We start from the raw sequence: 57,671 nt of genomic DNA, 5'->3' as shown, positions 1-57,671 counted from the left end.
TGGGTGGCGTCCGCCGTGACCTGGGTGGAGGTCGTGCCGTGGTGGTCGGCTAGTAGGAAGGTGAGTTTGACGCCGGTGCGCATGGCGACCGTTTGGGTGCCGGTGCTGTAGTAGCGGGTACCCGTGGCCTTGCCGGCCTTGTCTACCTGGAGTTCGTTGCCGCCGGGCAGATAGAGCGTGGTACCCGTGGAGTCGGTGCGCGTCAGGCGCTGGCCGTCGGTGTCATACGTGTAGCTGGTGGACTTGCCGTTCTCGGTGACGGTCTTGAGGTGGCCTTCGTCGTCCCAGATCAGGTCCTGGCTGAGGGTGGTCGTGGTGCCCTGTTTGAAGGTCCGCGTCTCAGTGCTTCCGGCATCGTCGTACGTGTACGTCTCGGTGCGGGCCTCGGTGCCGGTCTGAGTGACGCTGGGCAGGTTGTGCTTACCCGTCTCGGGTTCGGCATAGGTGCGGACCGTGTCAGCGACGGGGCCTGCGGCCGTCTTGTGCTGCGTCTCGGTCTTGCGGTTGCCGACCGCGTCGTAGGCGTAGGTGGTCCAGTACGGGTCCTGGCCTCCGACCACGTCGCTGGAAGGAGCGGTGGCGCAGGTGCTTCCGGTGTTCGTCCAGGCCTCGGTGATGCGGGCGAGCGCGTCGAGGTTGAAGCACTGGGTGTCGGTCGTGCGAGCCGCGTCCTGTCCGTAGTTGGTGTTGATCTGGGTGATGTTGCCGGCCGGATCGTAGGTGTAGTGGGAGTCCTCGATCCGCTGGGGGGCGGTGTCCCGGTCGGTGTAGGCGTCGGTCAGCGCGCCGGTGTGGTCGTCGTAGACGCTGGTGGTCCTCAAGTGCTGACCGAACTCGCCGTATTCGAGAAGGGTGTTGCGGCCGTAGTGGTCGTAGACGGTGTCCGAGATCAGCGTGTCGCTGTCCGTGTCCATCCTCGACAGCAGGCCTGAGGTGTCGTAGTCGGTAGTGACGAACTCGTAAGGCAGGTCGGCGATCTCAGGCTGCTCGGTGCCCTTGAGCAGGCCGGTGTTCTCGTCGTAGAAGTTGAACCACTCATAGCTTCCGGCTGGCACGCCCAGGCCGTCGGGGACGGTGACCTTGGTTCCGACCGGCTGGTAGTAGGCGTTGTACTCGGTGATCTCGGTCTTGTACGCCTTGTTGCCGAGGTAGCGAATGGTCGTAGCGGGCTGGCCCTTGGCTACGTCGTCGTAGGTCCAGGCCGACAGCGTGGTGGTGCCCTTCTTCACCGCGGTGCGGCGGCCGAGGGCGTCGTAGTCCGTGTGCAGGGTGACATCGCGGGCGTCGGTGACGTCCGTGACGCGGTCGCCCTGGTCGTAGGTCGTGTGGGACCTGCCCGTGTCCGGGTCGACGACGACGGTCTTACGGCCGCGGACGTCGTACGTGTACTCCCACTTGGCCGCGGAGGGATCGGTGATCTGGTCGATACGGCCTTGGTTGTCGTACCGGTAGTGCATGGACTGCGACGACGTCCGTGCGACGTCCGTGTACTGCTTGAGTTCCACTGTGCGGCCGAGTCCGTCCACCACCGTGGTGGTCGCGGTGCCGCCCTTGGGCGGGATCACCGTGGTGGTGTCACCGGTGTAGCTGGTCGTGGTGCGCTTGGTCTCGTCGCCGAACTTCTTCGCGATGACCGCGGTGGGCCGGCCCGCGCCGTCGAAGACGGTCTCGGTGGAGGACGGGTACTTCGTCTCCTCCCCGGTCACGAGTACCGGTTCGGGCGTGCCCGTCGTGAAGTAGGTGCCCGAGGAACGCCATGCCTCGCCTCGCGTGTTGTAAAACAACTCCGTCACAAGGCGTCCAGCTCGGTCGGGAGACACCGCCTGCGTCTGGCGGTCACGCAACAGGCCGTCGTAGAAGGCGTAGCTGGTCTGGTACTTGAAGTTGTGGTCGAGGTGCTTGCTGGTGACCACGGCGGGGCCGTCGCTACGGACCAGGTACGCGTAGGAGTAGTTCGGCGCATTGGGGAAGGTCACGGCCGAACGGGTCGGCAGCCACACCTTGGTGACGCGGCCGAGGCCGTCGTAGGCGGTGGACGTGATCTGTCCGTTGGCGTCGGTCACCTCGGTCGGCTGGCCGCGCAGTGGGTCCAGCTTGGTCGTGCTGGTGTGGCCGAGGGGATTGGTCACCGTCGTGGCGGTCGGGTTCTCGCCCGTGACGGGCACGTACGTCGTGCGCGTGACCTCGCCGTACGCGTCAGCGGCCGCCAGCGCACGGCCGTACTGGTCGTAGCAGAGTTGGTTCTTGGCCGCACCGCAGACGCTGGGGACGGAACTGGTGATCTCGTAGCCGGTGCCGGTGCCGTTGATCCGCTCGGCCTTCGTGACCAGTCCCTTGGTGGGGGCCACTCCGAATGCGGCGTTGTCGAACGACGTGCGGACATCTTCGATGACGTCGCCGGGACGGCTGGCGGTGGCGCTGCACAGGCGGGCCACGGTTTCGGCACGGGCGACGGCGTTGAGAATCCACGCGGTGGCGTTGCGTGCGTACGTTGTCGTCGTGCACTTCTCGTCGCCGACGACGGTGTCGCTTCGGGTCTTGGCAGTGTCCCCGTGCTCGGAGACCTCGGTGACCATGCCGTAGGTGTCGAACCCGCGCGTGGTCTTCGTCGTGCGGGTGCCGCCGGTGACCGTGGTGCGGGTCTCCTCCGCCGCGACGCCTGTGTGGTAGGCCGTCAGGGCGGGCAGCTCGGCCTCGGCGCGGTCTCGTGTCGCCGTCACCGCCGAGCGCCAAGGCGTGTACGAGGTGGCCGCGACGAGCGCGCCCCCGTCGCCGTTGTAGGTCGCGGTCTCGCGGACCATTCCGGCGAACTGCTCACGGTCGGTGACCGCGGTCCCCGTCGAGTCCTTCACCTCGGCGCCGTCGATGCCGCGGAAGTAGCGGGACTCGGTCAGGGTTCGGGCATCCAGGCCGGCGCCCTTGCGGGTCTGGACGCGCTCGTAGCCGCGGGAGACGGAGTAGCTACGGTCCTTCGGCTTGCTGAACTCGTCTGTGCCCTTGGCCCACTTGGCGCCACCGACGTATGTGTAGGCGGTGACCGTGTCGGGAGACTCGACGAGGTTGTCGCCTTCGATGATCTGCTTGACCGGATAGATGGTGAACCAGTCCTGCTTGGCCGTCTCGCCCTCGAAGGGCCACTTGACCGGGTAGCAGCGTGTGGTGTTCGTTCCGTCTGCCAGAGGCAGGGTGGTCGCGGTGCAGTCCGGGTCGTAGTAGTCGACCCCGATGGTGCCGCCGGTCTCGGTCCTGACCTGGGACATGCGCAGTCGGATGAACGGCGCCAGGCCGTCACCCAGCTTGTCGACCCGGTTGGGCTTCTGAACGCCCGAGAAGGTGACTGCCGGCAGGGTCTCGGCAGTCCCGACCTTGCCGCTGTGCTGAATCGACTTCAGCCACATCGGGGTGGAGATGCCGTCCCCGGAGGCAGGGAAGTCCTGTGCCAGGGTCCAGGTGTCGACGTCCTTGTACACGCCGCCGGTCAGGATCCTGGTCGTGATGGTGGACAGGCGCTTCTGCGACCAGAACGTCGGAGAGTACTGGTCCTTGCACTCGGTCGCGCCGTCTTTGCAGTACTGGTCGTAGGGGACATCGGGCCAGTTGACGGCGTTGGCCTCGTCGAAGGTGCAGCCGCTCAGGCAGCGAGAGGACACTCCGAACTGGACCTGGCCCATCGCCTTGCCCGTGTAGACCGTGTCGTTGCGCAGACCGTAGTCGATGTGGTCGAGCCAGCCGCCGCGTACGTACGGGGTGACCGTGGCATTGCCGGTGGTCTCGGAGACGTTGCGGCCGTAGTTGTTGGACTCCTTGGACCAGTAGTAGGCCATCGCGTTGCCTCGCGGGTCCACCACGTAGTCCAGCTGCCAGCGCCAGGCCTGCTGGCACCAGCCCGAGGCGAAGGAGGAGTTGTAGCAGGGCTCGCCGGAGTGGTTGCCGAAGACCGGTGTCGTCCAGGCCGAGTTGGTCACCGGGTCGTCGGCAGCGGTGCCGTTGTCGCTCCAGCCCGGAAGCCTGTTGCGGCCGAAGAAGTACTGGGTGCCGTCGGCGGTGGTGACTTTCCAGTACTCGCCCTTGCCGTCGACGCCGGCCGTGCCGTCGTCGCCGTTGGTCGCACCGGTGAGCTTCTCCACCTTCTCGGCCGAGTCGTCAGCCGGGTGCCATCCCTCGGTCTTGTCGTAGACCAGGTCGATGGTCTTGCCGCCCAGGGACATGACGGCGTTGTCGTTGTACCAGCACTGGTCGCCGACTTTGGTGGTGTTGGTGGCGCCGCTCTTCTCCTTGTCCTCCTCGCAGGACTTGTAGCGGCGCTCGATGTAGCCGGGCTGCCACTCCCAGCCGTCGCCGATCCAGGAGGGCTGGTTGTTGGACGCCGAGGTGCGGCCGTCGACTGCCTGGGAGCTGTAGCCGAGTGAGATGCTGGGCGACAGGCCGCCAGGTACGGCAGGTGTGGCGATCGGGTACGACCAGGAGAAGCCGCCGGTCGCGCCGCCGGTCGTCCACGAGCCGGAGGGCTGCAGGGAAGTCGCCTTGTAGTCACCGCTGGCGCCGGCGGCCGCAGCGGTCGCCGCCAGTACCGTCACGCTCGTGGACGTACTCGAGGCGGCGGGCAAGGGAGCGGTCGCGGTGAGCGTTCCGGCCTTCGTGTTGTTCGTCGTGGGCAGTGGCTCGGCGACACGGCAAGCCGGCTTGTCCGGGGTGGTCAGCGCGCATGCGGGCAGTTGCACCAGGCGCAGACGGGCAGCCCAGTCACCGCCGTAGGCACCTTTGAAAGAGTTGTAGTCCACCAGTACCGAGGTGCTGGTGGCTGATGTGCCGCCGTCTGCTCTGGTGAGGGAGAACAGCAGGCCGTCGACTCCGGCCCTCCGGGCGGTCTTCTGGTCGGCGAGTGTGACGGTCGCCTGGGTGGGTTGTGCGGCGGCGGGCAACTGCTTGTCTCGCGGGGCCGCGAGGGCGAACGGGAGAGAACCCGCCTTCTTCGCACCGGATTTCGTGCCGGACTTCGTGCCGGTCGGGTCCAACTTGACCGTCGCGGTGCCCGCTTCCGGCCAGGTGACCTTCGGTGCCTTCCAAGGCCGCGCGGCATCGGACCGTTCGTCCGTACTGCCGGCAGTCATTCGCTTCACTGCCACGGTCGGTGGCTGTTTCGGCTGGGGAGATTCGACTCCCTTGACCGACGGAATCGCTGCCACGCTGTTTACGGGCAGTACTCCGAGTATGAGAGCAGCGGAAATGAGGCCGCCCCATCTACGCGCGCCGTACCTGCTCACGCCCCACCCCTTGTGACGGTAAATGAATGAATCTGCAGGACAACAACAAAATGATCAGCCGCTGTAAATTCACGCGGCGGGACTGGAAGCGATGAGAGAACCACCGCTTCCAGCCCTCAGACCCACTCAGGGGGTGTTACGCATGATGAGAGAGGTGTTGACGAAGTCCCAAGTGCCGACCCAACTGGCAAGCCCTGCCATGGTGCTGTCGGCTCGGCCCATGTACGTGAGCATCTTCACTGTGCCGTCGCCCATGTCGTGCATCGCGCCCAGGTCGTCGCGCCCGTCGCCGCTGTAGTCACCAGAAGTGATCTTCATCTTCTGGTAGTTCAGCTTTCCCGAGTCTGCGCTGAAGGCTTCCTTGGGGGCGGAGAAGGTGCTGTTGCCCGTCGAGATACTCACGTATGTGTGGATCTTGTCGCTGGCGTCGGGATAGTCGTACCAAGTGGCTACGTCATCGAGTCCGTCACCGTTGAAGTCGCCCGCGTAGAAGCCCGTACGGGACCAGTCGCCCCAATTCGCGTTGTAGAAAGCCTGGACAGGCGTCTTGAAGCCGCCATTGGGCTCGCCCTGAAATTGCCAGAACCTCACTGCGGTGTCCGGTGCGTCTGCGAGGGCGGCGATGTCATCCCGTCCGTCGCCGTTGAAGTCGCCGGTCGTCAGCTTCATGATGCTGCGGTTCCATGCACCGCTCCAGCTGGGGAAAGGACTGTTGAAGCCGCCCTGCACATTGGCTGTAAAGGTGTAGAGGGTGTCGCTGCCGTCAGGCGAGGCGTACCAGGCTGCGATGTCGTCGCGGCCGTCACCGTTGAAGTCGCCGGCCTGAAGCGTGGCGTTGGCGAAGCCCCACTTACCCGGCTTGGCTCCCCAGGACACGATCGGGGAGCGGAAGGTGCCGTCGGACTGGGCGAGCAGCGTCCACATCTTGGTGGACCTGTCCGGGTAGTAGTACATGGCGGCGACATCCGTGCGTCCGTCACCGTTGAAGTCACCCGACACCTTCTTGAGGCTGTTCTCGGTCCAGCCGCTGAAGGTGAACGCGTCGTGCGGCGCCTTGATGGAGCCGTCGGACGTGCCCGAGAGGGTGTGGATCTTGTCGCTACCGTCGGCGTACTCACGCCAGGTGAGCACGTCGCCGTAGCCGTCACCGTCGACGTCGCCTCGCACAGAACTGTTGCTCGTCCACTGCGACTGGCCCTTGGCGTTGTAGACGACGAGACTCCCGTGGTCCTGGAGGAGCGCGTATCCCTCGCCGGTGGTGCCGGACGCGGCGTCGGGGCGCCAGAGCACGGTACTGCCGTCAGCGGAGTAGACCGCCGGGTAGCCGTTCGCGAGCACGCGTGCGGTCGCTCCGTTGTTGCCGGCGGTGCCGCTGGACCAGACGACCTTGTTGGCGTTGGAGGTAATGACCAGGTTGCCGTCCGCCTGCATGGTGAGTTTGGCCGAGTTCGACGAGAGGGTCTGGCCGCTGGCGAGGGTAGTGCCTGCCGTGATCCGTTGGCCGCCGCTGGCTCCGTCGATGAGGAAGCCGGTGCCGATGCCGGTGAAGTCGCTGCCGGTCTTGCGCCCGGCCCAACCGATAAGGGTGTTGTCGTTCTTGCGGCCCCAGAGGTCGGGGATACCGTCACTGCCGAGGTCGCCGGAGGAGCCGATGACGGGGTAGACGCTCTGAGGCAGGATCCCGGTGGCGACCCTTGTACGGCTGGTGGCGTTGCCCCACGCCGCGGCATCCAGGACGCCGTTGAGGTCGGCCTTGCCGTAGGAACGGTAGAGGTCCCCTGTGGCATTGTCGCGCAGGAGCAGGTCGGGGATGGTGTCGCCGTTCAGGTCACCAGGGACGACGACGGTGAACTTGTCCCAGTCGGCTCCGCCGGCGCGCACCGGGTGGGGGCGGACCCGGTCCAGCCAAGTGGTGCTGCTGCCGAAATAGACCCACAGATACTTGTCTTGCTTGACCAGAATGTCTGTGTGCGAATCACCGTTGAGGTCACCGCCTGTGGCGATCTGCTTAGCGTTGAACCAATGGTCGTCGCCGGTCCAGTCCGGCTCGCCCTTGCACCTACCACTGGTCGTCGCGACAGGGCATCTGACATTCAGCACCAGCCCGGAGTCACGGTCGATGACCCCTGTGCCGTTGTTGGCGTAGACGCGTAGTTCGCTCTTGCCCCCACCACCATCGTTCTCCAGGGAGGCGAGGTCGTTGTATCCGTCGTTGCCCCAGTCGCCGCTGAACGCGACCTGCTGCGTCGGGAACGCTCCGCCGCCGTTCGTGGCGGAGGAGAACTGGCCGTTGCCCTGGCCCGCGTACGTGAGCAAAGAGCCGTTGGTGTCCGTGTTCCAGATGTCGTTGAAGCCGTCGCCGTTGAGGTCGCCGGGCTCGTCCCTCTCCTGGGAGCGGGTGGCGTAGTACAGGTAGGTGGCCGTGTCGGATCGGTTGCCCGCCGCGTCGACGCTGTAGGCGTAGATCATGTGCGGCCCGTAGGACGGCGGTGTGACCAGCACTTCAGCCGCGCTCGCGGAGGTGTCGTGCACCTCGGGATCACTGTCGGTCCACCAGTGGTAGGAGACGACGTCGGTGACGCCGTTGGGGGCCAGGAGGAACGTGCCCTCGGACCGGGCCGGGCCGGTCTGCGCGGGCCAGCCTTGGTCTCCGTTGGGGTACGTGTTGCCCTGCGAGGTGATGACGGGTGGTTTGCTCGGGCGGGTGCGGTCGAGGGTGAACTTGCAGGTGGCGCTCCAGCCGGAGTAGGCCCCGTCCGGATCCTTGGCGCGCACCTTCCAGGTGTAGTCGCCCGTGGGCGTACTGGCGGCGGGCAGCATCAGCGTGGTGACCTGGCCCTTGAGCGCGGGCACGGACGTGTCCACGACCGCGGCCGTTGTGCCGGTCTTGAACACCTGGAACTGGGCGGTGAGGTTGCCGCCGTCCGGATCGTCGATCTTCGCGTGAACGCTGACGGCGGTGTTGCCCACGGTGCCGCCCGCGGTGCAGCTGGTGCGCGGGTTGGTGCCCAGACCGGTAGGGGTCTTGGGCGGGTTGTTGTACTTGATCTCGAGGGTGGCGGTCTTCGGGTCGAACCGCTTCCAGCCGAAGGTGTCCGCCTCGTTGCTCGCGAAGAGCCCGAGGGTCACGCTCGGCTCGCTGTTCGAGGCCGCTCTGGCGACCGCGCTGGTCGCGTCGAACTCGAGGTTGCCGGCGGCGCAGTCCTTGCTCCACCCCTTGGAGTCGTTCACCGTGGCCAGCGCGGAGCCGATCGGGGCGGGCTGGTTGTTCCAGGTGGTCTTCTTGGAGATGTCGCCGACCTCGAACAGCCGCACCGGACGGGGTTGGCACGACCAGGACCAGGTGTTGCGGATACGGAAGGTGGCGCTCTTGACCTGTGCGCCGGCCACGTCGCCGGTGTCGAGCTGGAAGAAGGACCGGGAGATCCGGTTCTGGCCACCGGTCTCGGCCTCGTAGCCGACGCGCACGTCCCCCTTGGCGTCCCAGTAGGAGTTCTCCGGGTAGGCCTCGTACACGCGGGTCCAGTGCTGCCACTCCCCCCACGCCCAACTGGGGTCGATGTACACCGGGTAGGTCGTCTCCGCGCCGGTCAGGAGTTCCTGGTCCGGGGTGATCGTCAGCGCGTCGCCGGTGACCTCGGTCTGCATCTGCGCTTCCTGCGAGCCGGCCCCCGGCTCGAAGACGTCCCCGGATACGAGGGCTTCGTCGTCGGTGGCGGCAGCCGCGGCATCAGCGGTGGCGGCCATGGTTCGCAGTGCGGAAGCGGCCGGGGCAGTGGAGTCCCACATCGAAGGGGCGGGGCTCGTGAAGACGGTCTGTCCCGCCTGATCCGTGGCCGCGAGCATGCCTGTGTCGGCGTCCTCCGCCACGTTCAGCCCGACGGTGCTCATCGTGAACCGCAGCGCGGCCAGCTCCGTGTTGTCGGCGGCTTCGGCGGTCTTGACCACGAGGAGTTGGGAGAAGCCTTCCACCTCCGCCTTCAGCTGGAGGTCGACTCCGGGCAAAACCTCGGCGTACGTGGCCACGTTGGCGTCGAGTGTCGGCGCGGGCAGCGGCTTGGGCCAGGTCAGGGAAAGGGTGCGGCCGTCTTTGACGCCGGTCAGCATCGGCCCCGTGCCGCCGCCGGAGAACTTCACCGAGACCGACGTCGCCTTCGGTACGACAGACCCGTCAGCCGCGAGAGCGAGGGTCGGGTCGGCAGCCACCCAAGCGCCGGCACGCCACAGGCGCACCACGGTGCCGTGCCGCTTCACCGAGAACGACCCGTCCGGCAAGGCCCAGGTATCGCTGGCCTCCGTGCGCGCGGATATCAGTTCCACGGGTTGGCCGGAGGTCCGGGCATCCTGGAGGGCCTTGTCCTCCTCGCTCATCGACCCGTCGGCAACAGGGTCGGCCGAGGCCAGGGACACCGGATCCGCCTCCGTCGGAGAGGCGATGGCCTGGTGTCCAGGCAGCGTCAGCATTCCCAGCAGCACGGCCAGAGCGGCAGTCGTCGCTCCCGTTGCCCTACGTCTGCCGCGTCTACGCCGCCCGACCGCGTCTGCCCCACCCCGCGCAAATCGCACAGAACCCCGCCCCCAGAGTCACATGATCTTCAAAAAGTAAGCGAATTCAAACCCCTCTCTCACCCTGCGTCAAGGAATTATCGGCGCGCACAACTCGCTCAATGCCGTGCATCCGCCAAACATCCCCGGCCATGAATAGCTTGAATTCGACGTCTGCCGCGCCCGCGGTCTGCGCATGCCAGTCCGTTTCAGGGGCCACGCAAGCGGCCTGGGGATATGGGGAGTTGGATACCTCAGGGCAGGTCGACGGGTTGGCCGACGTCGAACGGTCGGGCGGGTTCCGGTATTTTGTACCGTCCGCACTCTGACTGAAATCGTTCCGTTCAACTCGCCCGGGAGTTCGGGAACGAGGACGGAGGCTCCGCCGACACGCAGCACGCCCCGGCCGCAATCTGCTGTCGGCGCGGGGCGTGCGAAGTAAGCGGTTCAGTAAGCGGTTCCGGTGAGCGGCTCGGGCGATCAGCTCGGTGCAGGGTTCTTCTCCGGTACCGGCGGCCGCACGGGCCGTTCCGCCGTCGTCGCCACCCCCCGTGCCCTCGGACCCATGAACAGGTAAGACAAGCCGAAGCCGCCCGCCACCACTGCCGCGCCGCCGGCCGCGTCCAGGATCCAGTGGTTGCCGGTGGCGACGATGGCCGAGACCGTGAAGAAGGGGTGGAGGAGGCCGAGCGCCTTCAGCCACCACTTCGGGGCGACGATCGCGATGACCAGGCCGCACCACAGGGACCAGCCGAAGTGCAGGGACGGCATCGCCGCGTACTGGTTGGTGAGGGCCGTCAGGGTGCCGTAGTCCGGCTTGGTGAAGTCCTGGACGCCGTGGACCGTGTCAATAATGCCGAGGGACGGCATCAGACGCGGCGGGGCCAGAGGGTAGAGCCAGAAGCCGACCAGGGCGAGGAGGGTCGCGAAGCCGAGGGACGCGCGGGCCCAGCGGTAGTCGACCGGGCGGCGCCAGTACAGGACGCCCAGGACCGTCAGCGGGACCACGAAGTGGAAGGACGCGTAGTAGAAATCGAAGAAGTCACGCAACCAGTCGACGCCGACCACCCAGTGGTTGACCGCGTGCTCGATGTCGATGTGGAGGAAGCGCTCGATGTCGAGGATCTGCTGGCCGTGGGCCTCCGCACGCACCCGCCCCGCCGAGTTCGAGCCGCCGGTCGCCGCCAGCCTGACCTGCTGGTACGCCGCGTACGTGACACGGATCAGCAGGAGTTCCAGGAGGAGGTTCGGGCGGGTCAGGACTCGCTTCAGGAACGGGAGGAGGGGCACGCGCTTCCAGCGCGTCGGGACCGGCTGCGCGTATTCCGTCGGTATCGGCGCCCGGTAGTAGGGGGACGTCCGCGCCAGGAACGGGACGACCGTGGCCGCGGCGATCGCGGCCAGCAGGACCGCGTTGTCGCGCAGCGGGTAGAGGGCCGCCATGTTCGGCAGCATCATCTTCGCCGGGAGGGTCGTCACCAGGACGACCGCCACCGGCCACACGGGCCGGTCGGACGCGCGCTTGCCGACCCGGCCGACCACCGCCAGCAGCACCCACAGGAGCTGGTGCTGCCAGGTCGTCGGCGAGACGACGATCGCCGCGCAGCCGGTCACCGCGACCGCCAGCAGCAGCTGACCGTCGCGGGCGTAGCGGACCGCCCGGCGGATCCCGAGGACGGCGACGCCCGCGCCCAGCGACAGGAACAGGCCGATCTCCAGCGGACCGGAGACGCCGAGGCGCAGCAGGGCGCCGTGCAGGGACTGGTTGGCCGGCCCGTCCGCCTCGCCGCCGAGCCCGGCGCCCGCCATGTGGTGCACCCAGTAGATGTACGAGTCGTGCGGCATCGCCGCCCACGCGAGCAGCGTGAGCCCGGCGAACGTGCCGCCGGTGGCGGCGGCGACCCGGCGGCGACCGGTGAACCAGAGCAGCGCGGCGAACAGCAGGACCGTGGGCTGGAGCGCGGCCGCCACGCCGATCAGGACGCCGGCCGCCCGCCCGTCCCGTACGACGAAACAGCCCAGCAGGACGAGCAGGACGGGGATGATGCTGGTCTGGCCGAGCCAGAGCGTGTTGCGCACCGGGAGCGACAGCATCAGCAGGCTGGTCGCGACGGGCGCGGCCAGCAGTGCGGTGCGTCTGCTGATCGGCTGCGGCAGGGCGCGCGCCACGACCAGGCCGAGGGCGGCGACCAGCAGCAGGGTCCCGAACGTCCAGCCCCAGCCGAGCGCCTGTTCGGCCGCCCGGGTCAGGGGCTTGAGGACGAGTCCGCCGAACGGGGTACCCGTGAACTGGGTCGAGTCGTAGAGCGAACCGTTGACGTGCAGCACGCCGTCCGGTCCGACCCAGGTCTCGAGGTCCGTCAGCCGCTCACCGCGCGGGGTGGAGAGGACGACGGCCACCTGGCGCACGGCGAGGATCGCCGCCACCAGCCAGAGGCCGAGGCGGGCCGCGAGAAGCCGTGCCCGCGCCGTGTCGACCACCGTGTCGACCGCCGTCGACCCGAAGGCCTCCGCCGGCCGCCCGCTGTGCTCCGCATTCGCCACGCCTCGTAGGCCTCCCGCCCCGTTCGTGCCACGCGTTCCATGCGCAAATTCCCTCCGCGCACTTTACGAGGCTCGCGCCTCCCCGGAGAGAGACGCAGGCCATCCCCATTTCACCTGACGTCCGCCCTCCTTTTGTCCGGAAGACGATAGTCGTCCGGAGACGGGGTCGCCTCCGCGGGGGCGGGATTTGGATCACAGCGCGAACAGAATCGGCTCTTCCGTCGTACCGTCCTTCGCACCACATACACAGTGGAGGGTGACGGAGGGGATACGGAGCATGGTCGGTTTCCTGCGGCAACGGCAACGGCAACGGCGACGGAGGCTGTGGGCGCGGGGCGAGCGCTTGCGCGGACGGGTCGTCACCGTCCTCCTGGCGCTGCTGGCGATCCAGCTCGGTTCGCTCGTCGCACCGGCCTACGCCTGCGGCTGCGGCGCGCTCGTCCCCGGCGACGGACAGCAGCTGGCGGTCGGCCGGGAGGCGTCCGTCGTGCGCTGGGACGGCAAGCAGGAACAGCTCGTGATGAGCCTGACCGTCGACGGCGACGCCGAGCGGGCCGCCTGGATCATGCCCGTGCCGAACCGCGCGACGGTCGAGCTCGGCGACCCGGAGCTCTTCGACCAGCTGGCCAGGGCCACGGCGCCCGAGCAGCGCACCCGCCACCACTTCTGGCCGCAGGACGGCGACTGGCCGCTGACCACCGGCGACGACCGGCTGGGCCCGCCACCGCCCGGGGCCGGGACCGGCGGCGTCGGCGTGGTCGGACGCCAGCGGCTCGGCCCGTTCGACGTGGCACAGCTCACCGCCACCGACCCGGCCGGCCTGGACGACTGGCTGCGCAGCAACGACTTCGCCTTCCCCGCCGCCCTGGAGAGCGCCCTCCAGCCGTACGTCGACCGGCGCTGGGAGTACGTGGCGGTCCGGCTGACCCCCGAGACCACCGGCGCCCCGCTCAGCGGCCGGCTCGACCCGCTGCACCTCACCTTCGCCGCCGACACCCTCGTCTACCCGATGCGGCTGTCCCGGCTGGCGGCCACCCCGCAGTCGCTGGGCCTGTACGTCCTCGCCGCCCACCGGATGGAACCGGCCTCCCGGATCGGCGGCGAGCGGCCCCGGGTGACCTTCGCCGGACGGCTCGGCGAGACGACGGGGCCGCTGGCCGAGCTGGCGAAGGGCACTCCGTTCCTGACGGCCGTCGCCCAGGAGTTCCCGCGTCCGGCGGAGATCTCCGGGGACCATGAGCTGCGCCGGGCCACGACGGACACGGCGTTCCGGCAGGTCATCTACGAGGACCGGCTGCTCGCGCTGGCCGGGATCCCGGTGTGGCTGCTGACGGTCGTCGGCGGACTGGCCGTTCTGAACGCGGCCGCGGTCGTCCTGGGGGTGCGCTGGGGACGGTCCCGCCGGGCGGACCTGCCGGGACCTCGACATGCGGTGGGAGGCCAGCCGACGGCCGCACACCCGGTTCCGGGCGCGCCCCCGATGCCGACGTCAGCGCCGACCCAGCCGCCCCCGACCACGCCTCCGACTCCAGCTCGGGCTCCGAGTACGAGTCCGACTCCAGCTCCGGCTCCGGCTCCGGCTCCGGCTCCGAGGGCGGCTCCGGCTCCGAGGGCGGCTCCGAACGCGACGGCAGCCAGGCCGACTGCGCCCCCCAGGTTCGCCGCGCCGCCGACGCCTCCCGGGCCGCCGTCCCGGCCTCCCGAGGCTCCCACGCCTCCCGCGGCCTCCGGTCCTCCCCGGCCTCCCGCGGCCTCCGGTCCTCCCCGGCCTCCCGCGGCCTCCGGTCCTCCCCGGCCTCCCGCGGCCTCCGGTCCTCCCCGGCCTCCCGGGCCTCCCGCGGCCTCCGGTCCTCCCGAGACTCCCGGGCCTCCCGCGGCCTCCGGTCCTCCTCCCATGCCCTCCGCGCCGCCCTCCGTGCCGGCCTTCCTGCGTCCCCCTATATCTCGCTTCACGTCTCGCGCCGCAGCTCGCGCCGCGTCTCGCTCCGTGCCTCCGATGCCGTCCGCGCCACCGCCGTCCCCGGGACTTCGCGCACCCGACGCTCCTGCCACTCCCGTTACTCCCGTCGCCCCCGACACTCCCGCCCCTGCCTCCCCTCCCCCCGGGTCCCGCACGCCCCCTCGCTCGCGTTTCGCGCCCCCTGCGCCGAACGGCTGAAATCCGCTGCCGAAGGCAGGCCTGAGTAGTTAGCATTCCTAACTAGACATGCCGCCCGACATGTCAGGTACACGAGAGGCACAGCGCATGAGCGAGTCGCAGGTCTGGGACGCCGTCGACGCCTACTTCACCGAGCACCTCGCCCCGGACGACGAGGCGACGGAGGCCGCGCTGCGCGAGAGCGAGGCCGCCGGGCTGCCGCCGATCAGCGTCTCGGCGAACCAGGGCAAGCTGCTTCAGCTGCTCGCCGAGATCCAGGGCGCCCGCGCGATCCTGGAGATCGGCACGCTCGGCGGCTACAGCACGATCTGGCTGGCCCGCGCCCTTCCCGCCGACGGCCGGGTGATCTCGCTGGAGTACGACCCCCGGCACGCGGAGGTCGCCGTCCGCAACATCGCCCGCGCGGGTCTGGACAAGCTGGTCGAGGTGCGGGTCGGCGCGGCCCTGGAGTCGCTGCCGCTGCTGGCCGACGAGAACCCGCCCCCGTTCGACCTGGTCTTCATCGACGCCGACAAGGCGAACAACGCCCACTATCTGGAGTGGGCGCTGAAGCTCACGAGCGCGGGCAGTCTGATCGTCGTCGACAACGTCGTACGGGGCGGCCGGGTCGTCGACGCGGACAACGACCGGGGGGACGTGCTCGGCACCCGCGCCGCGATCGACCTGATCGGCTCGCACCCGAGGCTCAGCGGCACGGCGATCCAGACGGTGGGGACGAAAGGCTACGACGGTTTCGCACTGGCGCGCGTCCTCGCGTAGCCCCGCCCACCCACACGGTTCCAGGCCTCGGGGCCGTCAGGCCCCCGACCGTGGGTTTCAGGCCTCGTGGTAGAAACCCACGTTGACGCTGCGCGGCCCGGTGCGGTCGACGACGATGATCTCGCCGGAGCCGCCGCGCGCCAGCGGCATGCTCCCGCCGTACGCGAGCGGCTGCGCGTACTGCCCGCTCACCAGCCGCACCTCGGAGGACGGCTCGTCCTGCGAGCCGCGCAGCCACGAGACCTGCCAGGTGCCGTCGGGGCCGCACAGGAACTCCAGGTGCACCCGGGAGACGAACAGCCAGTCGTCGGGGGTCGCGAGGCGACACACGGACTTGTCCCGGCCCACCCGCAGCACGGCGCCCGGATCGCTGGGCGAGTCGGCCATCAGCATGCCGGCCGTGGCGCCCTCTTCCGTGCCGGAGACGGTGGCCATGGTCAGTTCGAGCACGTGCGCTCCCCTTGAGGTTTCATTGACATGACTGTCGGCGTCCTGGGTCCTAAGTGTGCTTGTACAGCGGCCGCATGATAAATCGCCTGGGCTCATCGCGTCCGGCACAATGGACGCATGACCGAGCGAAAGCCACCCGGTGTCCCTTTCGAGTCCTGGGTCGACAAGCAGATCCGTGACGCGGAGCAGCGCGGCGAGTTCGCCCAACTTCCGGGCGTGGGGCAGCCGTTGCCGGAGATCACGGACACCTCGTATGACGAACTCTGGTGGATCAAGCGCAAAATGGCCCGTGAGGGCCTTTCCGTGCTGCCGCCGACGCTCGCCCTGCGCAAGGAGGCGGAGGACGCGCTCGCGGCAGCCTACGAGGCGCCTTCGGAGCGCATCGTCCGGAAGATCATCACAGACGTCAACGTCAAGCTCCGCGACATGATGTTCAAGCCGCCGCCCGGGCCCCCGCTGGGCATGAAGCCGTACGACGTCGAGGAGGTCGTACGGGAGTGGCGGGAGCGCCAGGAGCGACGGGAGCACGGGACGACGGCCGGGCAGTCGGACGGACGGACGGACATGTAGTCAGAGGTGCAGTTCAGAGGTGCAGTCAGAGGTGCAGTCAGAGGCGTAGCAGCCGCTCGGTCAATTCGCGGTAGTCGCGTAGGGCCAGCCGGAGTTGCTCGGTGTCGACGGCCGGCGCGGTCGTCGCCGACCGGTCCTCGGCGCCGTCCGTCGGCTGCCAGGACCGGCGCAGGGTGCGGCGGCGTCGGTCCATGGCCTCGGTGAGGCGGGCGGCCAGTTCCTCCAGGGCCTGATCGGCCTCCGCGACGGCGTCCCGGGGCCCGTCGACGAACCCGACGACCGCGTGCCGCATGCGTAAGGCGATCCGCTTGCCTTCGTCGTCCGGCAGGAGCGGCCCCCCGCGTTCGGCGGGGACCGTCCTCGTGTCCTTGCGGGGCTCCGGGGGCGCCGGCGGCCGGTCCTTCCGGCCGTGGTCCGGGCTCGTGCCCGTGTTCGCGCTCGTACGCGCGCCGGTGCTCGTGTCGGTGCTCGTGTCGGTGTTCGGGCTCGTGCGCGGTGTGACGTCGGGCATGGCGGTCAGCTCTCCTTCGCCTGGTGACGGGGGAAGCTCCACGGCAGGCGGCGGCCGAACCGGGAGGAACCACGGGCCTGGACCTGCGCCCGGGGCGGGGACTGGGACGGGGGCTGGGACTGCTGGGGCGCGGAGCCGACCAGGTCGTCGAAGAGTGCGCGGGCCTCGACCATGGCCGTCCGCATGTCCTCCGTGCCCGGCGCCCGGCCGTCGCCCGTGCCGGCCTCGTGGACGGCGCCGTGGACGCGTCGGTAGCCGTGGACATGGTGCGCGTGGTGGACGGAGAGCGCGGCGAGCTGCTCCTCGTGCTCGCCGCCGTCCGGGAAGCCGCGGGCGCCGGCCAGCTCCGCGAGCAGGTGGTCCGCGTCGGCGACCGCCTCCCGGGGCGAGTCGACGAACTTCTCCTGCGCGGCCCGCCAGCGGGCCTGGTACCGCTCGCGCTCCGCCGGCTCCAACGGCTGCTCGCGCAGCGCGCCGTGCCGTTGCACGAGGGCGTCGAGTTCTCTCTCGGCGGCGTCGACGTCCCCGTCGTGCCGGGCCACGGCCCGGTCGTACTCGGGCCCGAAGCGGTGCTTCAGGCCGCGTCGGCCGTGCGCGCCGCCGCGGGCGCGCAGGACGGGCACTTTCGCGACGACGACCGTGACCGCCACGATCACGATCGCCATCACGATCAGAGCGATGATCACGCCTGTGGACATGCCTTGCCTTCCGGTGGGTCGGCCCCACGGGCCGGTTCCCAAGTCGTGTTGCCCGGAAGCCGCCTGCCAAACAGCACGCACCGGCCCGGCCCAAACGGGTCGGGCGCCTTGAAGGGGCGCGGGGAACTGCGCGACCAGCCACAACGGCGCCGCAGCGAAACGACGGCACAGCGCGGCACCTCGCAGCACATCGCGGCACCAGCGGAGCGCTCCGCGCCGGGCCGAGGGGCCTGTTCGTCCCAGCGGGGCTGCGTGGCAGGGGCGCGGACCCGTACGCCGACCACTGGTGCGTCGGGCCGCTCGGCCAGAACCTCAGGGGAGTCGGTGGTCCTGTACGACCCGGCCGCCGTGCGGCTGTTCGCGGTCCGAGCCGCACAGCTCGCTGTTCAGTTCCCGGACCAGCTGGACCAGGTCGGTGGGCCGGTCGGGGCCCCACCAGTCGCCGAGCAGCTCGGCCAGTGACTGCTCACGGGTCTCGGCGAGCCGTTCCGCGACCGCGCGGCCCGCGTCGGTCAGCACCATGTCGAGCCCCTCGCGCACGGCGAGCCCGCGTTCCTCGACCTGCCGGGCGGCGTCCATGATCACCGACAGCGGGACGGTGCTGCGCTCGGCCAGCACCGACGGCTCGACGCTGCCGTACCGCTTCATCCGCAGCAGCAGCCAGCTCGCGGCCGGGTGGAGGTCGTAGCCGGCCCGTGCGGTGATCTCCTGGTAGATCTCGCGGCGGCCCTCGCGGGTGCCGAGGACCGACAGCGCCCGGCACACCTCGTCGTAGGAGGACCGTTCCACCGGGTTGCTGGCCAGGGTCTCGGTCACGTCGGGGGCGGTGACCGAGCCGCGCAGCGGGTCCTCCTTGAGGAACCAGGCCAGGACGAAGCCGAGGAGCGCGACGGGCGCGGCGTACAGGAAGACGTCGGTGATGGCGGAGGCGTACGCGTCCAGGACGCGCGGGCGCAGGTCGGACGGCAGCTCGGCGATGCCCCGCGGGTCGGACTCCAGGCTCCCGGCCGAGACCCCGGACGGCGGACTGACGCCCCGGAAGGCGTCCGTGAGCTTCTCGCCGAGGCGGCCGGCGAAGACCGTCCCGAAGATGGCGACGCCGAAGGAGGCCCCGATGGAGCGGAAAAAGGTCGCGCCGGAGGTGGCGACGCCGAGATCCTCGTAGCCGACGGCGTTCTGCACGATCAGCACCAGCACCTGCATGACCAGACCGAGGCCCAGGCCGAAGACGAAGAAGTAGGTGCTCATCTCGCCCGTGGAGCTGTGTTCGTCGAGCTGGTGGAGCAGCAGCAGACCGAGGGCGGTGACGGCGGTGCCCGTGACCGGGAACACCTTCCAGCGGCCGGTGCGGCTGACGAGCTGCCCGGAGCCGGTGGACGACAGCAGCATGCCCGCCACCATCGGCAGCATGTGCACGCCGGACATGGTCGGCGAGACGCCGTGCACCACCTGGAGGAAGGTCGGCAGATACGTCATCGCGCCGAACATCGCGAAGCCGACGATGAAGCTGATCACGGCGGAGAGGGTGAAGGTGCGGATGCGGAACAGCTTGAGCGGGAGGACCGGTTCGGCCGCCCGGCGCTCCGCGGCCACGAACGCGACGACCAGCAGCACCCCGAGCACCGCCAGTCCGACGATCTGCGGCGAGCCCCAGTCCCAGGTGGTGCCGCCGAGGGACGCCACCAGCACCAGCGAGGTGGCGACCGAGGCGATGAGGAAGGTGCCGAGGTAGTCGATGACGTGCTTGGTCGACTTGCGCGGGATGCGCAGCACCGTCGCGATGACGGCGAGCGCCACCACGCCGATGGGCAGGTTGACGTAGAAGACCCAGCGCCAGCTCAGGGCCTCGGTGAACAGTCCGCCCAGCAGCGGGCCGAGGACGCTCGTGGCGCCGAACACCGCCCCGAACAGCCCCTGGTAGCGGCCGCGGTCGCGCGGCGGGACGATGTCGCCGACGATCGCCATCGACAGCACCATCAACCCGCCGCCGCCCAGGCCCTGGAGCGCCCGGAAGCCGATCAACTGAGGCATGTTTTGCGCCATTCCGCACAGCGCCGATCCGATCAGGAAGATGACGATCGCGATCTGGAACAGCCTCTTGCGGCCGTACTGGTCGCCCAGTTTGCCCCAGAGCGGGGTCGCGGCCGTCGACGCCAGCAGGTAGGCGGTGACCACCCAGGACAGATGCTCCATACCACCGAGGTCGCTGACGATCGTCGGCAGGGCGGTCGACACGATCGTCTGGTCGAGGGCGGCGAGGAACATGCCGAGCAGCAGGGCGCCGATCGAGACGAGAACGTTTCCGGACACGTGTTCCCGACGTGGATCCGCGGTCCTGCTGTGCGCGTCCAAGGCCATGGATGCCTCCTGCGGCTCTGGTGGCTCTGGTGCCTCCGGTGACCCCTACATCGTGATCGGTGTGACCGGTTATGGCCTCTTGAGTCCACTCGGTCCGGGTTCGGGGCCGCCAGGATCCTGCCGGGCGCCCGAGGGTAATCCCTCGGGATCCTGGCGGAATCCGACATTCCGGGGGTCGCGCACGGCCGACCGTGTGGAGGATCTGCATAATCTCTGGAGTTTGGATGGGGAGGGACGAACAAGTGATCGATCCGACGGGGCAACCAGGGCGACCCGAGCAGTACGGGCTGCCGTGCCCGGAGTGCGGGGCACTGCGCGCGCCCGACAACACCCCGTCCTGTGCCTGCGCCCAGCGCGCCGCCGACGCCCTGCGCGACACGCGCACGGCGGAGGCGGCCGCGGCGGAGGACTTCGATCCGCTGCGGATACGGCCGTACGTGGAACTGGACGGCGCGACAGCCTCCGAGACGGGCATCAGGCCGGGCACTGGGGCGGGCGCCCGGACGGGCACCTGGGCCGGGGCTTCGTCGGCCGCGGACATGACCATGCCAATCCCGACGGTCCCGCCGGTTCCGTCGGCCCCGACAGGCTCGGCGGCGCCGCTGGTCCCGCCCGCCCCGGCCGTCCCGGCCGACGTGACCATGCCGCTGCGCGCCGTGGATCCCACCGGCCCGCCGCCCCCGGACGCGACGACGGCCTTACCCACCCCGCTGGCCCCGCCCGGCTCCGCGCCCAGCGCCGGCGACCTGAGCCTGTTCGAGGCGGACGACCTCGGCACCGCGCACCCCGACGACGAGGAACCGGGCGGCCCGCGCCGTCGCCGCGCCCTGCTGATCGCGACGACCGCCGCCGTCGTGGCCGTCCTGGCCGCCACCGCGTTCGCGAGCGGGCTGTTCTCCTACGAGACGCCGACCCGCGACAGCGCCGCCCCCAAGGACGTACGGGCGGCCGTGCCCGACGCCTCCACGAGCGCGACGTCCGGATCGCCCTCGGCGAGCCGCTCCGCGTCTCCGTCGGCCTCCGACGCCTCGTCGTCGCCCTCCGAGAGCCAGGGGCCGTCGCCCTCCCGGTCGCAGTCGAGCGCCTCGCCCTCGGCATCGCGCTCGGCCGACGCGATCGAGACCACGCCGACGCCTCGCGTCACCAGCTCCTCAGGGCCCGACAACAGTCCCGACAACAGCCCGGGGACCACCCCCGCCGTCGTGCTGCGGCTCGGCGACACGGGCGCCGAGGTGACCGAACTCCAGCTGCGGCTGACCGAGGCGCTCCTCTACAGCGGCGAGGCCGACGGCACGTTCAGCGCCGAGGTCGAGAGCGCCCTGCGCACCTTCCAGCGGCTGCGCGGCACGACGGAGGACGGACTGGGCGTGTACGGGCCGGTGACCCGGGAGAGGCTGGAGTCGGAGACGAAGGAGCCGTAGGACGCGCACGGGGTGGCGGCAGCGACACCGGCACGAACACCGGCGGCGGTGGCCGCATCGGCGCCTCACCCCACGTGGATCCGCACCCCGCCGTCCCCCACGGCCTCCACCCGCACCTGCCGCAGATCGCGCACCACCGCGTCCGGTCCGTGCACCGCCGCCCGCGGGCCCACGCCCACGACCCGCATGCCGGCGGCGCGTCCGGCCGCGATGCCCGCCCCGGAGTCCTCGAAGACCACGCACTCCGCCGGGACGATCCCCAGCTCGGCCGCGCCCTTCAGGAACCCCTCCGGGTCCGGCTTGCTCGCGCCCACGGACTCCGCGGTGACGCGCACGTCCGGCAGGCCCAGGCCCGCCGCGGCCATCCGGGCCGTCGACAGCGGGACGTCCGCCGAGGTGACCAGCGCGTGCGGGACGCCGTGCAGGGAGGCGAGGAACTCCGGCGCGCCGGGCACCGGCACCACGCCCTCCAGGTCGGCGGTCTCCTCCGCCAGCATCCGCGCGTTGTCCGCGAGGTTCAGGTGCATCGGCCGGCTGGGCAGCAGCACGGCCATCGAGGCGTAGCCCTGCCGGCCGTGGACGACCTTCATGACCTCGTCCCCGTCGAGCCCGTGCGCGTCGGCCCAGCGCCGCCAGACCCGCTCGACGACGGCGTCGGAGTTCACGAGGGTGCCGTCCATGTCGAGCAGGAGGGCGCGGGCGGTGAGGACCGGCATCAGGCAGCTCCAGGGAAAACGAGGCGGACAAGACGGCCAGGAAGGGACAAGGCGGCCCCGCCCGCCGGTCAGGGAAAACGGGCGGGAGCCACTTTGTTTCCCCACGGTACAAAATCATCCGGCCCGAACGCCACCCCACCGAAAAAGCTCCGGAATCCGTTCACCCACCGTTCAGCTCCCCGGGCCCGCAAACGACTCACGCGCGGGCCGGGACGCACGCGCGGCCTCGGGCCCGGATTCACGCCCGGACGCACGCACGGCGTCGGGCCCGGATTCACGCGCGGCGTCGGGCCCGGGCTCACGCACGGGCGCTGCCCCGGGCTCACTCGCGGGCACTGACCCGGGCTCGCTCGCGGGCCCCGAACTCACGCACGAGCTCGGGCCCGGAGCCACCCGCGGGCTCGGGCCCGGAGTCACCCGCGGGCTCGGGCCCGGAGTCACCCGCGGGCTCGGGCCCGGACCCACGCGCACGCCCACGCTCAGCCCGCGATCGCCTCCCACAGGCTCCACACGCCCAGCGCCAGCATCAGCAGGGCGGCGATCTGGGTGATCAGCTTCAGCGGGACCCGCTTCATCAGGGCCTTCCCGCCGACGATGCCGAGTCCGGCCACCGCCCACAGCGCCAGCACCGCGCCGAGGCCGACGGAGAGCGGGTCGTCGTAGCGGGCGGCGAGGTTGGCCGTCATGATCTGGGTGAGATCGCCGAACTCGGCGACGAGGATCAGCATGAAGCCCGCGCCCGCGACCTTCCAGAACGACTGGTCCTCGGGCCGCCGGACCGCCTCGTCGCCCTCGTCCTTCTTCAGCAGCAGCACCGCGGCGCCGCCCAGGAACAGAACGCCCGTCAGCGCGTGCACGATCTGCTGCGGCAGCAGCGTGAGCACGCTGCCCGCGGCGACCGCGAGCACGACATGCAGCGTGAAGGCGGCGGCGACACCCGCGAAGACGTAGGAGGCGCGGTAGCGGGTGCCGAGGACGAGGCCGGCGAGGGCGGTCTTGTCCGGCAGCTCGGCCAGGAAGACGACGCCGAAGACGAGCGCCGTGACGGTGATGCTGATCAAGGTTCCTCAATCGGTCGGGGCCGCCCCACCGAGAGTGCAGTACCTCACATACTTCACACAAAGACACCTCGGCACGGCAGCGCACAAGTCACCCGCGCCATCCATGGGGCACGGGCGTGCACTGCTTGCCGAAGGTCTCGCTGGCCGACCCGTACGACGGTCGTACGACGGTCTGAACGACGGCCGGTACGACGGGTCTGCCTCCGGGCGCCGGCTCAGACGAGCTGAGCAGTATGTCGACGGTCCCGGCGAAGAGCTACTCCCCTTCTGCGGTCCCCATGGTACGAGATCGTTCTGCCATAAACCTTGTCGTGTCATGAACGCGTCACTAGTTTCTTACCGAGCGCTCATCTCCCCGCAACTCGGCACCGCGAGCATTCCAACGCTCGCGCTCCAACACCCCGCTTCCCCCCTGGAGTTCGCATGTCGAAGTTCTACGCGCGTGGACGGCTGAGCATACTCGCCGCCCTCACCGGTCTCATAGCCTCGGTCGGGCTGTTCATCTCCCCGACCGCTTCCGCCGCCCTCCCCACCCCGGTCAGCGCCGCCACCGCCCGCACCTACCTCGCCTCGCTCACCGTGGCGACCGAGGACCGCACCGGCTACGACCGCGACCTGTTCAACCACTGGATCACCATCTCCGGCACCTGCAACACCCGTGAGACGGTCCTGAAGCGGGACGGCACGAACGTCGTCACCAGCTCCGCCTGCGCCGCCACCAGCGGCACCTGGTACTCCCCCTACGACGGCGCCACCTGGACCGCCGCCTCCGACCTCGACATCGACCACCTGGTCCCGCTGGCCGAGGCCTGGGACTCCGGCGCCGACTCCTGGAGCAGCGCCACCCGCCAGGCCTTCGCCAACGACCTGACCCGTCCGCAGCTCATCGCCGTCACGGACAACGTGAACCAGTCCAAGAGCGACCAGGACCCGGCCGAGTGGATGCCGTCGGTCACCTCGTACCGCTGCACCTACGTCCGCGCCTGGGTCCAGGTGAAGTACTACTACGACCTCTCGGTCGACTCCGCCGAGAAGAGCGCCCTGACGAGCTACCTCTCCGGCTGCTGATCGATCCGTAGTCGCCGGGACCTCCCGTGGACCTCCGTCGTTCCGTACCGTACGGGGCGACGGAGGAGGGCGATCACGTGGCCGAACTGCGGCTGGGACCACTGCTGAGGTACGCCGACGGCTCGTCCGCGACCGTGTGGGTCGAGGCGAGCCGTCCGTGCGCCGCCGAGGTGCGCTGCGCAGACGGCGCCGCCGGCACGGCCCGCACCTTCCAGGTCGCGGGCCATCACTACGCCCTGGTCCAGGTCGGCGGCCTGACGGCGGGCACGACAACGGCGTACGAGGTCCTCCTCGACGGCGCCCGCGTCTGGCCGCTGCCCGACTCCCCCTTCCCGCCGTCGGTCATCCGCACCCCGCCCGACGGCGAAGCCGACGGCGACGGCACCGGCACCGGCGACGGCGAGGTCCGCGTGACCTTCGGCTCCTGCCGCTGGGCCGCGCCCCCGGCCGACGACCACGACCCCGTCGGCCCCGACGCCCTCGACAGCCTGGCCGCACGCCTCGCCGCCGACCCGACGGCCGAACGCCCCGACGTCCTGCTGCTGTTGGGCGACCAGGTGTACGCCGACGAGGTCTCCGACCGGACCCGGGAGCGGATCGCCGCCCGCCGCGGCCTCACCGATCCGCCGGGCGCCGAGGTCGCGGACTTCGAGGAGTACACCTGGCTGTACTACGAGTCCTGGCTCGACCCCGAGGTGCGCTGGCTGCTGTCCACCGTGCCCAGCTGCATGGTCTTCGACGACCATGACGTCGTCGACGACTGGAACACCTCCGCCGCCTGGCTGGCCGACATGCGGGCCACGCCCTGGTGGCGCGAGCGGATCCTGAGCGGCCTGATGTCGTACTGGGTGCACCAGCACCTCGGCAACCTCACCCCGGCCGAGCTGACCGCCGACCCGCTCTACGCCGCCGTCCGCGACACCCCCGACGGCACCGACGTGCTGCGCGCCTTCGCCTGCCGGGCCGACGCGGACCCGGCGTCCGTGCGGTGGAGCTACCGGCGCGACTTCGGACGGGTACGGCTGCTGATGGTCGACACCCGCGCCGCGCGGGTCCTCGACGAGGGCGAGCGCTCGATGCTCAACGCCGGCGAGCACGCCTGGCTGCGCGCACAGGCCCTGGACCGTCCCGGCTCCTACGATCATCTGCTGATCGGCACCTCGCTGCCCTGGCTGCTGCCACAACTGGTGCACGACGCCGAGGCGTGGGACGCGGCCCTGTGCCGGGGCGAGCGCGGACCGCGCTGGGCCCGGTTCGGGGAGAAGCTGCGCCGGGCGGCCGACCTGGAGCACTGGGCGGCCTTCCCGACGTCCTTCGCCGCGCTGACGGCGCTGATCGCCGAGGCGGGCGGCGGGGCGCGCGGCGGGGCGACCACCGGGGCGCAGGCCCCGGCGAGCGTGCTCGTGCTCTCCGGGGACGTGCACCACGCGTATGTGGCCGAGCCCCGCTGGCCCGACGGGACCGGTCCGGAGGCGCGTGTGCTGCAACTCACCTGCTCCCCCGTCCACAACGCCATACCGCTGTCGATAAGGGCGGGCTTCCGCTTCGGCTGGAGCGCCGCGGCCCGGGCGCTCGGCCGGCGGTTCGCCCGGCACGGCCGCTGCCCGCGCCCGCCCGTCGAGTGGCGGAAGACGGGCGGACCGTGGTTCGGCAACCAGCTCATGACACTGACCCTGCGCGGACGTTCGGCCCGGCTTCGGCTGGAACAGGCCCGGGACGACGGCGTCCTGTCCACCGTCCAGGAATCCGACCTCACTCCGTGATCCGGGCGGCGCCGGCCCGCCTGCGGGGCGACCCCGGGACGACCGCGGACTGGTACCCCGACCGTGCAGCAGGCCACCGTCAACGCCTGACCCGACGGCCGCCCGCCCGAAGGTGAACGGACTGTGCCGAACACACGAGCCCCCCGTGAATCTGCTGTCACACCCCAGGCGTACGCTGTATGGCTGTCATTGGCCGCACCTGCCGCTCCCCCGCGACACAGCGGCACGGTCGGACCGCCACGGGGGAGACAACGGGGAGTCTGCGGTGTTCGAGAGTGTGGGGGCGTTGCTCGGCAGCCCCTGGATCTACGCGGTGGTGGGCCTGTCGGTCCTCCTCGACGTGTTCCTTCCGGTACTGCCGAGCGGGGTGCTCGTCATCACGGCGGCGACGGCCGCGGCGGCGGGCTCGGGCGCGGTGGCCGGCCAGGTCCCGCACGACGTCCCGGACATCATGGTCCTGATCCTCTCCGCGACGACCGCCTCCGTGCTGGGCGACCTGGTGGCCTACCGGCTGGCCTGGCGCGGCGGTGAGCGCCTGGACCGCGCGATCGCCAGCTCCCGTCGGCTGACCACCGCGCAAAAACGTCTCGGCGACGCCCTGGCCCGCGGCGGCGGCGCGCTGGTCGTGCTGGCCCGCTTCGCCCCGGCCGGTCGTTCCGTCGTCTCCCTCCTCGCCGGCACGGCCCACCGCCGCCCCCGCGAATTCCTCCCTTGGTCCGCGCTGGCCGGCCTGTCCTGGGCGGCCTACAGCGCCGCCCTCGGCTACTACGGCGCCCACTGGCTCGGCACGACCTGGCTGGCCACGGGCGTATCGGTACTCGCCCTGGTCGGCGCGGGTGCAGGCGCGGGCTACGTCATGCGCAGACAACCGGCGTAACGGGCCCGAGCCCGCCCCCCGTCGCCGGGGCCCTCGCCTCTGGGGTTCGCCGCCCCTGGGGCGCGCTACGCGCCCGCCGTCACGCTGCGGCCCGAGCCGCGTACCTCCAGGCCGTCCAACAGTTCGGCGGTGGCCGCGGTGATGGCCTCGACCGCTCTCTCGAAGACCTCCCGGTTGTGCTCGGCCGGCGCCCGGAAGCCGGACACCTTGCGGACGTACTGCAGGGCTGCGGCGCGCATCTCGTCCTCCGTCGCCTCCTCGGGCAACGCGGGCGGACGAAGCGTCTTGATACTCCGGCACATATACCCAGTCTCCCTCTCCGACTCTCTCTCCGGCTCCCTCTGTGGCTCCCCGGCCGCATGTCATGGTCAGCACCGCCTGCGGCGGGGCGTTGCTGCGCGCGCGGCCGAACGACACGGCGTGCCGGGCCGGTAGCCGCTCAGGGACCGGTGCGCAGGTCGAGACACCAGTCGTTGGACTGAATCGGGTTCCCCTTCGGGTACTCCAGCTCGACCTGCCCGAGCAGCGTGAACCCGGCCTTGCGGCAGACCCCGTTGGACGCGGGATGGTCCACCTTGGGGAAGGCGTGCAGCGCCGGGTGCCCACCGGTCTCCCGTATCTCCCGTACGACGTCGACGAGCGCGCGGGCGGCCCGCGCCGCGAGCGCTCTGCCTTGGAACTCAGGCAGGATCGCCCAGCCCGTCTCCCACACCGTGCCGTCCCGCCACTCGCGCTCCCAGTAGCCGATCGAGCCGACGGTCTCCCCGCCGTCCGCCAGCGTGACGCGGTACATGCGCCCGTTGAACGGCTCGACATACCGCCGATGCCGGTCGGCGAGCTTCTCCTGGCTCTCCGGCCCGCCCAAGTGCTCGGTCATCTCGGGGCTGTTGGCCCGCTCCAGCAACCAGAAGTCACCCTCCGCCCAGGGCACCAGCCGCACTCGCTCCACACCGTTGAGATCCATGCACCCACCGTAGAACGAGGGTCTGACATTGACCGGTTCACACGAACGCACCAAAGCAGCTCGCCACCCAAATTCGAACAGGCGTACCATTGCCGTGTGGCCAAGACCTATGACTTTCCCAGCGACCTGCGCGCCGGTCAGGAGGAGCTGCATCAGGTCCGAGCCGAGCTGTCGGCCCTGCTGAAGCGCCTCCCCTGGTCGGTCGAGCCCCTGGACGGCTTCAGCGACGACACCGGCTGGCGCAAGACCGAGCGCCCCGCCTCCCCCGGCTGGACGGCCGACGAACAGGCCGAGGTGGAGAAGCTCCGCCGGCGCGAGCACGAACTCGCGGTCTTCGTGACCTGCCACCGCTACTGGGCGGAGATCGCGGCCCCGGACCGGGTCGAGGCCCGCATGAACCTCAAGCACGCGCACGAGTAGGGTCCCCTTCAAACCGCTCTGTCCGTGGGGGGACACATGCGCATCCGCGCCGCCATCGCACTCACCGCAGCACTCCTTGCACTCACCGCCTGCTCCTCGGAAGGTGGCGACTCCGCCGCCGTCGGCGACTCGGGCACACCCGTGGCCGAGCCGACCGTCAGCGTCCCCGCCGAGCACGAGGGCGACGACCTGAAGGCGGCCGTCGCCGTCTACACCGCCGCGTACTTCGCCGCCGACGCCGACACCGCGTACGGCATGCTCTCCGCCCGCTGCGCCGAGGAGACGACGAAGGACGCGTACGCCGGCGTCGTCAAGCAGGCGAAAGCGGACTATGGCGAGGACCACCCGGCGACGGACATCGCACCGCAGGTGTCGGGCACGCAGGCCAAGGTCGCCTACAAGGTGCAGGGTCTGCCCAAGTTCGACCAGCAGGCGCAGCCGTGGACCCTGGAGGGCGACGCCTGGAAATACGACGCCTGCTGACGCACGACCGCAGCCTCAGCTAGGCGCCAACCCGGCCCGCGCCGGACGCCGGAACAGTTGCTCGACGACAGTGCTGCCCCAGCGATCTCCGGACTGCTCCGAGACCAGCGTGAAGCCGTGCTTCTCGTACATCGCGCGGGCCGTGTCGAGCCCTTGGAACGTCCACAGCGTCGTCGCCTCGGCACCGCTGTCGTCGCAGTGGGCCAGCGCGTCGTTGAGCAGCCGCCGCCCGAGACCTGTGCCACGAGCCTCCGCGCCCACCAGGAACCAGCGCAGATGCGCGTCGCGCGGGCCGCGGGACAGATCGACGGCGATCGAGCCGACGACCGTACCGCTCTCCTCGTCGCGGGCGATCCAGATCCGCCCGGCGGGGTCGTCGCGCCGGACGAACTCGGCGAGGTCTCCGGCGACCACCGCTTCGAACGCGACGCCGAAGCCGGCGATCACGGCGTACTCACGCGCATGCAGCGCGGCGATCTGCCCCACATCCCCCGGCCGCAGCTCCGTGTCCACCTCGATGGCGGCGCGGGAACCGGGAAACGGGCGCCCGAGGCGGCTCTGCACAAGAGCCTCGGCATAGATCCGCAGACCGCGCCGCACAGCCTCCTGCTCCGGCTCGGCAGGGTGCGCAAACGCCTTCTCCACCTGAGCCGTTCCGTGCCGATGAATCGCCCGGACGGTCTCCCGCCCCTTGCCCGTCAGCGACAAGGCCTTGTGCCGACGATCCGCCTCGCCCAGTTCCTCACGAATCTCATCGGCATCGACCAGCCTGCGCAGCAACCGACTCACGGTCGAACGATCCAACAACAACTCGCCCGCAAGCTCGGCAGCCGTGATCCCGGGCGCCCGATCGATCTCGATCAACGCATGCACGGTGGACGGCGGATAAGGCGACGCCGCAAGCGTCGAGTCCATAAACCCCAACTCCCACGCCACCCGCCGAGCATGAGCCCGCACCGCCAGGACACGACCCTCGTTCCGCATCCAACAGATGCACCACCCAACCGATGCACGAAGCAACTAATCGGGGCTTGTGCGCAGTCGCCCACGGACCGCGGCACACGAACGCACGCAGGGCTTCGAGGGCTCGCAGCCCTTGCGGTCTTCGGCCTTCCCGCTTAGCAGATTCACCCCAGAACCACACCGAAATCCCCCTGATTGGGCCCTTATTTAGCACGATCGAATGACCTTCCCGGTTTGGTGCAACCACACAACGCCCACACCAGTCGCACACCTGCAAACCACAAGCGATCCCTCGGGGGGACACGTGAGCCAGCAGTACCCACAGCACCGGCCGCAGCAGCCCGGATGGGGAGCCCCTCAGGCCCCGGGAGATTTCCCTCCGCCGCCGAAGAAGCGCAGCGTCGGCAAGATCGTCGGTCTCGGCTGCGCCGGCGTCTTCGGCCTGTTCCTCATGATCGGCATCATCGGCGCCGTTGCGAGCGGCGGCGACAGCAAGGACACCAGCGCCCCCGACGTCAAGCCCGCAGCCGGCGTGCCCGAGGACGAACAGCCCGCCGCCGACTCCGCGCCGAGTAAGGCCGCGAAGACCGAGGGCACATCCGAAGCGCCGAAGAAGAAGGTCGTCACCTTCAAGGTGTGGGGCACCGCCCCCGCCGGCGCTCTGGGCCCGCTCGACATCACCTACGGCTCGGACAGCGACAACCGCAAGGGCACGTTCAAGGACGGCACGTTCGAGGCCACGCTGCCCCTGGACGGCGACGCGCTGTACTACAGCGTGATCGCTCAGCTCCAGGGCTCCGGAGACATCAACTGCTCGATCACGGTGGACGGCCACACCGAGAACGGCCACGCGTCCGGCGGCTACAACATCTGCAACGCACAGGCCAACGCCGGCCTCCTGGGCAGCTGGGACTGACAGCCGCCAGTCGCCTTCCTGGGCTCGATGTGGACCTCGGACGCAGAAGCGGCCTCCCGGGTTTCCCCGGAAGGCCGCTGACCTGCTGACTGACCTGGTGGGCGCGGACGGTTTCGAACCGCCGACATCCTGCTTGTAAGGCAGGCGCTCTACCCCTGAGCTACGCACCCAGGACGAGTCGACAGCCTACATTGCCGCGGGCCGTGCCCCGCAAACCCGTATCGCCCCGTGCCGGTGTCTCGGGGGTTATCCCCACCCCGGTTCCGGGAGCGGGCCGGATCGAGTGGCGGGCCGCCGGTGCCTACCGTCGTGAGTGCCTTGTCAGAGCGCCTCAGGGGGAGATCGATCATGGCCCGTAGGACCCGTACAACCCGTACAACCCGTTCCGTCCTCGTCGGCGGGGCCGTCCTGGCCCTTGCCCTGGCCGCGAGCGGCTGCGCGTCCGCCGATGATGACGCGCATCCCGATCGGCGGTCCTTCGCGTTGCAGGGCCGTACGCTCACCGTCGACTCCGACGACTCGGCGCTCGAGATCGTCGCGTCGGACGACACCGAGGCGGGGACCGTCGACGTCACCCGGTGGTTCCAGGGGTCGGTGGCCGTCGGCAAGGCGCCGAAGGTGACCTGGGCGATGGCGGACGACCGGCTGACGCTGCGGGTGCAGTGTTCCGGGGTGGTCGCCGACTGCGCCGCCAAGCACCGGATCGAGGTGCCCCGGGGCGTCGCCGTGAAGGTCGGCAGCGACGACGGCAGTGTCCGGGCGCGGGGCTTGCGGGACGCGCTGAGCGTGCGCACCCAGGACGGCTCCGTGCACGTCACCGACTCCAGCGGGCCGCTGGAGCTGCGCAGCGACGACGGTTCCGTCCGCGCCGACGTCTCCTCGCGCACGGTGGACGCGCGCACCGAGGACGGCTCGGTGCGCCTCACCCTGAGCGCGGTGCCGGACCGGGTGGAGTCGGTCAGCGACGACGGGTCCGTGACGATCACACTGCCCGAGGCGGCCTACCGGGTCACCGCGAAGTCCGGCGACGGCGCGGTCGACGTCTCCGTGCCGCGCGACGAGTCCAGCGCGCACGTCGTGAGCGCACGCACGGCCGACGGCAAAGTCACCGTCAGGAACGCGAACTGAACGCGAACTATCCGACCCGTGTGTTCGTCCTTAACCGGTGGGAGAATGACACCGGCAGGGTGGATGACAGCACGGGAGAGGGATGTGACGGCGACACCAGCGCAGCCGTATTCGCCGTTGGCCCCGCACGCACGACCTCGTGCCCTGCACGCGCTCACCGACGCCCTGACGCTCGTCGCCCTGCCTCTCGTGGTCGTCCTCGCGCTGCCCGCCGCGTTCGCCGGCGGCGGCACCCGGCGCTGGTTCGGCGGCCGGGCGGAGGGCCAGCGGGCCGAGGCCCAGGCGGCGAAGGACGCCGCGGCGGCCGCCTTCTACGAGTTGGACACCGCCCAGCGCGACCTGCGGATCTCGATCGAGACGATCCAGGCCGTGGACGACACGCCGGCCGCCCGGCGGGCCGTCGCCGACTTCCAGGCCGTCGGCAGGCGGATCGACGAGGCCAGCCACCAGTACATCGAAGCCGTCGACGCCCACGATCTCGACCGGGACGACCTGGAGGCCTCGGCGGCCGCCCAGGCGCGCACCGAGCTGACCCGCGCCAAGGACGAGTTGGGTCGCGTCAAGCAGGAGCTGGACCGGTTCGCCGACGGTCTGGGCCCGCTGCTCGGCAAGGCAGAGACCCAGCTGGCCCGGCTCGCACCCGCCGTGGAGCGGGCCCGGCAGGCGCTGCTGGCCGCGTCCAACGCGCTGGACGCCGTCCGGGAGAGCGGGCTGCGGGCCGACGATCTCGCGGCGCGGCTGGCGGCGCTCGCGCCGGAGCTGACGAAGCTCAACCAGGGCGCGGGGCAGCACGGGGTGCCGGGGACCCTGGAGCGGGCGGAGCGGGTCGCACGGGAGGCCGAGGCGGTCCGGGTGGAGGCCGAGCGGCTGCCGGAGCGGGCGGCCGAGATCGACCACCGGCTGGTGTCGCTGCGCACCCGCGCGCAGGCGCTTCAGACGCGCTCCGGGCAGGTGGAGCCGATCCTGAGCGAGCTGCGGCGGCGGTTCACGGCGGCCTGCTGGCAGGACCTGCAGCATGTGCCCGACCAGGCCGGGGAGAGCGTCCGGCAGGCCGAGGCGAAGCTGAAGGAGGCGCAGGCGGCGCGGGACGCGCAGCGCTGGCCGGACGCGACCGCGCTGCTGTCCACGGTGCGGGCCCTGCTGAACAACACGGACGAGGCGGTCTCGGCCGCCGGTGACCGGCTGACCAGGCTGAACGCCGTGCAGAAGGATCCGCAGGCGGAGATCGACCGGACCCGGTTCGCGATCCGGGACGCCCAGCGGCTGGCCATGGCGGGGCGCAACACGCCCGATCCTCGGCATGCGCGTCCGCTGGACGACTCGGTGGCCCGGCTGGAGCGGGCGATCACCACGCTGGAGGGCCGGCACCCCGACTACTGGCACTTCCTGACCGAGACGGAGGCGGTCCGGCAGGCGGTCGGAGCCGTGGTGTCCCTGATCCGCGAGGAGCGCGGCACCGGGCACTGACGGCGGCCCGACGGCGGACCGACACCGGACTGACGGCGGACTGACGGCGCACTGCCGGGGGCCCGGCGTTGCCCCCGGGGGGCGAGGGGCGGATATTGGGTACGCAAGGCCTCCGTCGGCACGTCCACTCCCAGGGAGGCGGAGATGGCCGCACACGCACTGCACAGCCGTCCCAAGCGGCGGATCACGTTCAACGAGCATCTGCCGGTCGACCACCGGCTGAATATGGTCTACCGGATCGGCGCCGGGCTGATGGGCCTCGGGCTGCTGGTCTTCGGGATCTTCGGCGTCATCGACAAGATCGGTTTCTTCGACACCGGCGGGGACGAGGTGTGGAGCCTCAACACCAACGGCGCGCTCAGCTGGCTGTCGATCGGCGTCGGGCTGCTGCTCTTCGTGGGCATGGTGATCGGCGGGAACTTCGCGTCCACGCTCAACATGACCCTCGGTCTCCTGTTCATCGCCAGCGGCTTCCTGAACATGGCGCTGCTGGAGACGGACTACAACTTCCTGGCCTTCAAGATCCAGAACTGCATGCTCAGTTTCGTGATCGGGATCCTGCTGATGGTCTTCGGGATGTACGGCCGGGTGGGGTCCGTCCTGCCGCACGACAACCCGTACTGGCGAGCCCGCCACCCCGCCGAGTGACGGGGTGACGGGCCGGCCGGCTCAAGCGCGCTGCGCGTACCGGATCAGGTGCGGTACGCGTAGTAGTACGCGTTCGGGTACGAGGACACGATGCTCGCCACCGACCTGCGGAGCGTGTTGTTGGAGTGGTACGTCAGGTACGGCACGCCACCGCTCTTGGAGGTGACGATCATCGTGTGGTCCTTGGACCCGTCCCGGTCGAAGTCCACCTGGAGGACGTCGCCGACCTCCATCTGGTAGACGTTCGCGAGGTTGGTCGTCCGCTTGGTGTTCTGGGTGAACCAGGACCACTCGTTGACGCCGACGAACGAGTACGACTGGATCTCGTTGTTGCCGAACCACCGGGTGTAGTCGTAGACGTACCCGGGGACGTGCTTCCAGCCGCCGGCCTTCAGGGACTGGCTGACGAAGTTGGTGCAGTCGCCGCCGGCGCCCCGGCCGTTGAAGTCCGGGTAGTCCTTGTTGTAGACGTTCCAGTACTTCTCGGCGTACGTCGCCATCGCCTTGTAGTCGAAGGCGGTGCCGGTCTTCGGGACGGCGGCCGGGTTGCGGGTGGTCGCCGCGCGCGGGGCGTTCGGCATGTCGTCCGCCTTGGCCGCCTTGACGGTGACGGTGGCCGGCTTGGACAGCGTGTTCACCGCGAGACCGCCCTGGTCGGTGTCGCGGATGTCCGTCAGCTGCCAGTTGCCCTGCCCGTCGGCCTTGAAGGTCAGCTCGTGCTGGGCCTGGAAGCCGGTGGTCTTGGGCGCGTTGCCGGTCGTCCGGGCATAGGTCAGGGTCGTGGTCTCGGTGACCGCGGCCTTGGCCGTGCGGCCCGTCACGCGCGTGGCGTTCAGGGTGACGACGGTGGCGGCCTTGCTGTACTTCTCGCCGGCCTTGGCCAGCTTGTCCTTGCGCTGCCCGAGCGAGGACAGCGTGGAGTCCTCGGCGCGGGCGGTGGTGGAGGACAGCTTGACGTCACCGGAGAAGCCGTTGGTCAGCGGCTTCTCACGGTCGCCCTGCGTGCCCGTGACGAGTGCGTCCGTGCGGTCGGTGAAGACCGCGTCCGCCAGACGCTGGAAGGTGGCCTTGGTGCCCGCGTCCACCGTGGGGTCGTCGGTGACCGCGGCGCCGGCGGACCAGTTGGGCAGCAGAGCCACTCCGGCGACGACCGAGGTCGCGGCTGCCCCGAGTATGGAGACGCGACGGCGCGTCCCGCTCAATTTCCTTGACTTCACTGATGTTTCCCCTCTTGCCCCGGCGGAGGGATGCCGGGAAGGGCATCTTTGCATGGCATGTGTAGCCGTTGTGAAGAGGGCTACGGTTGAGGTTTGGTCACTTCACGACGGTCGACCAGTCCGGACTCTGGGCCGGGTCGAGGCTGCGCATCCGCTCCAGCGTCTCGGGCTTCTGGACGTCCATCCAGTCGGCCAACTCCTTGAAGGACACGCACTTCACGTCCTTCTTGGTGCACACGTTCTCGATGACCTGGTCGACGGCTTTCATGTAGATGCCGCCGTTCCATTCCTCGAAGTGGTTGCCGATGAACAGCGGGGCCCGGCTGCCGTAGTACACGCGGTTGAAGCCGCCCATGTAGGCGTCGAGGGTCTCCTGCTCCCACTGCGCGTACTTGGCGGGGTCGCCTTGGGGCTCGCCGTCGGACTGGTTGGCGAGGAAGTTGAAGTCCATGGACAGGGACTGGACTTCGCCGAACGGGAGCGCCTGGAGCGGGAAGTCCCAGAGGCCGTTCTTCTTCGACGGCCAGATCTGGAAGCCGCCCGGGTTGGACGCGTCGTAGCGCCAGCCGTAGCTCTTGGCGGCCTTCACCAGGTTCTCCTGGCCCTCCAGGCAGGGCGCCCGGCCACCGGTGACCTCCTTCTTGAAATCGAAGGGCAGCGGGTCCATGTCCTTGTAGCCGGTGTTGGTCTTCCAGTTCTCCGCGAACTCGTAGAACTGGTCGATCTCGCTCTTCCACTCGTCGACGCTCCAGAAGCCGCCGCCCTTCGCGCCGCAGAAGTGGCCGTTGAAGTGGGTGCCGATCTCGTTGCCCTCCTTCCACGCCTCCCCGAGCTGCTCCAGCGTGGTGCGGATGTGTTCGTCGGTGGGGTAGCTGATCGCGGCCGAGCCCTTGGAGTGCTGCGGCGGGGAGTACAGGTTCTTCTTGCTCTTGGGCAGCAGATAGATGCCGGTGAGGAAGAAGGTCATGTTGGCGTTGTACTGCTCGCCCATCTTGCGGTAGTGCTCGAAGAGGCCGTCGTCGCCCATGAGCGCGCCGTCCCAGGAGAAGACGACGAACTGCGGCGGTTTCTCACCGGGCTTGAGCGGGACGGGCTTCAACTGACCCGTCTGCGGCCCGGTGTACGAGGTGGAGCCGTCCCCCAGGACGTGGGTCTTGCCGTCCCACACGGGCTCCTCGGTGGCCTTCGTCACGCCCGGTTTGCTCTCCCCCGAGGAAGCAGTCGGCGCGGTGTTGGTCGTGCGGTTGAGCACCAGGTAGCCGCCCACCAGGGACGCGACGACGAGGAGCGCCGCAAGCGTCATGAACCCCGGGTGCGTGGTGGCGGGGCGGCGCGGTGCCGGGGCCTTTCGGCGACGGCCCGACGGTGACTTCATGTGCGGATCATTCTCCGGAAATCGGGGACTGGGGTGCCCGCTCGGTGGTCAGCCGAGCGGGCTCATGGCACCTGACCAGATGCCGTAGGGAACGCTGTCTTCGGTCGTGCCGGCGATGCCCTTCAGTGGAAGCGGTTCGAGGCTCTTGGCGAGGTCGATGCGGTAGACGACGACTGCGGTGGACACGGCCTTGGCCGTGCCGACGTACCAGGCGGCGGTGTCGTTCTGGGTGGTGCCCCGCTTGCCGGTCACCTGGCCGAGCGAGCCGGACCGGGCGGCCTGCGACTGCGAGGCGGGCACGTCGTCCGGGTGGGCGGTGCGGAAGGAGTCCGCGAGCGCGGAGTTGACCTCCTCGGCCACGTCGGCGCCGAACGCGCGGGTGGAGTCCGGGGCTTCGAGGACGACCTTGGTGCCGTTCCTGGTGATCATGCGCACCGAGTAGGGCTCGGTGTGCTTGCCGCCCGCGGCGAAGGTGGAGTAGCCGCTGGCCATGCGGATGGCGCTGGGTGTGACGCTGCCCGTGGACAGCGCGGGCACCTGCGCGCCGAAGCTGGAGGACAGCAGCCCGGACTTCTCGGCGGTGGAGCGCAGCACGTCCAGGCCGACGTCCATGCCGAGCTGGGTGAACGGCGAGTTCACCGACAGTTCCAGCGCCCGGTGCAGGGAGATCTGCCCGTAGGACTTCGCTCCGTCGTTCTCGGTGGCGAACTTCTTGCCGTTGCGGTCCCAGTAGAAGCCCTCGGGGGTGGTCAGCAGCTCCTCGTCGTCGCCGTCGTAGAGCGAATCGCCGGTGACGTCGGTGGTCTCCCCGTCGCGGGTCTTGTGGATGCCGTGTTCCAGGGCGGCCGCGTACACGAACGGCTGGAAGGCCGAGCCGGCCGCGACGGTCGTGGCGTTGGACTCGTTGTAGCCCTGCGTACGGTGGTCGGGGCCGCCGTAGACGGCGAGGATCCGCCCGTCGGCGGCGACCGAGGAGGCGCCGTAGTGCGCGTCCGCGGCGTCCTTCGGGTCGTCCTTCTTGGCCTGCTTGCGGGCCTTGGCGACCGCGTCGGTGAGCTGTGCCTCGCGCTTCTTGTCGAAGGTCGTGTAGATCTGGTAGCCGCCGAGGTCGAAGTCCTTGTCGGAGATGTTCCCGGCCTTCTTGGCGTACTGGGTGGCGAGTTCCACGAGGTAGTCGCTCTGCTCACCGGTGTCGTACAGCGGGTTGGACTTGAGCGGCTCGGGGAACTTCTTGAACTCCGCGCGCTCGGCCTTGGTCAGCTTGCCGATGTCGACCATCCGGTCCAGGGTCCACGACCAGCGTTCGACGGCCCGGGCGCGGTTGGCGGAGTTCAGGGTGGGGTCGTAGAGGCCGGCGCCCTTGAGGAGGGAGGCGAGGAACGCGGCCTCGCTGGCGTTGAGCCGGCTGACGTCCTTGCCGTAGTAGGCCTGGGCGGCGCGCTGGATGCCGTAGGTGCCGCGGCCGAACCAGCTGGTGTTGAGGTAGCCCTCGAGGATGTCGTCCTTGCTCATCTGGTTGTCCAGCTTGAGGGAGATCATCGCCTCGGTGAACTTGCGGCTGAGCGTCTGGTTCTGGTTCAGGTAGACGTTCTTGACGTACTGCTGGGTGATCGTGGAGCCGCCCTCGGTGTCGCCCTGGCCGATGGTGCGGAACAGGGCGCGGCTGATGCCCTTCACGGAGATGCCGGGGTCGCTGTAGAAGGTGTCGTTCTCGGCGGCGAGCACCGCCCAGCGGACGTCCTCGGGAATGTCCTTCAGCGGCATCGCCTGCCGCTGCACCCAGCCGGTGCGGGCCATCGGGGTGCCGTCGGACCAGAAGAACACGTTGTCCTGCTGGGTGGCGTACGAGTTGAGGTTGTCCGGGACGTCGGTGGCCGCGTAGGCGACGACGAGCAGCATGCTGCTCAGGCCCAGGGAGGCGAGGAAGCCGCCGAGGGTCTGCCGCCAGGAGGGTATCCAGCGCCGCCAGCCGGTACGGCCCGGGCGCGGGTACTGCGGGCGCAGCTTGCGGGCGTAGGGCTTGACACGAGCAACGTACGGGGCGAGGACGGCCATGAGCGGCGCGAGTCTGGGGCCCAGAAGCGCGGATATTCGGGCGAGAAGGGGAGGAGTGGGGGCTTTGCGGCGGTTTTTCGAAGAACGCGCTTTCTTTCCGTCATCACCCTGGGATATGTCCGGCACCGCAGGAATGTCGGACATTCGCAGCTGCATGGTCTCGTCGGCCTGGAAAGAGGCAGGGACCTTCAACTGCATGGTGGCATCCGGCTCCTGGGGCTCCTCCCCCTGCCCCGCCTGGGTCACGACGCGTCTCCCTCCGCACTCCGTATTGCTCGCGGGCAGACGTACAGACTTACGAGGGCCTGACATGGTTGCCGTTGATGCGGCCGCAAATTTTGAACCCTCCCGACCTCCGGGTTCAACGCGGCGCTCTCAAATTACCAGCGCCCTTCGCAAATTCTCCACATAAGAAAACGACAGAAGTGAACAGAGGTGAAACCGCTGACACCATGTCCGACCATAGGGGCTTACTCTGGCCCCATGCCACGCTACGAGTACCGCTGCCGGACCTGCGGCGACACCTTCGAACTGAGCCGCCCGATGGCGCAGTCCGCGGATCCCGCCGACTGCCCGGCGGGCCATGCAGACACGGTCAAACTTCTGTCAACGGTGGCCGTGGGAGGAACCAAGTCCGCCCCCGCAGCCAATTCGGGCGGCGGAGGCGGCGGAGGCGGTTGCTGCGGCGGCGGTTGCTGCTCCTGACACTCCTGTATTCCGGGGCTTCCGTGGGTCGGCTTCAGCTCCCGCGGACGCCCTTCAGGAACTCCCGCAGGATGCGCTCGCCGGCCAGCACGCCCCGCTCGGGCAAGGCGGTGATCTCCGGAGCCGTCCAGGCCGTGTCGGCGAGCTCGCCGTGTCCCGGGCGCCAGCCGCGGTCGGCGGCCAGCAGCAGATCGGCGTCGAGCAGCGAGTCGCCCGCCGCCAGCGTCAGTTCGGCGCCGGTGCGGCGGGCCACCTCGCGCACGGCCGAGCTCTTGGTCAGCGGCTTCGGCACGAAGTAGATCTTGCGGCCCTGGAGCGACACGGTCCAGCCGCGGTTCTCCGCCCAGGCCGCGAGCTCCTTCACCCACTCCTCGGGCAGCAGCTCGCGCTCCACCACCAGATAGACGAACAGGTCCTCGGCGATGCGCTGCTTGCGCAGCCACAGCGGATCCGCCGTCTTCGCCAGGTGCTCCTGCACCTCGGCGAGCGGCGCGCACTCGTCGGCCAGCCGGGCGAGGACGCTCCCGTGCCAGTCCTCGTCGGTGGCCCCGTCGACCAGCAGATGGCCGCCGTTGGCGCAGATCGCGTACTTCGGCGCCGGGCCGGGGAGGTTGATGCGCTGGTACTGCTTGCGCGTCCGGGTCGTCGTCGGCACGAAGACCGCCGCGTCGCCGAGGTCGGTCAGCAGCTGCGCCGACGTCTCCGTCATGAACGACAGCGGCTTCGCCTCGTGCACCTCCACGCACAGCAGCCGCGGCGCGCGGGCGTCCGGCATGGTCAGCGCCAGGGCGGCCGCCGAGTAGATGAGCGTACGGTCGAGATCGCTCGCCACCAGCACCGGCATCAGACCGCCACCGCCTTGCCGTCGGCGCCGGTCGCACCGCGCGTGTACTGCGGGTGGATCAACCCCACGCAGGTGTACGGCAGATCGTCGACCTCCTCGACGGGCACCCCTCGCTGGTCGGCGAGCAGCCGCACATGGTCCAGGTCGGCGCCCGCGCCGGCCCGCGCCAGGATCTTCCACGGCACCCGGCGCAGCAGCACCCGGGTGGTCTCGCCGACGCCCGGCTTGACCAGGTTCACATCGTGGATGCCGTACTCCTCGCTGATCCGCTCGACCGCGCGCCAGCCCTCCCAGGTCGGGGTGCGGTCGCCGGCCAGCAGCTCCTTCACCGCGCCGTCGACGGCCTCCGCGACCTCCGGGAAGCGGGCGGCGACGGCGTCCAGGAAGGCCACCGAGACGTCCGAGCCGGCGAGTTCGCGGTAGAACTTCGCGCCGTGGAAGTCGTTCGGCCCGACCAGGTCGGCGCGCAGCACGGTGCGCGAGATCAGCCCGGAGACGGTCGAGTTGAGGCACGCGGACGGGATGAGGAAGTCCTCCCGGGTGCCGTACGTCCGCACGCACGAGCCCGGGTCGGCCAGCACCGCGATCTCCGGGTCGAAGCCGGCCGCGCCGCCGCCCGCCTCGAACTCCTCGATGGCCGCGGCCAGCTCACGGGTGATGGCGCCCTTGCCGGTCCAGCCGTCGACGAAGACGACGTCGCGCGGGTCGTGATGGGCCGCCAGCCAGCGCAGCGCGTTGGCGTCGATGCCCCGGCCGCGCACGATCGACACGGCGTAGTGCGCCAGGTCCAGCCCGTGCCGGGCCTGCGCCCAGCGCCGCATCAGCACGCCGACGGGGGTGCCGGCACGGGCCAGCGAGACGAGGACGGGGCGCGGGATGGGGGTCCCCCCGCTCGAGCGAAGCCGAGAGTGGGGGAGCTCCGCGATGACGGTCTCGGTGACGACGCCGACGGCCTGCGCGATGCGGGCCGCGGAGGTCTCCAGGGCGGCGTGGAACAGCTCCTGGTACTGCTCGCTGGGCTGGTACTCCACGGGCAGCGACTCGGCGTAGTGCGCGCCGCCGCTCTGGATGGCCTCCTCGCGCTCCTCGGTCGGCGCCTCCAGCGTGACGTCCGAGAGGTCCTGGAGCAGCCAGCCGACCTCTTCGGGCGGGTACGAGGAGAAGGCGGGGCCGCGAAGGGGCTCGGGCAGCATGGCGGGCCTTTCGGGTACGTACAGCGGCTCGGGGACGTAGCTGGGCACGACCGCGAGGATCACGTGCGGGGTGTGCGCGGCGAGCTGGGCGAGGAGGCCGTCGGGGGCGTGCAGCGCGGCGGTGTCGGCCACCGAGTCGACCACGGCGACGACGGCGTCGAAGCCACCGCCTGCGACGTTATAGGCATAGCGCTCGCCGGGGCCGTCGGCCGGGTCGTCGTGGGCGGGGAAAACGATTCGGCTGCGGATCGCGTAGCCGGGGTCGTCGACCGCGAGGACGGGTGAGCGGGTGGTGGTCGAGTAGCGGACCTCGGCGTCCGTGACCTGTTCCAGCTCGCGGGCGAGTCTGAGGGGGGCGTACATCAGCTCCTCGAAGCCGAGGATGTGCACGCGATGCGCGTCTGCGGGTATCGCCTCGGCAAGGCGGGCGGCCATGGCGGGGAGGGCGGATTCGAGGCGGTCGCGGTGGGCGGGCGTGAACCCGTGCCGGCCGCCGTCCGGCAGCCCGCGGGGCCAGTGCAGGTCTACGCGGGTGAGGCTGCGGTTGCCGTCCGGGCGCGGGCCGGTGGGGGCTGGTCGCGCAGTTCCCCGCGCCCCTGGGGGGTTGACCCCTGAGTCGGCTTCGGAGCCAGCGCCCTGTCTTGGCTCCGCTGTGGCTTGTCGCGCAGTTCCCCGCGCCCCTGGGGAGTCGGCGCCCAGGTTGGCTTTCAGGGGCGCGGGGAACTGCGCGACCGGCCCCGACGCACCCGCAGCCGACTCGTACCGCGCAACCAGTTCCTGCCCTTTCTCCAGCACCCCCGCCGGCAGGCGCACCGTGCCGGAGGCGGTGGTGACCAGGTCCACGCGGGCAGCGATCTCACGGGCGAACGCGTCCAGGCGGCCCGCGTCCTGCGCCGAGCGCATGTCGACCAGGGCGACCACGACATACCGGGGGCGCGGATACCGCTCGTGCAGTGCACGGATCGTGTTCAGCACCGTGTTGCCCGTCGAGAACTCGTCGTCGACCAGGACCAGCGGGCCGTCGCCGATGAGCAGGGCCGGGTCCTCCGGGAGGAGGAGGTGGGAGGTGGCGTGGGAGTGGGACTCCTCGAAGCCGCCCGCCGGGGCGATGCCGGGGACCGGGCGGCGCGTGGAGTGCAGGTAGGGCGCGCTGCCGAGGCCGTCGGCGACGCAGTGGCCGAGGCCGGTCGCCGTCTCCGCATAGCCCAGGACGACCGCCCCGGCCGCCTCCTTCGCCCCGAGCAGCTCGCGCACCCGGCGGCCGAGCGCGAAGCCGTGGCCGTGCACCACCGACGGGGACTGCGGGACGTGCTTGCCCAGCACGTTGGAGACCAGCAGATGCGCCCGCTTGGGGTTGCGGCGCAGGGCCAGCCCCAGCAGGTCCGGCAGGGTGTCGTCGCCCAGGAGTTCGACACCGAGCCGCTCGGCGACCCAGGTCCCCGACCAGCTGCCGTCGGCCCCGTGGTCCGCTGCCCCGTTGTTCACTGCGTTGTTCATGCGTCCCTAGAAAGTGAGGTGGTGATCAGCCGGGTATGGCGGCGGCGAGCAGGTCGACGAAGCTGACGTCCTCGTGCGCGACGCCGAAGACCTCGGCGCGGAGCATGGTGCGCTCGGCCCAGGCGCGGTGCGGCTTCACCTCGTTCATCTTGTTCGTGTACTGCGACCGCAGCACACCCCCGCCGCCGCGTTCCGGCCGCAGGATGTCCGCCGCGTCGCTGTACTCCTCGTGGCTGACGACGGACAGCGCGTGCACGGCCGGCACGTGCGAGGGGTGAATGCAGGTCTTGCCGAGCAGGCCGTTGGCGTGGTCGAGGGAGATCTCGCGCAGCAGCCCGTCCATCGCGTGCTCTATCAGTCTCTCGCGCAGCTCCACGGCCTGTCCCTCCAGGAAGGGGCTGTGCCGCAGCATCGGCTTGAACATGCGCTCGGGGACCCGGAAGTACTCCCACACCGGCCCGGTCACCGTGAACCCGGTGCCGTCGGCCCGGCCCAGCATGTTCACCACGTCGGCGATCACGGAGGCGACGATCTGGACGTCGTAGGCGGTCATGTCGGGCGCGCGGCGCAGCCCGTACGAGGAGCAGAAGTCGGTCACGCCGAGGCGCAGCGCGAGGACCCGGCTGCGGTACTTGTCGACCGCGCGGGCGATGCCCTCCAGGGCGTCCACCCGGGACTCGCGGTACATCAGCTCGGGCGTCTCCAGCACGGGCATGCCGAACAGCCGGCGTCCGCTCGCCGCCTCGGCGCCCGCCAGGGCCTCCAGGAAGGGGATGCCGCGCGCCTCGGTGAACTTCGGGAACACGAACCCGCTGAGCAGCCGTGCGGTGTCGCCGAGCCGCCCGACCAGGTCGGGGATCTGTTCGGGCGTCCGCACCCGGATGAAGAGCAGCGGCTTCTCGACGTCGGTGCGGCCCGCCAGGTCGGCGAACTGGCGGACGAGGTTCTCCTCGCCGGCCGCCACGTCCTCGTCGCCGATGGAATCCTCCAGGCAGAGCACCATCGACACCACGCCGCGCCCGGTCTGTTTGACGACGTCGTCCGCCAGCCGGGGCCGGGTGGCCGGGCTGTACAGAGTGGCGCCCAGGGCCGCGGAGAGCAGCCTGGCCGGAGAGTCCGTGTCGAAGACGCACGGCTCCCGGTAGAAGAGGCGCTGGCGCACCTCAGGGGCGAGGTGCCCGAAATGACGCATAAATCTCCCCCGTGGTGCAAGGTAAGTCGGTGGATTCGGCAAGAGGTGGCCGGTAATAGTACGTAGGGATCCATGTCAGAGGTTCCCACCAGGCATGAATTTCAGGTAACTCGCCCGTGAGAGTTGCCGTGCACCCCGCGTTGTCGTGAGCAGGACCGAGAAGGCAGGATGACCGCATGACGCACGCGATGCTGAAGGGGTCGAACGTCCCGCTGAAAGCCACCACGGTGCGCGCCGTGCTGCGCTGGACCCCCGGGCAGGGGGTCCCTGACGTCGACGCCTCGGCGCTGCTCCTCGGCCTCGACGGTCGGGTGCGCTCCGACGAGGACTTCGTCTTCTACAACCAGCCCCGGCATCCTTCCGGGAAGGTGTGGCGGCTCGGCAAGAAGCGGGTCGCCGAGGGCCTCACCGACACCATCCAGACAGATCTCACCGGTGTCGAGCCCGGCGTCGGACAGATTCTGCTCGTCGCTTCGGCGGACGGCGTCACGTTCGACCGCGTACGTACCCTCACCATCCTGCTGTACGACGCGACGACCGAGGGCGAGCCGCTGGCCACCTTCGACATCCGCCCGGAGACGGGCGAGGAGACGGCGCTGATCTGCGGCGAGCTGTACAGACGCGGCGACGGCTGGAAGTTCCGCGCGCTGGGCGAGGGCTACTCCAACGGCCTGAAGGGCCTGGCCACGGACTTCGGCATCTCGGTGGACGAGTCGGAGGAGGCCGCCGCCGCTGCTGCCGCCGCCGCCCCGGAGACGCCGCAGAACCCGAGCCCGTCCCAGCCGCTGCCCCCGGAGCGGCCGACCGCGGCCGTCCCCCAGCAGCAGCCGGCCTACGGCTACCCGTCGAACCTCCCCACCCACGGCTACGGCTACCCGGACGGCCCCTTCCGCCTGCCGCCGCAGGGGCCCCAGTTCATCGGCCGCTAGGCGCTCCGCTGGAAGTGCCGCGATGGCCGTCGTTCAGCTGCGGCGCCATCGTGGCTTGTCGCGCCCGCGCGGCGGAGCCGCACATGTCAGCGCCCCGCGCCCCTTAGGGGGCGCTGCCGACTGCGCGGCCAGCCCCCACCGGCCCGTACCCGCCACGTCACGGAACCCGGCAGGGCAAGCCGCGCTATTTCTCTGCCTTCGCCTTGTACCCCCGCCCCCAGGTCAGCCCCCACCCGTACAGCCGGTCCAGCTCCGCCTGGAACCCGTAGACGAACCGCACCTCGCGCCGCACCATGAGCTCGCCCTTGACGTTCTCGATCATCACCACCGCACAGGACCGGGCCTGCGGATGCCGCTCGTCGAGGCCTATCTCGATCCGCGGTCCGTTGCTCGGGTACAGCGTGACCATCGCCTGTGTCCGGTCGAAGGCCGGCGTCGCGTCGTAGATGTAGACGAAGACGAGCAGCCGCTTGATCTCCTCGCGATGGTCGAGGTTGACGTACATCGTCTCGCCGGAGGCGGATCCGAACCGGTCGTCGCCGCTGAGCTTCACGTAGGGCGGCCCGTTCACGTCCCCCAGGAGCCCGCCCAGCGGCTGTACGACGCCCTTGGTGCCGTCGGCCAGCTCGTACAGGCAGCCGAGGTCGAGGTCGACGTTCACCATGCTCTGGCTGTGTCCGATGACCTCCGGCGGCCGCAGCGCCTTGAAGGGGTGCCGCAGCAGGCTCTCCCGCTGCGGCCCGCCGATGTCGGACGTCCGCATCCGCCAGGTCAGGTTGACGCGCAGGTTGCCGGTCGCGGCGCCCTGCTTGGTCAGGGACACCTGAGGGTGCCGTTTGGTCAACTCGATCGCGTTGGTGGCCGCGTTACCCGAGTCGAAGTCGGCCGCCCGGCTGCCCAGGAGCCCGTCGAAGAAGCCCATTCCCGCCCCCCACATCCATATGACCGAACGTCCGCCGAAAAGACCGGCGGGGCGGCCGTGGAGGACAGTTTCCTCACCGGCCGCCCCGCACAAGAGCGTTCCTCACTCAGAAGGTGATCACACCCCGGACGAGACCTCAGTCTTGTCGTCCGAGCCCTCCGCTTTTCCCTCTGCCGCTGCCAGCGCCTTGTTGCGGCGCACGGAGGACCAGAAGGACCAGCCGATCAGGCAGACGCCGACGAGACCGGTGATGACCTCGTTGATCTCGTACTGGATGGTGACCATGAGGATCACGGCCAGGGCGCCGATCGCGTAGTGGGCGCCGTGCTCCAGGTAGACGTAGTCGTCGAGGGTGCCCTGGCGGACCAGGTACACGGTCAGCGAACGGACGTACATCGCGCCGATGCCGAGACCCAGGGCCATGAGCACGATGTCGTTGGTGATGGCGAACGCGCCGATCACGCCGTCGAAGGAGAAGGACGCGTCGAGGACCTCGAGGTAGAGGAACATGAAGAACGCGGCCTTGCCGGCGAGGGCGACGGCCGAGGGCTTCTTGCCGGTGCGCGCGGCCTCTTCCTCCTCCTCGTGCTCGCGTTCCTCGTCTTCCTCGAGTTTCTCCTCGAAGTAGCCGGAGAGACCGCCGACGATCATGTAAGTGATCAGACCGGCGATGCCGGAGATCAGTACCGTCTCCGCCTTGTCGGCGTGACCACCGCCGTGCTGGTGGGCGCTGGCGGCGAAGGTGAAGGAGGTGATCAGCAGAACGATCAGGGCGATGCAGACCGACAGCATGTCGACCTTGCCGAGCTTGGCCAGCGGCCGCTCGATCCAGTGCAGCCACAGGATGTCGCGCTCTTCGAAGATGAAGTCCAGGAAGATCATCAGCAGGAACATGCCACCGAAGGCGGCGATCGCCGGGTGGGCGTCGGTGACGAGTTCCTGGTACTGGTCCTTGTTGTTGAGCGCGAGGTCGACGGCCTCGATCGGCCCCATCTTGGCGGTGACGGCGACGATGACGACGGGAAAGACCAGCCGCATGCCGAAGACGGCGATGAGCACACCGATGGTGAGGAAGATCTTTTGCCAGAAGGCATTCATCTTCTTCAGGATTCCGGCGTTGACCACCGCATTGTCGAACGACAGCGAGATCTCGAGGATGGAAAGGATCGCGACGATGCCGAAGCCTTCCCACCCCCCGTAGAAGACCGCTGCGACCAGGCCGAGCGCGGTGACCGCGAACGACCAGCCGAAGGTTTTCAGAAGCACTGGCTACCCAATCCTGTGTGTACGGGTCTCCCCCGCGCCGCACTCGGCTTTACTCATCCTTGACCACGAAGTCTAGATGCGAACTCCACGGGCGAAACACCTGGGTTGGTCCTGGCCTAAGAGCCGCAGGTCACCGGCTTCGAGCCAGATCCGCAAGGCCGCCTCCTCGAACCCCTGAACGGGCCGTCGCTCAGGACACGTTCACCCCGAAATCGAGTGCGATGCCCCGTAGTCCGGACGCGTACCCCTGGCCGACCGCCCGGAACTTCCACTCCGCCTGGTAGCGGTAGAGCTCACCGAAGATCATCGCGGTCTCCGTGCTCGCGTCCTCGCTGAGGTCGTAGCGGGCGAGCTCCTGGCCGTCGGCCTGGTTGACGACGCGGATGAACGCGTTGGAGACCTGCCCGAAGGTCTGGCCGCGCTCGTCGGCCATGTGGATGGAGACCGGGAAGACGATCTTGTCGCACTGCGGCGGCACCTTCGAGAGGTCCACCAACAGCGACTCGTCGTCCCCGTCGCCCTCGCCGGTGAGGTTGTCGCCGGTGTGTTCCACCGAGCCGTCCGGACTCTTGAGCTGGTTGTAGAAGACGAACCACTCGTCCCCCATCACGCGCCCGCTGTTGCACAGCAGTGCGCTGGCGTCCAGGTCGAAGGGGGCTCCGGTGGTGGAGCGCGCGTCCCAGCCGAGTCCGATCATCACCTGAGTGAGGTTCGGCGCGGCCTTGGACAGGGAGACATTGCCTCCCTTGGCGAGCGTGACGCCCATGATTGCTGGTCCTCCCCTAGGTACTGCCTCTTCGGTTGTCCTGCGCGTCCGGCGCCGACCGTAAACGGTGCGACGCCGGACGAACTTCAGGTGACTTCGGATTCTTCGGGCGACCCGGACCGACTCAGACGTTGACGCCGAAGTCCTGTGCGATGCCGCGCAGGCCCGACGCGTAGCCCTGGCCGATGGCGCGGAACTTCCACTCCGCACCGTGCCGGTAGAGCTCGCCGAAGACCATGGCGGTCTCCGTGGACGCGTCCTCGCTGAGGTCGTAGCGCGCGATCTCGGCGCCGCCGGCCTGGTTCACGACGCGGATGAACGCGTTGCGGACCTGGCCGAAGGACTGCTGGCGGTTCTCGGCGTCGTAGATCGACACCGGGAAGACGATCTTGTCGACGTCGGCCGGGACCGTGGCGAGGTTGACCTTGATCGCCTCGTCGTCGCCCTCGCCCTCACCGGTGGTGTTGTCACCGGTGTGCTCCACAGAGCCGTCGGGGCTCTTGAGGTTGTTGAAGAAGACGAAGTTGGCGTCACTGGCGACCTTGCCGGCGCCGTTCACCAGCAGTGCGCTGGCGTCCAGGTCGAAGTCAGTGCCGGTCGTGGTGCGGACGTCCCACCCCAGACCGACGATGACCGCGGTCAGGCCCGGGGCCTCCTTGGTCAGCGATACGTTGCCGCCCTTGCTGAGGCTGACTCCCACAAGTCCTCCATTGGTGTCCGGGGCGGGGAGCCCCGTCGTTCACGGATATATCGGATCAACGAGTCGATCCTAGTGACGGGTTCCCGCCGTATGCAGGCCTTGGAGCCGAAGAATCACAGGGTGTCGATCGCCTTCACGTACTCGGCGAGGTCGCGGGCGTCCGGCAGCGCGTTGACGACCGTCCAGCGCACGACGCCCTCCTTGTCGATGACGAAGGTGCCGCGCACGGCGCAGCCCTTGTCCTCGGCGAAGACGCCGTAGGCGCGGCTGACCTCGCCGTGCGGCCAGAAGTCGCTGAGCAGCGGGTACTCCAGGTCCTCCTGCTCGGCGAAGACGCGCAGGGTGTGGATGGAGTCGTTGGAGACGGCGAGCACCTGGGTGTCGCGGTCGGCGAACTGCGGCAGGTTGTCGCGGACCTCGCACAGCTCGCCGGTGCACACACCGGTGAAGGCGAACGGGTAGAAGAGCAGGACGACGTTCTTGCTGCCCCGGAAGTCGGAGAGCCGCACGGCGGCGCCGTGGTTGTCCTTGAGCTCGAAGTCGGGGGCCTTGTCGCCGACCTGGATCGCCATCGCCTGATTGTCCCTTCTGGGGGCTGTCTGGGTGAGAACACCCTACGCAGCGGTCGCCGAAGGGGAGCTGAAGGGCCGGGCACCAGCACCCGGCCCTTCGGCGTCACATCACTTCTCGGACGTCACCTCTGGGACGTCACTTCTTGGACTTCGCGGCCTTGGGCGTCACCAGCCGACTGCCGCTCCAGTCCTTGCCGACGCTGACGCTCTTGCTGGCCGACAGACCCGCAGTCGTCGCGGCTTCGGAGATGTCGCTCGGCTCCACGTATCCCGTACGGCCGGTCTTCGGCGTCAGGAGGAGGATCGACCCGCCTTCTTCGATGTACGTGGTGGCGTCCACCAGCGCATCCGTCAGGTCTCCGTCATCGTCGCGGAACCAAAGGACCACGGCGTCGGCGACGTCGTCGTAGTCCTCGTCCACCAGATCGCTGCCGATGACTTCCTCAATGGACTCGCGGAGCTCCTGGTCGACGTCGTCGTCGTAGCCGATCTCCTGGACCACCTGCTCGGGCTGGAACCCCAGCCTGACGGCAGGGCTCGTCCGCTCCTCCGCGTGGTCCGCGGTCGCGCTCACGGGTTGCCTCCTGATCATGATTCGGGAATAACTGAGCCACGCGCGTGCGCGAAGCATTGGCCGTAGTCCACACGGGCGGGACGGATCGCGCAAGTACCCGGCGGTTCGGACCGCCGAAACGGTGACGATCCTGGCCGTGTCGACGCAACCCCAGGCGCGCGATTCGGGCAGATCGTGACGTACACCACACCTATCTGCCCTGTTTGCGCATTTGAGAACCATCCAAGGGTACGAGATTCGAACGGGTGCCGGTTACCTAGGGCCTGCCCGGCCGAGCAGGTCGCAGAAAATCTGCGGCGCCTGTTCAGTACCGGTGAGCGGGGTGTGGGGCGTGCAGCTGCAAGGCGGAGGAGGGCGTCGACGCGGAGCGTCGGCAACCGACGACAACGCCGCAGATGCGCGTGCCACACCCCGCGCCTGCGGCATGATCGGCCGGGCAGGCCCTAGGGGTAGAGATGACGTTTGTCGCCTCGCGGTACACGATGGGGGCGATGCAGGTACCTAAGAAGCACCGAAATACCCGCGAGACCCTCAGTACGACACCCAAGACTCCCAGTACGACACCGAGCGAGAAACACAGCCCCACACAGCCCTCTGACAGGTAAGGAACAGCGTGGCTTCCGGATCCGATCGCAACCCGATCATCATTGGCGGCCTTCCTAGTCAGGTTCCTGACTTCGATCCCGAGGAAACCCAGGAGTGGCTCGACTCCCTCGACGCCGCGATCGACGAGCGCGGCCGGGAGCGGGCCCGCTATCTGATGCTGCGGCTGATCGAGCGCGCCCGCGAGAAGCGCGTGGCCGTGCCCGAGATGCGCAGCACGGACTACGTCAACACCATCCCCACCAGGGCCGAGCCGTTCTTCCCGGGCAACGAGGAGATCGAGCGCCGGATCCTCAACGCGACCCGCTGGAACGCGGCCGTGATGGTGTCCAGGGCCCAGCGCCCGGGCATCGGCGTGGGCGGCCACATCGCGACGTTCGCGTCGTCCGCGTCGCTCTACGACGTCGGCTTCAACCACTTCTTCCGCGGCAAGGACGAGGGCGACGGCGGCGACCAGGTCTTCTTCCAGGGCCACGCCTCCCCGGGCATCTACGCGCGCGCGTTCCTTCTCGACCGGCTCAGCGAGCAGAACCTGGACGCGTTCCGCCAGGAGAAGTCGAAGGCGCCCTACGGCCTGTCCTCGTACCCGCACCCGCGTCTGATGCCGGACTTCTGGGAGTTCCCGACCGTGTCGATGGGCCTGGGCCCGATCGGCGCGATCTACCAGGCGCGGATGAACCGCTACATGCAGGCGCGCGGGATCGCCGACACCTCGAAGTCGCACGTGTGGGCGTTCCTCGGGGACGGCGAGATGGACGAGCCGGAGTCGCTCGGCCAGCTGACCATCGCCGCCCGGGAGGGCCTGGACAACCTGACCTTCGTCGTCAACTGCAACCTGCAGCGGCTCGACGGGCCGGTACGCGGCAACGGCAAGGTCATCCAGGAGCTGGAGTCGGTCTTCCGGGGCGCCGGCTGGAACGTGATCAAGCTGATCTGGGACCGCTCGTGGGACCCGCTGCTCGCGCAGGACCGCGACGGCATCCTGGTCAACCGGATGAACACGACCCCGGACGGGCAGTTCCAGACCTACGCCACCGAGTCCGGCGCGTACATCCGCGATCACTTCTTCGGCGACGACCACCGGCTGCGCGCGATGATCGAGGGCATGACCGACGACCAGGTCCTGTACCTGGGGCGCGGCGGTCACGACCACAAGAAGATCTACGCGGCGTTCAAGGCGGCCGTGGAGCACACCGGCCAGCCGACGGTGATCCTCGCCAAGACGGTCAAGGGCTGGACGCTGGGCCCGAACTTCGAGGGCCGCAACGCCACGCACCAGATGAAGAAGCTGACGGTCGCCGACCTGAAGGGCTTCCGCGACCGGCTGCACCTGCCGATCTCCGACCAGGAGCTGGAGTCCGGCGCGCCGCCGTACTACCACCCGGGCCGGAACTCGGAAGAGCTCCAGTACATGCACGACCGCCGCAAGGAGCTCGGCGGTTACGTCCCGACGCGGGTCGTGCGCTCCAAGCCGCTCGCGCTGCCGGACGACAAGGCGTACGCGTCCGTGAAGAAGGGCTCGGGCCACCAGTCCATCGCGACGACCATGGCCTTTGTGCGGCTCCTCAAGGACCTCATGCGGGACAAGGAGATCGGCAAGCGGTTCGTGCTGATCGCGCCGGACGAGTACCGCACGTTCGGCATGGACTCGTTCTTCCCGAGTGCGAAGATCTACAACCCGCTCGGCCAGCAGTACGAGGCGGTCGACCGCGATCTGCTGCTCGCCTACAAGGAGTCGCCGACCGGCCAGATGCTGCACGACGGCATCTCCGAGGCGGGCTGCACGGCCTCCCTGATCGCGGCGGGCTCCGCGTACGCCACGCACGGCGAGCCGCTGATCCCGGTCTACGTCTTCTACTCGATGTTCGGTTTCCAGCGCACCGGCGATCAGTTCTGGCAGATGTCCGACCAGCTGGCGCGCGGTTTCGTCCTGGGCGCGACCGCCGGCCGTACGACGCTGACCGGTGAGGGCCTCCAGCACGCGGACGGCCACTCCCAGCTGCTCGCCTCGACGAACCCGGGCTGTGTCGCCTACGACCCGGCGTTCGGCTTCGAGATCGCGTACATCGTGCAGGACGGGCTGCGCAGGATGTACGGCAGCTCCGCCGAGCACCCGCACGGCGAGGACGTCTTCTACTACCTCACCGTCTACAACGAGCCCATCCAGCACCCGGCCGAGCCGGAGGGCGTGGACGTGGAGGGCATCCTCAAGGGCGTCCACCGCTTCAGCGAGGGCTCCGCGGGGTCGATCCCGGCGCAGATCATCGCGTCCGGCGTGGCCGTCCCCTGGGCGCTGGAGGCGCAGAAGATCCTCGCCGAGGAGTGGGACGTCAAGGCCGACGTCTGGTCGGCGACCTCCTGGAACGAGCTGCGGCGCGAGGCCGTCGAGGTCGAGCGGCACAACCTGCTGCACCCGGAGGAGGAGCAGCGCGTGCCGTGGGTGACGCGCAAGCTGGCCGGCGCCGAGGGACCGTTCGTGGCCGTCTCGGACTGGATGCGGTCGGTTCCGGACCAGATCGCGCGCTGGGTTCCGGGCCGGTTCCAGTCGCTGGGCGCGGACGGTTTCGGCTTCGCGGACACCCGGGGGGCGGCGCGCCGCTTCTTCCACATCGACGCCCAGTCGGTGGTCGTGGGCGTGCTGACCGAGCTGGCGAAGGAGGGGAAGGTCGACCGTTCGCTGCTCAAGCAGGCCATCGACCGGTACCAGCTCCTCGACGCGTCGGCAGCGGACCCGGGAGCCGCGGGCGGCGATGCGTAGTCGCTCCGCTGGGAGGCCGGTGAGCATCTGCGGGTCGTAGGGGGCTGGTCGCGCCCCCGCGGCGGAGCCGCATGTCGGCTCAGCCCCGCGCCCCTGCCGGGGCTCACCAGCCCCTCGTTTTCATACGATGCGGGCATGCAGGAGAGAACGGCACAGGCACGGTGGGAACGACGGACGCAGCGGCCGCTGCTGGCGCTCGCCGTGGTGTTCGCCGTGGCGTACGCCGTCCCGATCGTGGACACCTCGGCCGACCGCGCGCTGACCACGGCGTGCACCAGGATCGAGTGGCTGGTGTGGGGGGCGTTCGCCACGGACTACCTGGTCCGGCTGGGGCTCACGGCCGACCGCCGCACGTTCGTCCGTACCCACTGGCTGGACCTCTTCGCGGTGATCCTGCCGGTGGTGCAGCCGCTCAAGCTGCTGCGGCTGGTGTCGACGCTGCTGCTGGTGGGGCGGCGGGCGCGGATGGCCTCGCAGATACAGCTGACGACGTATGTCGTGGGCGCGGTGATCGGTCTGCTGATGTTCGGCTCGCTCGCCGTGCTGTCGGTGGAGCGGGAGTCGCCGGACGGGAACATCCGCACGCTGGGTGACGCCCTGTGGTGGTCGTTCACGACGATGACGACGGTGGGGTACGGGGACCACTCGCCGACCACCGGCCTCGGGCGCATCATCGCCGTCGGGCTGATGCTCTCCGGGATCGCGCTGCTGGGTGTGGTGACCGCGAACATCGCGGCGTGGTTCATCGAGCGGTTCGAGAAGGACGACGTCGAGGAGCGCGCCCAGACGCTGGCGATCCTGGCGCTGACGGAGGAGGTGCGGGCCCTGCGGGCGGAGGTGTCGGCGCTCCAGGAGCGGTCCGTGCCCCACGATTGCCGGGCGGTCGGCGCGCTGTCCCCCTCCGGCAGCGCGCCGCAGCCCTGGCCGCCCTCCGCGACGGAGATGCCGTACGGAGGGCCTGACTAACTGTGACCTGTGGCGCGTGCCGGAAGCGAGGAACCTTTAGCGTTGTCACCCTGATAGGGGAAATTCGTTGAAGTCCCGTCAGGTTTCCGCGCCGTCTCCTCCCTCGTGCCCGCTTCCGTCGGCGGGTTCCTTCGGCGGGTTCCTTCGGCGGGCCTCAGACGTGGCCCAGGCCCGCGCCCGCCTCGGCGTTCTCCCCGCGCTTGGTGAGCAGCGCGATGAAGACGGCCACCACCGCCACCCCGGCCGCGACCAGGGACGCGGTGCTCATGCCGGAGATGAACGTGTCGTGGGCGACGTCCGTGATCTTCGCGGCCGTCTCGGCGGGGGTGCCCGGGGCCACCGGCGCCGCGCCGACCTGGACCGCCTCGGAGGTCTGCGCGAGTTGGGCGGGGGTGAGCTCGGGCAGGCCCGCGTCCTTCCAGTTGCCGGGCAGGTCGCTCTCGACCTTGGCGGCCATCACACCGCCCAGCACGGCCGTGCCGAGGCTGCCGCCGATCTGCATGGCCGCCTGCTGAAGACCGCCCGCGACGCCCGACAGCTCCATGGGGGCGTTGCCGACGATGACCTCCGTGGCGCCGACCATGACCGGTGCGAGGCCGAGGCCCAGCAGGGCGAACCAGATGGACATGACGACGCTGCCGGTGTCCGTTTCCAGCGTGGACATGCCGTACATGGCGACGGCGGTGGCGGCCATGCCGCCGGCCAGCGGGATGCGCGGGCCGAGCTTGGTGATCAGCGCGCCCGCGAGCGGGGAGCCGACGATCATCATGCCGGTCAGCGGCAGCAGGTGCAGGCCGGCGTCGATCGGGCTCATCCCGTGCACGTTCTGCAGGTAGAACGTCACGAAGAACAGGCCGCCCAGGAAGGCGATCGCCATCAGGACCATCAGCACGACGCCCGCCGACAGCGGGACCGAGCGGAACAGGGCCAGCGGGATCAGCGGCTCCTTGACCTTCGTCTCCCAGAAGCCGAAGGCCGCGAAGAGCACGGCGCAGCCGAGCATGAACGCCCAGGTCCGCCCGTCGCCCCAGCCCCAGGCCGGGGCCTTGATCAGGGCCCAGACCAGGCAGAACATCGCGCCCGAGAGCAGCGCGATGCCGAGGACGTCGAATGAGCGCGGGGCGTTCTCGGCCCGGTGGTCGAGCAGGATGAGCACGCCCAGGACCAGGGCGAGGACGCCGACCGGCACGTTGATGAAGAACACCGACTGCCAGTTGACGTGCTCGACGAGGACACCGCCGAGGATCGGGCCGCCGGCGGTCGAGGCGCCGATGACCATGCCCCACAGGCCGATGGCCATGTTGAGCTTCTCGGCGGGGAAGGTCGCGCGCAGCAGACCGAGCGCGGCGGGCATCAGCAGGGCGCCGAACAGACCTTGCAGGACGCGGAAGACGACGACCAGCGCGATGCTGTCGGAGAGCCCGATCGCGCCGGAGGCGGCGGCGAAGCCGACGACGCCTATCAGGAACGTCTGGCGGTGGCCGAAGCGGTCACCGAGTTTGCCCGCGGTGATCAGGGAGACCGCGAGGGCGAGGAAGTAGCCGTTGGTGATCCACTGGACCTCCGCGAAGGTGGCGCCCAGGTCCTGCTGGATGGCCGGGTTGGCGATGGCCACGATGGTGCCGTCCAGGGCGACCATCATGACGCCGACGGCGACGGTGATGAGGGTGAACCAGGGGTGGCCGCGCAGCCCCTCGGCGGGCGGCCCGTCCGACGACTCCGTCGGCACTTTGTCCCCCGGGCCAGTCGTGTCGATGGCGGTCTGACTAGTCATGCCTTCGAGGCTAGTGACAGCCGCTGACATTTGACAAACATGTTCACAAGTCGGTAACTGACACCTATGCAAACACTGCGCGAACGCAAGAGACAGCGCACCCGGGACGCGCTGCTGCGAGCCGCCGTGGAGCTGTTCACGTCACAGGGGTACGAGCGCACTACCGTCGACGAGATCGCCGAGGCCGTCGAGGTCTCGCAGCGCACCTTCTTCCGCTACTTCGCGGGCAAGGACGAGGCCGCGCTCGCGCTGGTGGAGATGTCGGTGGCGCGGTTCGTCGAGGCGGTGCGCGCCCGCCCGCCGCACGAGCCGCCGCTGGAGGCGCTGCGCCAGGCCGTCCTGGACAGCTGGGACTCGATCAACGAGATCGTCGAGTCGATCGTGCCCGTGGAGCTGCATCTGCGGATGTACCGGGTGATCGAGTCGACGCCGGCGCTGTTCGCCGCGCATCTGCGGCGCTCGATGGAGATCGAGGAGGGTCTCGCCCGGGTGATCGCCGACCGCGAGGGGCTCGACGTGGAGGCCGATCCGCGACCGCAGCTGGTGGTGGCCGTGTTCAGCGGGGTGATGCGGGTGGTGGAACGCCGGTGGTCCACGGGCGAGGGCTTCGGCGTGGCGGAGATGCACGTGCTGACGACCAGGTATCTCGACGGGATCGGACCCGCTCTGCTGGGCAGCTGGCGCGAGGCCTAGAGAGCGTTATGACCAATCCCACGCCTCACGAAACGTGATCCCCGTCACTTGGCTCACCCGAGACCCTCTCGTTCTCCTAGTGTGTCCTTTCAGTGACTTCCTTCGACACGACTCCCCAACTCAGCGTCTGGCGCGCACTGGCCGCCCTGGCGGTGGTGTTCGTGATGCTGGCGACCACGGGCTGGACCGCCACGCACCACGAACGGGGAACCACCGCCCTCCAGGCCTCGCGCGCGGCGTGGGAGCACGGCCGGATCGGCGGCCGGCTGCTGCCGGACACCGACTCCGCCCCCGCCCGGCTCACCCGCTTCTTCGCCTCGCTGACCGCCTCGCAGCGCACCTCGCTCGCCCACGACTACGCGCTCGCGGTGGGCAACATGAACGGCGCCCCCGCCGAACTGCGCTACCGCGCCAACCGCGTGGCACTGCGCGAGCAGGTGGGGATCGAACGCACACGCATGCACGACAGCCGACTCACGCCCTCCGGGCAGCAGTTGGCCGGCCGCCGCATGCACCGCTACGAGGATCTGAGCGTCGCCGAACGGCAGATCCTCGCCTTCGACCCGGACGGCTCCGGCCGGGTCGCCGAGGTGTTCGGCGACCTCGACAAGGCCGAGCGGATCTCCGTCGTCGTCCCCGGCGTCGACACCGATCTGCTCACCTTCCAGCGCACGAACCGGAAGTACTCGGCGCCCGTCGGCATGGCGCAGGCCCTCTACTCGGCCGAGCGCGAGGCGAGCCCGTCGACGCGCACGGCCGTGATCGCCTGGGCCGACTACACCTCCCCCGACGGCCTGGGCATCGACTCGGCCACCGCGATGCGCGCCGAGAGCGGCGCCGTCCGGCTGAACGCCCTGCTGAAAGCGCTGCCCGGTCTGACACCGGTGTCGATGTTCTGCCACAGCTACGGGTCGGTGGTGTGCGGAGTCGCCGCGGACGAGATGCCGGCCCGGGTGACCGACATCGCGGTGGCGGGCAGCCCCGGGATGCGGGTGGAGAACGCGGGGCAGCTGGGCACCGAGGCCCGGGTGTGGGCGATGCGCGACGCCGACGACTGGATCCAGGACGTGCCGCACCTCGAGGTCGGCGGCCTCGGGCACGGCCAGGACCCGATGGCCGACGCGTTCGGGGCGCGCGTGCTGTCCGCCCGGGAGGCGAAGGGCCACGGCGGCTACTTCGAACCGGGCACCGACAGCCTGCGCAACCTCGCCGACATCGGCACTGGCTCGTACCGCTCGGTGGAGTGCGCCCACGACGATGAAGCGTGCACGGTGGGTTTGACCGACACGACAGAGGCCGGACGCGCGTAGAGACGCAT

At 69.8% G+C, this 57,671-nt stretch carries 44 protein-coding genes and 1 tRNA gene (1 of these 45 cut by a window edge); 19 read left to right on the top strand and 26 right to left on the bottom strand.

Translation table 11 applies throughout. From position 1 onward, the window contains the following. The 3 genes from ACWCPF_RS06665 to ACWCPF_RS06655 all read right to left on the bottom strand — a co-directional run. On the bottom strand, positions 1 to 5,111 hold the 5' portion of the coding sequence (locus tag ACWCPF_RS06665) for an RHS repeat-associated core domain-containing protein (protein ID WP_451043841.1). It extends 1,087 nt beyond the left edge of the window; only the first 5,111 of its 6,198 coding nucleotides appear in the window; it begins with the start codon at positions 5,109 to 5,111; the stop codon falls past the left edge of the window. A gap of 279 nt (positions 5,112 to 5,390) precedes the next feature. Next, a complete protein-coding gene (locus ACWCPF_RS06660) occupies positions 5,391 to 9,728 on the bottom strand; it encodes an FG-GAP-like repeat-containing protein (RefSeq protein ID WP_451043840.1) in 4,338 nt (1,445 codons plus the stop codon). A gap of 561 nt (positions 9,729 to 10,289) precedes the next feature. Then, a complete protein-coding gene (locus ACWCPF_RS06655; protein WP_451043839.1) occupies positions 10,290 to 12,353 on the bottom strand; it encodes a bifunctional glycosyltransferase 87/phosphatase PAP2 family protein in 2,064 nt (687 codons plus the stop codon). A gap of 277 nt (positions 12,354 to 12,630) precedes the next feature. Between ACWCPF_RS06655 and ACWCPF_RS06650 the strand changes: the two genes are divergently transcribed. Together ACWCPF_RS06650 and ACWCPF_RS06645 are read left to right on the top strand one after the other, a co-directional pair. Next, a complete protein-coding gene (locus ACWCPF_RS06650; RefSeq protein ID WP_451043838.1) occupies positions 12,631 to 14,511 on the top strand; it encodes a DUF2330 domain-containing protein in 1,881 nt (626 codons plus the stop codon). Between the two features lie 87 nt (positions 14,512 to 14,598). Further along, on the top strand, positions 14,599 to 15,270 hold the full coding sequence (locus ACWCPF_RS06645) for an O-methyltransferase (protein ID WP_451043837.1): 672 nt from the start codon (positions 14,599 to 14,601) through the stop codon (positions 15,268 to 15,270). A gap of 57 nt (positions 15,271 to 15,327) precedes the next feature. Here the strand turns inward: ACWCPF_RS06645 and ACWCPF_RS06640 are convergent, their stop codons facing one another. Then, a complete protein-coding gene (locus ACWCPF_RS06640) occupies positions 15,328 to 15,720 on the bottom strand; it encodes a hypothetical protein (protein ID WP_451043836.1) in 393 nt (130 codons plus the stop codon). A gap of 117 nt (positions 15,721 to 15,837) precedes the next feature. Here ACWCPF_RS06640 and ACWCPF_RS06635 point away from each other — a divergent pair, with 117 nt between their 5' ends. Beyond that, positions 15,838 to 16,290, top strand: a complete 453-nt coding sequence (locus ACWCPF_RS06635; RefSeq protein ID WP_451043835.1) for a DnaJ family domain-containing protein — start codon at positions 15,838 to 15,840, stop codon at positions 16,288 to 16,290. Positions 16,291 to 16,327: 37 nt separating this feature from the next. Here the strand turns inward: ACWCPF_RS06635 and ACWCPF_RS06630 are convergent, their stop codons facing one another. The 3 genes from ACWCPF_RS06630 to ACWCPF_RS06620 form a co-directional block, all read right to left on the bottom strand. Beyond that, positions 16,328 to 16,801: a hypothetical protein gene (locus tag ACWCPF_RS06630; protein WP_451043834.1), complete on the bottom strand. Its 474-nt coding sequence runs from the start codon at positions 16,799 to 16,801 to the stop codon at positions 16,328 to 16,330. A gap of 5 nt (positions 16,802 to 16,806) precedes the next feature. Continuing rightward, positions 16,807 to 17,499 (bottom strand): hypothetical protein, encoded by a 693-nt coding sequence (locus ACWCPF_RS06625; protein WP_451043833.1) that lies wholly within the window; start codon positions 17,497 to 17,499, stop codon positions 16,807 to 16,809. 312 nt (positions 17,500 to 17,811) lie between these two features. Further along, positions 17,812 to 19,857: a DHA2 family efflux MFS transporter permease subunit gene (locus tag ACWCPF_RS06620; RefSeq protein WP_451043832.1), complete on the bottom strand. Its 2,046-nt coding sequence runs from the start codon at positions 19,855 to 19,857 to the stop codon at positions 17,812 to 17,814. A gap of 242 nt (positions 19,858 to 20,099) precedes the next feature. Between ACWCPF_RS06620 and ACWCPF_RS06615 the strand changes: the two genes are divergently transcribed. Beyond that, on the top strand, positions 20,100 to 21,278 hold the full coding sequence (locus ACWCPF_RS06615; protein ID WP_451043831.1) for a peptidoglycan-binding domain-containing protein: 1,179 nt from the start codon (positions 20,100 to 20,102) through the stop codon (positions 21,276 to 21,278). 65 nt (positions 21,279 to 21,343) lie between these two features. Here the strand turns inward: ACWCPF_RS06615 and ACWCPF_RS06610 are convergent, their stop codons facing one another. Then, complete coding sequence (locus ACWCPF_RS06610) at positions 21,344 to 21,994, bottom strand: HAD-IA family hydrolase (RefSeq protein ID WP_451043830.1); 651 nt, start codon at positions 21,992 to 21,994, stop codon at positions 21,344 to 21,346. A 479-nt stretch (positions 21,995 to 22,473) separates the two neighbouring features. Then, positions 22,474 to 23,055, bottom strand: coding sequence for a TMEM165/GDT1 family protein (locus ACWCPF_RS06605; protein ID WP_451043829.1), 582 nt, complete (start codon positions 23,053 to 23,055; stop codon positions 22,474 to 22,476). A 423-nt stretch (positions 23,056 to 23,478) separates the two neighbouring features. Here ACWCPF_RS06605 and ACWCPF_RS06600 point away from each other — a divergent pair, with 423 nt between their 5' ends. The 3 genes from ACWCPF_RS06600 (at position 23,479) to ACWCPF_RS06590 (ending at position 26,763) form a co-directional block, all read left to right on the top strand. Beyond that, positions 23,479 to 24,123 carry an HNH endonuclease family protein gene (locus ACWCPF_RS06600; protein WP_451043828.1) on the top strand — a complete coding sequence of 215 codons (645 nt, stop codon included), beginning with the start codon at positions 23,479 to 23,481 and terminating at the stop codon, positions 24,121 to 24,123. 77 nt (positions 24,124 to 24,200) lie between these two features. Continuing rightward, a complete protein-coding gene (locus tag ACWCPF_RS06595; protein WP_451043874.1) occupies positions 24,201 to 25,886 on the top strand; it encodes a DUF7800 domain-containing protein in 1,686 nt (561 codons plus the stop codon). A gap of 265 nt (positions 25,887 to 26,151) precedes the next feature. Next, the gene (locus tag ACWCPF_RS06590) at positions 26,152 to 26,763 is read left to right on the top strand and encodes a DedA family protein (protein WP_451043827.1); all 612 of its coding nucleotides are present in this window, start codon (positions 26,152 to 26,154) and stop codon (positions 26,761 to 26,763) included. Positions 26,764 to 26,828: 65 nt separating this feature from the next. On the opposite strand, the gene ACWCPF_RS06585 is transcribed toward ACWCPF_RS06590, so the two are convergent. After that, positions 26,829 to 27,065, bottom strand: a complete 237-nt coding sequence (locus ACWCPF_RS06585) for a DUF2277 domain-containing protein (RefSeq protein ID WP_451043826.1) — start codon at positions 27,063 to 27,065, stop codon at positions 26,829 to 26,831. Positions 27,066 to 27,202: 137 nt separating this feature from the next. Continuing rightward, a complete protein-coding gene (locus ACWCPF_RS06580; protein WP_451043825.1) occupies positions 27,203 to 27,727 on the bottom strand; it encodes a GNAT family N-acetyltransferase in 525 nt (174 codons plus the stop codon). A 96-nt stretch (positions 27,728 to 27,823) separates the two neighbouring features. On the opposite strand from ACWCPF_RS06580, the gene ACWCPF_RS06575 reads away from it, so the two are divergent. Further along, positions 27,824 to 28,147: a hypothetical protein gene (locus ACWCPF_RS06575; RefSeq protein ID WP_451043824.1), complete on the top strand. Its 324-nt coding sequence runs from the start codon at positions 27,824 to 27,826 to the stop codon at positions 28,145 to 28,147. 36 nt (positions 28,148 to 28,183) lie between these two features. Then, on the top strand, positions 28,184 to 28,630 hold the full coding sequence (locus ACWCPF_RS06570) for a hypothetical protein (RefSeq protein WP_451043823.1): 447 nt from the start codon (positions 28,184 to 28,186) through the stop codon (positions 28,628 to 28,630). A 15-nt stretch (positions 28,631 to 28,645) separates the two neighbouring features. Here the strand turns inward: ACWCPF_RS06570 and ACWCPF_RS06565 are convergent, their stop codons facing one another. Continuing rightward, positions 28,646 to 29,545: a GNAT family N-acetyltransferase gene (locus tag ACWCPF_RS06565; protein ID WP_451043822.1), complete on the bottom strand. Its 900-nt coding sequence runs from the start codon at positions 29,543 to 29,545 to the stop codon at positions 28,646 to 28,648. Between the two features lie 352 nt (positions 29,546 to 29,897). Here ACWCPF_RS06565 and ACWCPF_RS06560 point away from each other — a divergent pair, with 352 nt between their 5' ends. Next, the gene (locus tag ACWCPF_RS06560; protein ID WP_451043821.1) at positions 29,898 to 30,509 is read left to right on the top strand and encodes a hypothetical protein; all 612 of its coding nucleotides are present in this window, start codon (positions 29,898 to 29,900) and stop codon (positions 30,507 to 30,509) included. Positions 30,510 to 30,604: 95 nt separating this feature from the next. Here ACWCPF_RS06560 and ACWCPF_RS06555 read toward each other — a convergent pair. After that, positions 30,605 to 30,679 (bottom strand) — tRNA-Val (locus tag ACWCPF_RS06555). 178 nt (positions 30,680 to 30,857) lie between these two features. Between ACWCPF_RS06555 and ACWCPF_RS06550 the strand changes: the two genes are divergently transcribed. The 3 genes from ACWCPF_RS06550 to ACWCPF_RS06540 all read left to right on the top strand — a co-directional run bounded on the left by ACWCPF_RS06550 (position 30,858) and on the right by ACWCPF_RS06540 (position 33,752). Beyond that, positions 30,858 to 31,637: a DUF4097 family beta strand repeat-containing protein gene (locus ACWCPF_RS06550; RefSeq protein ID WP_451043820.1), complete on the top strand. Its 780-nt coding sequence runs from the start codon at positions 30,858 to 30,860 to the stop codon at positions 31,635 to 31,637. Between the two features lie 84 nt (positions 31,638 to 31,721). Continuing rightward, positions 31,722 to 33,104, top strand: a complete 1,383-nt coding sequence (locus tag ACWCPF_RS06545; protein ID WP_451043819.1) for a hypothetical protein — start codon at positions 31,722 to 31,724, stop codon at positions 33,102 to 33,104. A 144-nt stretch (positions 33,105 to 33,248) separates the two neighbouring features. Next, positions 33,249 to 33,752: a DUF4383 domain-containing protein gene (locus ACWCPF_RS06540; protein ID WP_451043818.1), complete on the top strand. Its 504-nt coding sequence runs from the start codon at positions 33,249 to 33,251 to the stop codon at positions 33,750 to 33,752. A 44-nt stretch (positions 33,753 to 33,796) separates the two neighbouring features. On the opposite strand, the gene ACWCPF_RS06535 is transcribed toward ACWCPF_RS06540, so the two are convergent. The 3 genes from ACWCPF_RS06535 to ACWCPF_RS06525 all read right to left on the bottom strand — a co-directional run bounded on the left by ACWCPF_RS06535 (position 33,797) and on the right by ACWCPF_RS06525 (position 38,597). Then, positions 33,797 to 34,969 carry an amidase domain-containing protein gene (locus tag ACWCPF_RS06535; RefSeq protein ID WP_451043817.1) on the bottom strand — a complete coding sequence of 391 codons (1,173 nt, stop codon included), beginning with the start codon at positions 34,967 to 34,969 and terminating at the stop codon, positions 33,797 to 33,799. Positions 34,970 to 35,066: 97 nt separating this feature from the next. After that, the gene (locus tag ACWCPF_RS06530) at positions 35,067 to 36,344 is read right to left on the bottom strand and encodes a hypothetical protein (RefSeq protein ID WP_451043816.1); all 1,278 of its coding nucleotides are present in this window, start codon (positions 36,342 to 36,344) and stop codon (positions 35,067 to 35,069) included. Positions 36,345 to 36,392: 48 nt separating this feature from the next. After that, a complete protein-coding gene (locus ACWCPF_RS06525; protein ID WP_451043873.1) occupies positions 36,393 to 38,597 on the bottom strand; it encodes a transglycosylase domain-containing protein in 2,205 nt (734 codons plus the stop codon). 285 nt (positions 38,598 to 38,882) lie between these two features. Here ACWCPF_RS06525 and ACWCPF_RS06520 point away from each other — a divergent pair, with 285 nt between their 5' ends. Beyond that, positions 38,883 to 39,104, top strand: coding sequence for an FmdB family zinc ribbon protein (locus ACWCPF_RS06520; RefSeq protein WP_351911312.1), 222 nt, complete (start codon positions 38,883 to 38,885; stop codon positions 39,102 to 39,104). Between the two features lie 34 nt (positions 39,105 to 39,138). On the opposite strand, the gene ACWCPF_RS06515 is transcribed toward ACWCPF_RS06520, so the two are convergent. Genes ACWCPF_RS06515 through ACWCPF_RS06505 form a run of 3 tightly spaced genes read right to left on the bottom strand, consistent with a single transcriptional unit; the run spans position 39,139 to position 43,830 of the window. Further along, the gene (locus tag ACWCPF_RS06515; RefSeq protein ID WP_451043815.1) at positions 39,139 to 39,948 is read right to left on the bottom strand and encodes an HAD family hydrolase; all 810 of its coding nucleotides are present in this window, start codon (positions 39,946 to 39,948) and stop codon (positions 39,139 to 39,141) included. Then, on the bottom strand, positions 39,948 to 42,638 hold the full coding sequence (locus tag ACWCPF_RS06510; RefSeq protein ID WP_451043814.1) for a phosphoribosyltransferase: 2,691 nt from the start codon (positions 42,636 to 42,638) through the stop codon (positions 39,948 to 39,950). The genes ACWCPF_RS06515 and ACWCPF_RS06510 overlap by 1 nt, the downstream gene beginning before the upstream one ends. A 25-nt stretch (positions 42,639 to 42,663) precedes the next feature. Continuing rightward, positions 42,664 to 43,830, bottom strand: coding sequence for an HpcH/HpaI aldolase/citrate lyase family protein (locus tag ACWCPF_RS06505; protein WP_451043813.1), 1,167 nt, complete (start codon positions 43,828 to 43,830; stop codon positions 42,664 to 42,666). A gap of 176 nt (positions 43,831 to 44,006) precedes the next feature. Between ACWCPF_RS06505 and ACWCPF_RS06500 the strand changes: the two genes are divergently transcribed. Next, positions 44,007 to 44,759 (top strand): TerD family protein, encoded by a 753-nt coding sequence (locus ACWCPF_RS06500; protein WP_451043812.1) that lies wholly within the window; start codon positions 44,007 to 44,009, stop codon positions 44,757 to 44,759. A 184-nt stretch (positions 44,760 to 44,943) separates the two neighbouring features. Here the strand turns inward: ACWCPF_RS06500 and ACWCPF_RS06495 are convergent, their stop codons facing one another. The 6 genes from ACWCPF_RS06495 to ACWCPF_RS06470 form a co-directional block, all read right to left on the bottom strand. Next, positions 44,944 to 45,681, bottom strand: a complete 738-nt coding sequence (locus ACWCPF_RS06495; RefSeq protein ID WP_451043872.1) for a TerD family protein — start codon at positions 45,679 to 45,681, stop codon at positions 44,944 to 44,946. A 117-nt stretch (positions 45,682 to 45,798) separates the two neighbouring features. Continuing rightward, complete coding sequence (locus ACWCPF_RS06490; protein ID WP_451043811.1) at positions 45,799 to 46,947, bottom strand: DUF475 domain-containing protein; 1,149 nt, start codon at positions 46,945 to 46,947, stop codon at positions 45,799 to 45,801. Positions 46,948 to 47,137: 190 nt separating this feature from the next. Further along, entirely contained in the window at positions 47,138 to 47,713 is a 576-nt protein-coding gene (locus ACWCPF_RS06485) for a TerD family protein (protein ID WP_451043810.1), read from the bottom strand. Positions 47,714 to 47,837: 124 nt separating this feature from the next. Beyond that, the gene (locus ACWCPF_RS06480; RefSeq protein ID WP_451043809.1) at positions 47,838 to 48,413 is read right to left on the bottom strand and encodes a TerD family protein; all 576 of its coding nucleotides are present in this window, start codon (positions 48,411 to 48,413) and stop codon (positions 47,838 to 47,840) included. A 113-nt stretch (positions 48,414 to 48,526) separates the two neighbouring features. Beyond that, positions 48,527 to 48,985, bottom strand: coding sequence for a peroxiredoxin (locus tag ACWCPF_RS06475; protein WP_451043808.1), 459 nt, complete (start codon positions 48,983 to 48,985; stop codon positions 48,527 to 48,529). A gap of 136 nt (positions 48,986 to 49,121) precedes the next feature. Beyond that, positions 49,122 to 49,559, bottom strand: coding sequence for a DUF3052 domain-containing protein (locus tag ACWCPF_RS06470; protein ID WP_057583034.1), 438 nt, complete (start codon positions 49,557 to 49,559; stop codon positions 49,122 to 49,124). 613 nt (positions 49,560 to 50,172) lie between these two features. Here ACWCPF_RS06470 and aceE point away from each other — a divergent pair. Together aceE and ACWCPF_RS06460 are read left to right on the top strand one after the other, a co-directional pair. Next, complete coding sequence (aceE, locus tag ACWCPF_RS06465) at positions 50,173 to 52,920, top strand: pyruvate dehydrogenase (acetyl-transferring), homodimeric type (RefSeq protein WP_451043807.1); 2,748 nt, start codon at positions 50,173 to 50,175, stop codon at positions 52,918 to 52,920. Between the two features lie 135 nt (positions 52,921 to 53,055). Further along, positions 53,056 to 53,886: a potassium channel family protein gene (locus ACWCPF_RS06460; RefSeq protein WP_451043806.1), complete on the top strand. Its 831-nt coding sequence runs from the start codon at positions 53,056 to 53,058 to the stop codon at positions 53,884 to 53,886. 154 nt (positions 53,887 to 54,040) lie between these two features. On the opposite strand, the gene ACWCPF_RS06455 is transcribed toward ACWCPF_RS06460, so the two are convergent. After that, positions 54,041 to 55,615: an MFS transporter gene (locus tag ACWCPF_RS06455; protein WP_451043871.1), complete on the bottom strand. Its 1,575-nt coding sequence runs from the start codon at positions 55,613 to 55,615 to the stop codon at positions 54,041 to 54,043. Between the two features lie 111 nt (positions 55,616 to 55,726). Between ACWCPF_RS06455 and ACWCPF_RS06450 the strand changes: the two genes are divergently transcribed. Beyond that, positions 55,727 to 56,353 carry a TetR family transcriptional regulator gene (locus ACWCPF_RS06450; RefSeq protein WP_451043805.1) on the top strand — a complete coding sequence of 209 codons (627 nt, stop codon included), beginning with the start codon at positions 55,727 to 55,729 and terminating at the stop codon, positions 56,351 to 56,353. A 92-nt stretch (positions 56,354 to 56,445) separates the two neighbouring features. After that, positions 56,446 to 57,663: an alpha/beta hydrolase gene (locus tag ACWCPF_RS06445; RefSeq protein ID WP_451043804.1), complete on the top strand. Its 1,218-nt coding sequence runs from the start codon at positions 56,446 to 56,448 to the stop codon at positions 57,661 to 57,663. Positions 57,664 to 57,671 lie beyond the last annotated feature (8 nt).

It is taken from the genome of Streptomyces sp. NPDC001858 (assembly GCF_053594615.1).
This window is presented reverse-complemented; position numbering and strand designations above follow the sequence as displayed.

What these genes read in the sequence shown, in the direction of transcription:
- ACWCPF_RS06625 (WP_451043833.1), bottom strand. Translation starts at nt 17,499, where the DNA reads ATGTCCACAGGCGTGATCATCGCTCTGATCGTGATGGCGATCGTGATC.
- ACWCPF_RS06650 (WP_451043838.1), top strand. Translation starts at nt 12,631, where the DNA reads ATGGTCGGTTTCCTGCGGCAACGGCAACGGCAACGGCGACGGAGGCTG.
- ACWCPF_RS06635 (WP_451043835.1), top strand. Translation starts at nt 15,838, where the DNA reads ATGACCGAGCGAAAGCCACCCGGTGTCCCTTTCGAGTCCTGGGTCGAC.
- ACWCPF_RS06510 (WP_451043814.1), bottom strand. Translation starts at nt 42,638, where the DNA reads ATGAACAACGCAGTGAACAACGGGGCAGCGGACCACGGGGCCGACGGC.
- ACWCPF_RS06495 (WP_451043872.1), bottom strand. Translation starts at nt 45,681, where the DNA reads ATGGGCTTCTTCGACGGGCTCCTGGGCAGCCGGGCGGCCGACTTCGAC.
- ACWCPF_RS06565 (WP_451043822.1), bottom strand. Translation starts at nt 29,545, where the DNA reads ATGGACTCGACGCTTGCGGCGTCGCCTTATCCGCCGTCCACCGTGCAT.
- ACWCPF_RS06460 (WP_451043806.1), top strand. Translation starts at nt 53,056, where the DNA reads ATGCAGGAGAGAACGGCACAGGCACGGTGGGAACGACGGACGCAGCGG.
- ACWCPF_RS06500 (WP_451043812.1), top strand. Translation starts at nt 44,007, where the DNA reads ATGACGCACGCGATGCTGAAGGGGTCGAACGTCCCGCTGAAAGCCACC.
- ACWCPF_RS06610 (WP_451043830.1), bottom strand. Translation starts at nt 21,994, where the DNA reads ATGCCGGTCCTCACCGCCCGCGCCCTCCTGCTCGACATGGACGGCACC.
- ACWCPF_RS06660 (WP_451043840.1), bottom strand. Translation starts at nt 9,728, where the DNA reads ATGCTGACGCTGCCTGGACACCAGGCCATCGCCTCTCCGACGGAGGCG.
- ACWCPF_RS06600 (WP_451043828.1), top strand. Translation starts at nt 23,479, where the DNA reads ATGTCGAAGTTCTACGCGCGTGGACGGCTGAGCATACTCGCCGCCCTC.
- ACWCPF_RS06540 (WP_451043818.1), top strand. Translation starts at nt 33,249, where the DNA reads ATGGCCGCACACGCACTGCACAGCCGTCCCAAGCGGCGGATCACGTTC.
- ACWCPF_RS06550 (WP_451043820.1), top strand. Translation starts at nt 30,858, where the DNA reads ATGGCCCGTAGGACCCGTACAACCCGTACAACCCGTTCCGTCCTCGTC.
- ACWCPF_RS06570 (WP_451043823.1), top strand. Translation starts at nt 28,184, where the DNA reads ATGCGCATCCGCGCCGCCATCGCACTCACCGCAGCACTCCTTGCACTC.
- ACWCPF_RS06530 (WP_451043816.1), bottom strand. Translation starts at nt 36,344, where the DNA reads ATGAAGTCACCGTCGGGCCGTCGCCGAAAGGCCCCGGCACCGCGCCGC.
- ACWCPF_RS06630 (WP_451043834.1), bottom strand. Translation starts at nt 16,801, where the DNA reads ATGCCCGACGTCACACCGCGCACGAGCCCGAACACCGACACGAGCACC.
- ACWCPF_RS06585 (WP_451043826.1), bottom strand. Translation starts at nt 27,065, where the DNA reads ATGTGCCGGAGTATCAAGACGCTTCGTCCGCCCGCGTTGCCCGAGGAG.
- ACWCPF_RS06475 (WP_451043808.1), bottom strand. Translation starts at nt 48,985, where the DNA reads ATGGCGATCCAGGTCGGCGACAAGGCCCCCGACTTCGAGCTCAAGGAC.
- ACWCPF_RS06485 (WP_451043810.1), bottom strand. Translation starts at nt 47,713, where the DNA reads ATGGGCGTCACGCTCGCCAAGGGAGGCAATGTCTCCCTGTCCAAGGCC.
- ACWCPF_RS06645 (WP_451043837.1), top strand. Translation starts at nt 14,599, where the DNA reads ATGAGCGAGTCGCAGGTCTGGGACGCCGTCGACGCCTACTTCACCGAG.
- ACWCPF_RS06580 (WP_451043825.1), bottom strand. Translation starts at nt 27,727, where the DNA reads ATGGATCTCAACGGTGTGGAGCGAGTGCGGCTGGTGCCCTGGGCGGAG.
- ACWCPF_RS06505 (WP_451043813.1), bottom strand. Translation starts at nt 43,830, where the DNA reads ATGCGTCATTTCGGGCACCTCGCCCCTGAGGTGCGCCAGCGCCTCTTC.
- ACWCPF_RS06515 (WP_451043815.1), bottom strand. Translation starts at nt 39,948, where the DNA reads ATGCCGGTGCTGGTGGCGAGCGATCTCGACCGTACGCTCATCTACTCG.
- ACWCPF_RS06620 (WP_451043832.1), bottom strand. Translation starts at nt 19,857, where the DNA reads ATGGCCTTGGACGCGCACAGCAGGACCGCGGATCCACGTCGGGAACAC.
- ACWCPF_RS06450 (WP_451043805.1), top strand. Translation starts at nt 55,727, where the DNA reads ATGCAAACACTGCGCGAACGCAAGAGACAGCGCACCCGGGACGCGCTG.
- ACWCPF_RS06520 (WP_351911312.1), top strand. Translation starts at nt 38,883, where the DNA reads ATGCCACGCTACGAGTACCGCTGCCGGACCTGCGGCGACACCTTCGAA.
- ACWCPF_RS06525 (WP_451043873.1), bottom strand. Translation starts at nt 38,597, where the DNA reads ATGCAGTTGAAGGTCCCTGCCTCTTTCCAGGCCGACGAGACCATGCAG.